This is a genomic window from Kineococcus aridisoli (assembly GCF_050871885.1).
Taxonomy (GTDB): domain Bacteria; phylum Actinomycetota; class Actinomycetes; order Actinomycetales; family Kineococcaceae; genus Kineococcus.
In genome coordinates this window covers 1-52,792 of record NZ_JBJLSF010000022.1, presented here as the reverse complement: position 1 = coordinate 52,792, position 52,792 = coordinate 1, and the positions used below count along the sequence as shown (strand labels likewise).

General features: G+C 75.4%; 49 protein-coding genes and 1 pseudogene. 28 read left to right on the top strand and 22 right to left on the bottom strand.

All coding sequences use genetic code 11. The features are described 5' to 3' along the window. The first annotated feature begins 251 nt into the window (after positions 1-251). Positions 252-1,856: a hypothetical protein gene (locus ACRYM2_RS08625; protein ID WP_432521486.1), complete on the top strand. Its 1,605-nt coding sequence runs from the start codon at positions 252-254 to the stop codon at positions 1,854-1,856. Between the two features lie 5 nt (positions 1,857-1,861). Here the strand turns inward: ACRYM2_RS08625 and ACRYM2_RS08620 are convergent, their stop codons facing one another. Next, entirely contained in the window at positions 1,862-2,233 is a 372-nt protein-coding gene (locus tag ACRYM2_RS08620) for a hypothetical protein (protein ID WP_432521485.1), read from the bottom strand. A gap of 326 nt (positions 2,234-2,559) precedes the next feature. On the opposite strand from ACRYM2_RS08620, the gene ACRYM2_RS08615 reads away from it, so the two are divergent. Both ACRYM2_RS08615 and ACRYM2_RS08610 read left to right on the top strand, forming a co-directional pair. Then, entirely contained in the window at positions 2,560-3,078 is a 519-nt protein-coding gene (locus tag ACRYM2_RS08615) for a hypothetical protein (RefSeq protein WP_432521483.1), read from the top strand. A 293-nt stretch (positions 3,079-3,371) separates the two neighbouring features. Beyond that, positions 3,372-3,845 carry a hypothetical protein gene (locus tag ACRYM2_RS08610; protein ID WP_432521482.1) on the top strand — a complete coding sequence of 158 codons (474 nt, stop codon included), beginning with the start codon at positions 3,372-3,374 and terminating at the stop codon, positions 3,843-3,845. Here ACRYM2_RS08610 and ACRYM2_RS08605 read toward each other — a convergent pair. Beyond that, positions 3,842-4,420 carry a hypothetical protein gene (locus ACRYM2_RS08605; RefSeq protein WP_432521480.1) on the bottom strand — a complete coding sequence of 193 codons (579 nt, stop codon included), beginning with the start codon at positions 4,418-4,420 and terminating at the stop codon, positions 3,842-3,844. The genes ACRYM2_RS08610 and ACRYM2_RS08605 overlap by 4 nt on opposite strands. 383 nt (positions 4,421-4,803) lie before the next feature. On the opposite strand from ACRYM2_RS08605, the gene ACRYM2_RS08600 reads away from it, so the two are divergent. Further along, the gene (locus ACRYM2_RS08600) at positions 4,804-7,101 is read left to right on the top strand and encodes a PP2C family protein-serine/threonine phosphatase (protein WP_432521478.1); all 2,298 of its coding nucleotides are present in this window, start codon (positions 4,804-4,806) and stop codon (positions 7,099-7,101) included. A gap of 240 nt (positions 7,102-7,341) precedes the next feature. On the opposite strand, the gene ACRYM2_RS08595 is transcribed toward ACRYM2_RS08600, so the two are convergent. The 4 genes from ACRYM2_RS08595 to map all read right to left on the bottom strand — a co-directional run bounded on the left by ACRYM2_RS08595 (position 7,342) and on the right by map (position 11,170). Next, positions 7,342-8,286, bottom strand: coding sequence for a Brp/Blh family beta-carotene 15,15'-dioxygenase (locus tag ACRYM2_RS08595; protein WP_432521477.1), 945 nt, complete (start codon positions 8,284-8,286; stop codon positions 7,342-7,344). Positions 8,287-8,467: 181 nt separating this feature from the next. After that, positions 8,468-9,451 (bottom strand): bacteriorhodopsin, encoded by a 984-nt coding sequence (locus ACRYM2_RS08590; RefSeq protein ID WP_432521475.1) that lies wholly within the window; start codon positions 9,449-9,451, stop codon positions 8,468-8,470. An 86-nt stretch (positions 9,452-9,537) separates the two neighbouring features. Continuing rightward, the gene (locus tag ACRYM2_RS08585) at positions 9,538-10,317 is read right to left on the bottom strand and encodes a DUF72 domain-containing protein (protein WP_432521474.1); all 780 of its coding nucleotides are present in this window, start codon (positions 10,315-10,317) and stop codon (positions 9,538-9,540) included. A 70-nt stretch (positions 10,318-10,387) separates the two neighbouring features. Continuing rightward, positions 10,388-11,170, bottom strand: a complete 783-nt coding sequence (gene map / locus ACRYM2_RS08580) for a type I methionyl aminopeptidase (RefSeq protein WP_432521472.1) — start codon at positions 11,168-11,170, stop codon at positions 10,388-10,390. A 196-nt stretch (positions 11,171-11,366) separates the two neighbouring features. Here map and ACRYM2_RS08575 point away from each other — a divergent pair, with 196 nt between their 5' ends. Both ACRYM2_RS08575 and ACRYM2_RS08570 read left to right on the top strand, forming a co-directional pair. Further along, the gene (locus tag ACRYM2_RS08575) at positions 11,367-12,587 is read left to right on the top strand and encodes an MFS transporter (RefSeq protein ID WP_432521471.1); all 1,221 of its coding nucleotides are present in this window, start codon (positions 11,367-11,369) and stop codon (positions 12,585-12,587) included. Then, positions 12,584-14,017, top strand: coding sequence for an MFS transporter (locus tag ACRYM2_RS08570; protein ID WP_432521470.1), 1,434 nt, complete (start codon positions 12,584-12,586; stop codon positions 14,015-14,017). Before ACRYM2_RS08575 ends, ACRYM2_RS08570 begins: the two co-directional genes overlap by 4 nt. Before the next feature lie 62 nt (positions 14,018-14,079). Here the strand turns inward: ACRYM2_RS08570 and ACRYM2_RS08565 are convergent, their stop codons facing one another. The 7 genes from ACRYM2_RS08565 to ACRYM2_RS08535 all read right to left on the bottom strand — a co-directional run bounded on the left by ACRYM2_RS08565 (position 14,080) and on the right by ACRYM2_RS08535 (position 23,189). Further along, complete coding sequence (locus tag ACRYM2_RS08565) at positions 14,080-14,988, bottom strand: diacylglycerol/lipid kinase family protein (protein WP_432521468.1); 909 nt, start codon at positions 14,986-14,988, stop codon at positions 14,080-14,082. Positions 14,989-15,102: 114 nt separating this feature from the next. Further along, positions 15,103-16,029, bottom strand: a complete 927-nt coding sequence (locus ACRYM2_RS08560) for an alpha/beta fold hydrolase (protein ID WP_432521467.1) — start codon at positions 16,027-16,029, stop codon at positions 15,103-15,105. Between the two features lie 103 nt (positions 16,030-16,132). After that, positions 16,133-17,938: a thiamine pyrophosphate-requiring protein gene (locus tag ACRYM2_RS08555; protein WP_432521465.1), complete on the bottom strand. Its 1,806-nt coding sequence runs from the start codon at positions 17,936-17,938 to the stop codon at positions 16,133-16,135. Positions 17,939-18,023: 85 nt separating this feature from the next. After that, complete coding sequence (locus ACRYM2_RS08550; protein ID WP_432521463.1) at positions 18,024-19,412, bottom strand: metallophosphoesterase family protein; 1,389 nt, start codon at positions 19,410-19,412, stop codon at positions 18,024-18,026. A gap of 135 nt (positions 19,413-19,547) precedes the next feature. Continuing rightward, positions 19,548-21,488 (bottom strand): AMP-dependent synthetase/ligase, encoded by a 1,941-nt coding sequence (locus ACRYM2_RS08545; protein ID WP_432521461.1) that lies wholly within the window; start codon positions 21,486-21,488, stop codon positions 19,548-19,550. 10 nt (positions 21,489-21,498) lie between these two features. After that, positions 21,499-22,263: a TetR/AcrR family transcriptional regulator gene (locus ACRYM2_RS08540; protein WP_432521460.1), complete on the bottom strand. Its 765-nt coding sequence runs from the start codon at positions 22,261-22,263 to the stop codon at positions 21,499-21,501. A 113-nt stretch (positions 22,264-22,376) separates the two neighbouring features. Next, entirely contained in the window at positions 22,377-23,189 is an 813-nt protein-coding gene (locus ACRYM2_RS08535) for an SDR family NAD(P)-dependent oxidoreductase (RefSeq protein ID WP_432521459.1), read from the bottom strand. 241 nt (positions 23,190-23,430) lie between these two features. On the opposite strand from ACRYM2_RS08535, the gene ACRYM2_RS08530 reads away from it, so the two are divergent. Further along, the gene (locus tag ACRYM2_RS08530; protein ID WP_432521457.1) at positions 23,431-25,959 is read left to right on the top strand and encodes a sensor histidine kinase; all 2,529 of its coding nucleotides are present in this window, start codon (positions 23,431-23,433) and stop codon (positions 25,957-25,959) included. A gap of 31 nt (positions 25,960-25,990) precedes the next feature. Here ACRYM2_RS08530 and ACRYM2_RS08525 read toward each other — a convergent pair whose 3' ends face one another. From ACRYM2_RS08525 to ACRYM2_RS08510, 4 genes are all read right to left on the bottom strand, one after another. Then, entirely contained in the window at positions 25,991-26,905 is a 915-nt protein-coding gene (locus ACRYM2_RS08525) for a polysaccharide pyruvyl transferase family protein (protein WP_432521455.1), read from the bottom strand. Positions 26,906-26,957: 52 nt separating this feature from the next. Next, a complete protein-coding gene (locus ACRYM2_RS08520; RefSeq protein WP_432521453.1) occupies positions 26,958-28,391 on the bottom strand; it encodes an Nramp family divalent metal transporter in 1,434 nt (477 codons plus the stop codon). 84 nt (positions 28,392-28,475) lie between these two features. Continuing rightward, positions 28,476-30,158 (bottom strand): RecQ family ATP-dependent DNA helicase, encoded by a 1,683-nt coding sequence (locus tag ACRYM2_RS08515; RefSeq protein ID WP_432521451.1) that lies wholly within the window; start codon positions 30,156-30,158, stop codon positions 28,476-28,478. A gap of 18 nt (positions 30,159-30,176) precedes the next feature. Then, positions 30,177-31,070 carry an SDR family oxidoreductase gene (locus ACRYM2_RS08510; RefSeq protein ID WP_432521449.1) on the bottom strand — a complete coding sequence of 298 codons (894 nt, stop codon included), beginning with the start codon at positions 31,068-31,070 and terminating at the stop codon, positions 30,177-30,179. 184 nt (positions 31,071-31,254) lie between these two features. Between ACRYM2_RS08510 and ACRYM2_RS08505 the strand changes: the two genes are divergently transcribed. The 12 genes and pseudogenes from ACRYM2_RS08505 (at position 31,255) to ACRYM2_RS08450 (ending at position 43,410) form a co-directional block, all read left to right on the top strand. Beyond that, positions 31,255-32,304 carry a spore photoproduct lyase family protein gene (locus tag ACRYM2_RS08505; protein WP_432521488.1) on the top strand — a complete coding sequence of 350 codons (1,050 nt, stop codon included), beginning with the start codon at positions 31,255-31,257 and terminating at the stop codon, positions 32,302-32,304. A 17-nt stretch (positions 32,305-32,321) separates the two neighbouring features. Then, the gene (locus tag ACRYM2_RS08500; RefSeq protein ID WP_432521448.1) at positions 32,322-32,669 is read left to right on the top strand and encodes a DUF3140 domain-containing protein; all 348 of its coding nucleotides are present in this window, start codon (positions 32,322-32,324) and stop codon (positions 32,667-32,669) included. Between the two features lie 191 nt (positions 32,670-32,860). Then, positions 32,861-33,319, top strand: a complete 459-nt coding sequence (locus ACRYM2_RS08495) for an SRPBCC family protein (protein WP_166614355.1) — start codon at positions 32,861-32,863, stop codon at positions 33,317-33,319. A gap of 254 nt (positions 33,320-33,573) precedes the next feature. Next, positions 33,574-35,241, top strand: a complete 1,668-nt coding sequence (locus tag ACRYM2_RS08490; protein ID WP_432521447.1) for a carbamoyltransferase family protein — start codon at positions 33,574-33,576, stop codon at positions 35,239-35,241. Next, a complete protein-coding gene (locus ACRYM2_RS08485; protein WP_432521446.1) occupies positions 35,238-36,776 on the top strand; it encodes an HAD-IIIA family hydrolase in 1,539 nt (512 codons plus the stop codon). The genes ACRYM2_RS08490 and ACRYM2_RS08485 overlap by 4 nt, the downstream gene beginning before the upstream one ends. Then, positions 36,773-37,795, top strand: a complete 1,023-nt coding sequence (locus ACRYM2_RS08480; RefSeq protein WP_432521444.1) for a glycosyltransferase family 9 protein — start codon at positions 36,773-36,775, stop codon at positions 37,793-37,795. Before ACRYM2_RS08485 ends, ACRYM2_RS08480 begins: the two co-directional genes overlap by 4 nt. Then, entirely contained in the window at positions 37,792-38,763 is a 972-nt protein-coding gene (locus ACRYM2_RS08475; RefSeq protein WP_432521442.1) for a glycosyltransferase, read from the top strand. Before ACRYM2_RS08480 ends, ACRYM2_RS08475 begins: the two co-directional genes overlap by 4 nt. An 80-nt stretch (positions 38,764-38,843) precedes the next feature. Next, positions 38,844-40,049: pseudogene (locus tag ACRYM2_RS08470) on the top strand (glycosyltransferase); the annotation flags it as partial. A gap of 15 nt (positions 40,050-40,064) precedes the next feature. Further along, positions 40,065-40,709, top strand: a complete 645-nt coding sequence (locus ACRYM2_RS08465; RefSeq protein ID WP_432521487.1) for a D-sedoheptulose-7-phosphate isomerase — start codon at positions 40,065-40,067, stop codon at positions 40,707-40,709. After that, on the top strand, positions 40,706-42,151 hold the full coding sequence (locus ACRYM2_RS08460; RefSeq protein ID WP_432521441.1) for a PfkB family carbohydrate kinase: 1,446 nt from the start codon (positions 40,706-40,708) through the stop codon (positions 42,149-42,151). Before ACRYM2_RS08465 ends, ACRYM2_RS08460 begins: the two co-directional genes overlap by 4 nt. Continuing rightward, on the top strand, positions 42,148-43,137 hold the full coding sequence (locus ACRYM2_RS08455) for a glycosyltransferase family 9 protein (RefSeq protein WP_432521439.1): 990 nt from the start codon (positions 42,148-42,150) through the stop codon (positions 43,135-43,137). The genes ACRYM2_RS08460 and ACRYM2_RS08455 overlap by 4 nt, the downstream gene beginning before the upstream one ends. Positions 43,138-43,203: 66 nt before the next feature. Beyond that, positions 43,204-43,410 carry a hypothetical protein gene (locus tag ACRYM2_RS08450; protein WP_432521438.1) on the top strand — a complete coding sequence of 69 codons (207 nt, stop codon included), beginning with the start codon at positions 43,204-43,206 and terminating at the stop codon, positions 43,408-43,410. Positions 43,411-43,434: 24 nt separating this feature from the next. Here ACRYM2_RS08450 and ACRYM2_RS08445 read toward each other — a convergent pair whose 3' ends face one another. The 3 genes from ACRYM2_RS08445 to ACRYM2_RS08435 are packed head-to-tail and all read right to left on the bottom strand — an operon-like array spanning position 43,435 to position 47,151. Then, positions 43,435-45,648, bottom strand: coding sequence for a heavy metal translocating P-type ATPase (locus ACRYM2_RS08445; protein ID WP_432521436.1), 2,214 nt, complete (start codon positions 45,646-45,648; stop codon positions 43,435-43,437). Positions 45,649-45,706: 58 nt separating this feature from the next. Then, a complete protein-coding gene (locus ACRYM2_RS08440) occupies positions 45,707-45,985 on the bottom strand; it encodes a DUF1490 family protein (protein ID WP_432521435.1) in 279 nt (92 codons plus the stop codon). A gap of 26 nt (positions 45,986-46,011) precedes the next feature. Beyond that, entirely contained in the window at positions 46,012-47,151 is a 1,140-nt protein-coding gene (locus tag ACRYM2_RS08435; protein WP_432521433.1) for a GTP-binding protein, read from the bottom strand. 71 nt (positions 47,152-47,222) lie between these two features. Here ACRYM2_RS08435 and ACRYM2_RS08430 point away from each other — a divergent pair, with 71 nt between their 5' ends. Continuing rightward, positions 47,223-47,594: a hypothetical protein gene (locus ACRYM2_RS08430; protein ID WP_432521432.1), complete on the top strand. Its 372-nt coding sequence runs from the start codon at positions 47,223-47,225 to the stop codon at positions 47,592-47,594. A gap of 11 nt (positions 47,595-47,605) precedes the next feature. Here the strand turns inward: ACRYM2_RS08430 and ACRYM2_RS08425 are convergent, their stop codons facing one another. After that, positions 47,606-47,860 (bottom strand): type B 50S ribosomal protein L31, encoded by a 255-nt coding sequence (locus tag ACRYM2_RS08425; protein WP_432521430.1) that lies wholly within the window; start codon positions 47,858-47,860, stop codon positions 47,606-47,608. Positions 47,861-47,935: 75 nt separating this feature from the next. On the opposite strand from ACRYM2_RS08425, the gene rpmB reads away from it, so the two are divergent. The 5 genes from rpmB to ACRYM2_RS08400 all read left to right on the top strand — a co-directional run bounded on the left by rpmB (position 47,936) and on the right by ACRYM2_RS08400 (position 49,951). Further along, a complete protein-coding gene (gene rpmB / locus ACRYM2_RS08420) occupies positions 47,936-48,172 on the top strand; it encodes a 50S ribosomal protein L28 (RefSeq protein WP_432521429.1) in 237 nt (78 codons plus the stop codon). Next, positions 48,172-48,339 (top strand): 50S ribosomal protein L33, encoded by a 168-nt coding sequence (rpmG, locus tag ACRYM2_RS08415; RefSeq protein WP_432521427.1) that lies wholly within the window; start codon positions 48,172-48,174, stop codon positions 48,337-48,339. Before rpmB ends, rpmG begins: the two co-directional genes overlap by 1 nt. 3 nt (positions 48,340-48,342) lie before the next feature. Continuing rightward, on the top strand, positions 48,343-48,648 hold the full coding sequence (gene rpsN / locus ACRYM2_RS08410) for a 30S ribosomal protein S14 (protein ID WP_432521425.1): 306 nt from the start codon (positions 48,343-48,345) through the stop codon (positions 48,646-48,648). A 10-nt stretch (positions 48,649-48,658) separates the two neighbouring features. Then, positions 48,659-48,781 carry a type B 50S ribosomal protein L36 gene (ykgO, locus tag ACRYM2_RS08405; protein WP_166614369.1) on the top strand — a complete coding sequence of 41 codons (123 nt, stop codon included), beginning with the start codon at positions 48,659-48,661 and terminating at the stop codon, positions 48,779-48,781. A 102-nt stretch (positions 48,782-48,883) separates the two neighbouring features. Then, the gene (locus ACRYM2_RS08400; RefSeq protein ID WP_432521424.1) at positions 48,884-49,951 is read left to right on the top strand and encodes an NAD(+)/NADH kinase; all 1,068 of its coding nucleotides are present in this window, start codon (positions 48,884-48,886) and stop codon (positions 49,949-49,951) included. 50 nt (positions 49,952-50,001) lie between these two features. Here ACRYM2_RS08400 and ACRYM2_RS08395 read toward each other — a convergent pair whose 3' ends face one another. Beyond that, positions 50,002-50,322, bottom strand: coding sequence for a DUF7489 domain-containing protein (locus ACRYM2_RS08395; protein WP_432521423.1), 321 nt, complete (start codon positions 50,320-50,322; stop codon positions 50,002-50,004). A 103-nt stretch (positions 50,323-50,425) separates the two neighbouring features. Here ACRYM2_RS08395 and ACRYM2_RS08390 point away from each other — a divergent pair, with 103 nt between their 5' ends. The 3 genes from ACRYM2_RS08390 to ACRYM2_RS08380 all read left to right on the top strand — a co-directional run bounded on the left by ACRYM2_RS08390 (position 50,426) and on the right by ACRYM2_RS08380 (position 52,755). Further along, a complete protein-coding gene (locus ACRYM2_RS08390) occupies positions 50,426-51,484 on the top strand; it encodes an N-acetylglucosamine kinase (protein WP_432521422.1) in 1,059 nt (352 codons plus the stop codon). Between the two features lie 31 nt (positions 51,485-51,515). Further along, positions 51,516-51,998 (top strand): heme-degrading domain-containing protein, encoded by a 483-nt coding sequence (locus ACRYM2_RS08385; RefSeq protein ID WP_432521421.1) that lies wholly within the window; start codon positions 51,516-51,518, stop codon positions 51,996-51,998. A 265-nt stretch (positions 51,999-52,263) separates the two neighbouring features. Further along, complete coding sequence (locus ACRYM2_RS08380) at positions 52,264-52,755, top strand: hypothetical protein (RefSeq protein ID WP_432521420.1); 492 nt, start codon at positions 52,264-52,266, stop codon at positions 52,753-52,755. Positions 52,756-52,792: the final 37 nt, after the last annotated feature.

The following is a 52,792-nucleotide window of genomic DNA, read 5'->3' as shown; positions in this document are numbered from 1 at the left end:
GGGGGGGGCGGGGGGGGGTGTGGGTTTTTAGTCGCCCCCCCCCCCCCCCCCCCCCCCCCCCCCCCCCCCCCCCCCCCCCCCCCCCCCCCCCCCCCCCCCCCTCGACCGCGAGGCCGCCCGCCCCCCTCGCGCCGCGCTCACCTACCTGTGAGCCGCTGAAGACCCACTAACCGCCTGCGCGCCGGGGGTCATACTCCGGTGCGCAGGCGGCAGACTGGGAGGTGAGCTGAGACAGCACACCAGGGGGGCCAATGAGTAGTGACCTTAAGCAGACGCGCCAACTGGAATTTTTCGCGGGGCAGGGCGAGGGACCATGGACCGTTCTTCGCAGCGACGGGCACTACTGCGCGCTTTCCAAGCCCGAGCAACGAGACTGGGCGCTGAGCAGTCCAGCGTGGAACCTGACTGTTACTGATGGAGCCCCTGGATTTTCTCAAAGCTGGCCCAATGGTGAGGAAACAACGACGTATCATCCCGGGGTCGACCGAGAGGGCGTAGAGCCGCTGGTTCTGGTTCGCGATTTCCATGGTGTAGCAGAGTCATCGGTTGAGCTCGAACAGCAGTTCCGCCTGTTCCACAATCTCCGCTACGACCAGGCTAGTGGGCAGTTCTTCAAAATTGCTGACGATGGTACGCAAGTCCTGGCTGCGAAGATTGAGGGCGACGAGGTGTCAGTCCGCACCTCCCTTGTTCGTCAATACATGGCAGCCCGTCAACTGGACTTGCTGCTCTTTGTTGACTCAGTTGTCTGGGCAGAAGAAGAGGACAGCGATCTTCCCGCCGAGCAAGAGATCCGAACCGACAGAATGCATGCAGTGCGTTATGTTCAGCGTGCGCACTACGACAATTTCCGGTATTTCTCGCGCCTGCTGGCGACCAAAGTTCTGTTTGCTGGCCCGAGAGAAACCTGTGGACTATGGCCGTATGACGAACATCAGGAGCACTTCCCTGAGTTCATTATTGGTGAGGATGATTATGGTAGGCCTGTCTCCTATACCAGTAACCCGGACTTGCTGGCGAATTATTTCGGTGCAAATCCCGATGCTCCGCACTACTTGACGCCAGTTCATTTTCGTAAAGAAGTGTTGCAAAAGTACTACGCAAGGCCAGAGTTGTACTCCGTTGGGGATGGTTACCTCGGATGCGCGGGTCTATGGGGTGTCCGTATCGACAATGATCACGACGATAGAGTTGTGGTTTTCTTGGGTGACTTGGGTCGTGACTTGCCTACGGCGGAGCGCGACTACTGGCGCGGCTATATGATCGCCCCGGACGCCAACATGAGTGAGACTAATATCCGGCGATCGTTTCTTGCTCAGCCAACCGACCCATCGGCAGCTGACCTCATATTCAAACGCGCCTATCCTCGCGCCAATCAAGCTTGGTTCGCGGCCTTTGGGTGGCCTCTGTTTCGAGAACCCAAGGAAGCTGATGTGTACTTACTGCAGCGACTGCGGTTGCCGTTGAACGACTCCAATGGAGAGTTTGAGAGCGCCATCGAACTGCTTGCGAAGCTTATGAGTGACGCCATCAACGAGAAGGAAGTGTCAAAATTGCTTCCGGATAAGATCCCTAACGAGAAAGGCATCTCAAAGCTTGAACGATTGCTCCAGTTGCGTGGCTACCCGCAAGTCGAGCGAGACATTTCTTACCTGCGGCGAGTGCAAGAACTGCGATCGAAACTTACCGCTCACTTGAAGGGTCGGGATAGCGAGGCGGTCCTTGCCAAGCATTTAGGTGATAGGCGAGGGATTGAGGCGGTGCGGTGGCTATTGGAGTCCGGAACTGCGTTTTTGAACTCAGTCTCAGCTTGGGCTGGTGCGGCAGCGGTGGATGGAGAAACAAGCCGCAATTAGAGATGTCATCGCGCCTCTGAAGGCGGTACTAACTGCCACCCGTCGCGCGCGCCACGTCGGCCATGCTGCAGAAACCCGTGCTGGCGCAGCCAGGCGGTGCGTTTCTGCCACACCCGGTCGCCCACCTCGGCCTCGCGGGCGAGGACGGCGGCGGTGTAGTCGCCCGGCACGGTGCACAGCCAGTCTGCAGCGCCAGCCAGGGTCCACACGACAGCCGTCAACGACGTCCGCGAAGGCGCGGGTAGTTCGGCGCGTGGGATGGTGCAGACGACCGTGAGGACCGAGCGTGCCCATGCCACGGCTGTCGGGGTCATGTCTCGCGGGTCGGTCGGCAGCAGGCGCACCCCGGTGTCGGTCGCCAGCCCGTCCTCGGTCATCGGACCCACCCCGTGCCGGTGCGCACCGTCGTGCCCGCGCGAGGTCGCCGGCGTCGTTGCTCTACCGACAGGAACCGCCGTCCCCAACGCAGTGCGAACGCCTCCAGGTCGTCGTCGCTGACGCACCCGGTCAGCTCGGCGTCCTCGGCCCCAGTCCAGGGCTGGCCGTGCCGAGTGGCCGCCGCCGTCGTGCGGTCCTGCCGGGCGCGCTGCGAGGTCGTGCGGGCGCCGGGCTCGGTGGTCACCCCGTTGTCATCGGCGCGACCGTGCGCCGGCTGCAGCGTGGCGCCGTCCTGGCCACGCTGGCGGTCAGTAGGGTCCCGGCCATGGCGCACAAGGGTCAGACGGGCACCTCGCTCGGCGGCGGCATAGTCGGTCGCAAGCAACTGAAGGCCCAGCGCCAGCCCGAATGGAGACCGGTGGACCCCGCGACGCTGACGCCCGAGGCCAGGGCCCGCCGCGACGCCTATGAACAGGAGCAGCGCGAGCGTGCGGCGGCCACCGAGCGCCAGCAGGCCAATGCTACGCAACGGCGCCGCCGCGAGGCCGAACAGCTCGCGGCGCGCGGGCTGCGCGCCATGGGTGCCGCCTCGGCGGTCGCTCGCCAGGCGACCACCGGCACCAGCGACGCCGCCCGAGAGGCCGCCGCCACACAACAGAAACGGCAGGTAAGGAAGGCCGCCAAGAAGGCGGCTGGCGAGTCGGGCAAGAAGATCACCAAGCTCCAGCCTGAGGGACTGCTGTTGCCGGGCCAGCCGCCGCGCCCCCTCGGGCGTCAGCCGCGCGACCAGCGGGGACTGCCCAAGACCAACCGCAGGACCAGCTCGCGCGAGAACGGTCTGTAGGCCATCGCTGCAGCCGCCGCGCCGGCGTCGTGTCTGACCTCGGTGGCAGGGTGCGCAGCACGCCGGCCGAGGTGACGGAGAAGGTCACCCCGGCCGGCGCCTCGGCCTTTAGAGTCGGTGACATGACGCCGCCTGACCGTTCACCGTCGCTGTTCGGGGAGTCCGTCGCTACAGCACTGGGGTCGCTACTGCCGGGTAGCGCGCCAGCGCTCAAGCGAGCAGCGTCTGCCGTTGAGGCTGAGCTAGCGCGGGCTCGCTCGGTAGCCCTGCGTGCTGCCGAGAGCCAAGCGGGGATGACGCGCGAAGAGATGGCCGATGCCATTGCGGCGGACCCTCGGCTGGTGCCGCTGCTGCAGCGCTTGTTGTTCGCAGCCGGGATGAACGGGTACGACCCGCCCCTGGCTGCCATGGGCGAAGCCCTTGGCCGGGCCCTGGACGACGATGGAGCGTTGGATGAATCGACGCTGCTCATCCAAGTGTTAGACGGGATCACGCCAGTGCACGTGCAAGCACTGGAGCTACTGGAAAGTCCTGCACCTGGCCGCACTGCGGAGAACCACGTGGTGTGGACGAACGGGAACCTGCTTCGAAAGTCGGTATCGCCGCACCTCATGGAGATGGCCCTAGCCGGTTTGGTAGCGCGCGGTCTGGTCATCACCCCCAACATCGTCGGGGACGCGGACAACACTGTTGGTTACGACCTGACCGAGCTTGGCCGTGCGGTGCTAGAGGTCGTGCGTCGGCACCTTGACCAGCGCAATACCTAGTCACCCACCGCCTCGACAGTTCGCCGCAGCCAGCCTGCCATGGCCTGCACGGTCGGGACCAGGCCTTGGCCGGCCAGCACGGTGTCGTAGGCGGCCTCACCTGCCGGGCGATCCTGGTCGGGCTCGGGTAGCTCGGCGCGCGGCCTCCACACCCACTGCGTAGCTTTCGGGTAGAGGTCGTCGGCGGGGTAGAGGACGACGCTCGGCAGCAGGCCGGGGTCGTAGCCTGCTGCCCGAGCCAGGGCGTGGCCGGCGTGGTTCCTGGCCCACCCGAACGCCCGCAGTAGGTCGCGGTCGTCGGCGGAGGTGAGGGTGTCCAGGTACGTGCGCCATTGGCGGTCGGCGCGCAGGTGCGCCACGTGCTCCACAGCCGAGCGACCGAACCACAGCAACGTGGACAGCTCCACGTTCACCTGCACCGCGACCTCGACGGCGGGGTCCTTGCCGGCGGCGTCGATGACCTCGGCCAGTCGCGCGGCTGCGCCGTCGAACCCGGCGAACACCACGGCTAGGGACTCGGTGGCCGGGGTGCCGAGGACGGGCGGCCAGGGGGTCGTCGGGGGCTCGGTGACCATGCGGGCCATGATCTCCGAGCGCCCCGATTGGTAGTGGATTGGTAGCAGAGTTTCCATCAGTCCCCGGTGCCGCGCGACGCTACGCGGCACTTCCCGGTAGACGCTTTGACCCGCTGACCTGCACAAATAGGTTCGAGAGGGACCTACTCGGTGGGTTCCGGTATTTCGGGGGACTCGCCCCTCAAGGTACTTTTAATCCGCGGGTTCAGGGTTCGATCCCCTGGGGGCCCACCTGCTCGACACGCAGGCCCACCGTCCGCGCGGCTCCCTCCCACCGCAGCCCCACCGCAGCGGAGGCCGCGCCCCCCGCACGGTCCGCCTCGTCCCGGCGCGAGGTCTGGTCGCGTCGCCGGCCACGACCAGGCGTCTCGTACCCTTCCGCGGTGAGCGATCAGGACGACGGCGCCGGGGGTTCGCCGGACGCGGCACCCACCGGCGTGTCCGCCGTGGTGCCCGACGCGTTGCCCACGGTCGTGCACGACTACCCCGCCGCGGTGCTGCTGATCGACACCGCCTCCAGCCAGGTCGTCTTCGTCAACGACCTCGCCCGCCAGCTGGCCCCCGGCCTGGCCCTGCCCGTCGACGTGGAGGAGTGGTCGCGCGCTGCGGGCTTGCAGGTGACCTCCGGCGGCGCGCTGGGCACCAGCAGCACCCCGCTGGCCCGGGTGGCCGCCGGCGAACCCGGCTCCGGCCGGCAGGTCAGCGCCGCCCTGCGCTCCGGCGCCACCGCCGCGCGGGAGGCGCTGTGGGCGATCGGGATGCCGCTGCGCGACGCCCCGCCGCCCCTGCGGGCCCGCTCGCTGCTGGTGCTGATGCCGCTGCGCTTCCCCGAGGCCGTGGCCGACGTGCAGACCGCCGCCGCGGCCGGTCGCGCGCACGGCTCGGTGCTGGCCAGCGGCCTGGCCATCGCCATCAGCGACCCCACCACCACCGGGCCCGTCATCAAGCACCCCGACGGTGAGGAGTCCGACGGTGAGGACGACCCGCTGATCTGGGTCTCACCCAGCTTCGAGCAGCTCACCGGCTACGTCTCCCGCGAGGCGCTGGGCCGCAACTGCCGCTTCCTGCAGGGCCCGGACACCGACCCGGCCGCCCTGGTGCACCTGCGCGCCGGCATGGCCGCCCAGCGCACGGTCAGCACGACGGTGCTGAACTACCGCCACGACGGCACCGCCTTCTACAACCACCTGGTCATCTCCCCGGTCTTCGACGCCGACGGGGAGCTGACCCACCGGGTGGGGGTGCTCACCGACGTCACCCAGCAGGTGCTGGCCGCCCGCGAGCGCGAAGCCGCCCGCGCCGAGGCCGAGCGCGCGCGCCGGGAGGAGGAGCAGGCCCGCCACCAGGCCGCGCGGGCCCACCACCAGGCCGAGCAGTCCGAGCAGGCGCGGCGCTTCGGCGGCCTGCTGCTGACCCTGAGCGAGGCGCTGACGGCCACCACCACCGTCGCCGACGTCGCGGCCACCATCACCGAGGTGGTGTGCACCGAGCTGGGCGCGGCCGGCGGTGGGCTGCTGCTGGCCGATCACGCCCGCACCCGGCTGGACTTCCTGTCCATGGCGCGCATGCCGGCCACCACCGAGGCGGCCTGGTCGCGCATCGACTGGCACGAGGACGCCCCCCTGGCCCTGGCCGCGCGCACCCGCCGGGCGGTGTTCTACCCCGACTCCGCCGCGCTGCTGGCCGCGCACCCGGCCATCACCCGGCACGCGCAGGTGCCGGTGATGGGCGCCAGTGCCAACCTGCCCCTGCTGGCCGCCGGCCCGGACAGCAGGGACGTGCTGGGGGCGGTCTTCCTGTACTGGGAGCGCCCCCACGAGCTGCCCGCCGAGCAGCAGGCCGCGCTGGCGGCGCTGGCCCGCTACACCGGCCAGGCCGTGCAGCGCGCCACGCTGCTGGCCGAGCGGCGCAGCGCCGCGGAGGTGCTGCAGCGCTCGCTGCTGCCGCACCTGCCCGAGCCGGACCACCTGGAGCTGCGCGCGCGTTACGTGCCGGCCGCCACCGGCGAGCACGTGGGCGGGGACTGGTACGACGCCGTCGTACTGCCCGATGGGGCCACCGCGCTGGTCATCGGCGATGTCACCGGCCACGACATGACCGCGGCCGCACGCATGGGCCAGCTGCGCGGGCTGCTGCGTGCCTACGCCTTCGACCGCGAGGAACCGCCCAGCGAGGTCGTCGCCCGGCTGGACCGGGCGACCGTCGGCCTGCACATGGACACCCTGGCCACCTTGGTGCTGGCCCGCATCGAGCAGGACCAGCAGGACACCTCATCAGGAATGCGCAGGTTGCGCTGGACCAACGCCGGCCACCCGGCGCCGATCCTGCTGCTGGCCGACGGCACCACTCAGGTCCTGCGGAGCGCACCGGAGCTGCTCCTGGGCCTGCTGCCGGACACCGCGCGCACCGACCACACCCACCCCCTGCCCCCGGGCAGCACGCTGCTGCTGTACACCGACGGGCTCATCGAGCACCGCGGCCGCAACATCGACGACGGCATCGCCGACCTGCGGCGAGTGCTGAGCACGTGCGCGCACTGCACACTGGAGGAGCTGCTGGAGCACGTGCAGACCGAGCTGGTCGGGCAGGCACCCGAGGACGACTGCGCGATCCTGGCCGTACGTCTGCATCCTGAAGATCGGCCCCGTCCCGACGAGGCAGGTCCCACCCGGATGCGCTGAGGGAGCAGTCCGTGCTCGGACCGGTGCGCTCTCGAGGGTCCGTCCGCCGTCATCGGCAGGCACCGCGCCCGGCGCGCGGCCTCGACCACGCCGACCGGCTGGCGCGAGTCCGCGGCGGCCTCCTGGGCGGGCATGCGCGGGGTGGTGACGGTGGCCACCGCGCAGTGCGCTACGAACCGTGAACCCGGCACGCCCAGGCCGAGCGCCGCTCCGCCGCCTGCGGGGGCGAGAGGCCCGGCTCTACCCGACCTTCCCGGGTCGGGCGGTGAGGTCACCAGCGGCGGCGGCGCGCCGCCGGTCCCACCAGACCACCACCAGCACGTGCGGCACCGTCAAACCCGCCAGCAGGGCCAGGTTGGCGGTGACGAAACCGCGCCAGCCACCGGCCAGCGCCCACGACCCCGCCAGCGCCGCGAGGCTGGCCACGGTCGGGACCGCGGCACCCACCGCGAACCGCGCCACCGGGCGCGCCAGCCGACCGGCAGCCAGGTCGGCGGCGTTGCCGGGGTCCTCCGCCACCATCCGGGCGATGTGCCGCAGCGCGTGCCAGGCGCCGAAGTAGGCCCCGAACGCGGCCAGCGGCGCCACCAGCAACCCCACCGCGGCCAGCAGCGCCACCTCTCCCGCGGCCAGCCAGCGGCGCCGGCGCAACCGGTGCACGAGCGTGACCGCGACCGCGGCCAGCACCAGCACGACACCGCCCGTGCTCAGCCAGGAGGGCAGCAGCCCGGAGCTGCCCGGGACGAGCAGTGCGATCAGGGGTGCGCTGGTGGCCGGTTCGCGCAGGACCGGCAGCAGCAGGGCCGCACCGCCGGTGGCCAGCACCGCCACCGGGTCGCGCAACGGGAAGCGGTGGAGCCTCGAACCAGCGCGCTCGTCGTCGAAGACGACCTCACCGGTGCCGAAGTGCAGCACCGACAGGGCGACGAACACGCCCAGGGCGATGGCCGGGACGGAGCGGAAGACCGCCCAGGCCGCCACCGCGGTCGCGGCGTAGCCGGCGATGACCAGCAGCAGGCGGGGAGCGCTCTCGCGCAGCAGGTGGGCGGGTACCAGGTGGTCGACGGCCCCGTGCGGCAGGCCGATGAGCAGACCGGCCACCAGCACCACCCAGCCGTGCTGGTTCCACACCTGTGGGGCGACCAGCTGCACCAGCAGCACCGCAGCCAGCACCGCCAGCGACACCGCGGTCGCCGCCTCCTCAGGACCGCGCAGACCGCGCCGTGGCCACCCGGCGATCGGCGCAGCGCCCGGTCCAGCGCCCGACGCGCGATCCACCGCGGAACTCACCGGGTGGCCCGCCGCCGCGCTCCACGGGGAGGGCGTCGTGCCGCGGTGCGGGGGACCGGGCCGCCGGCCGCGCAGGTCACCGGCGCTTCGGGTGCTCGGTACCGGTCGTGGGTCCGGCGAGGTGCCCGGTGATGTGCTCGGTGACGTCGACGGTGCGGGCACCTTCGGTGCGGACGCCTTCGGTGTGGACGATGCCCTTGAGCAGCGGTTGCACGCCGTCGGAGTGCTTCACCGAGGAGATCCACACGTCCTCCGGGTGCGTCTGCTCCCCGGCGTGCACGTCCTCGGCGGTGCGCAGCTTGGCGACCTTGTGGATCAGCGCGCCGAACGCGACCTTGGCAGCGATGTCGGCGAAGGAGAAACCCACCTGGATGGTGGTGGTCCAGTTCGCGCCCGGCAGCCAGTTGTGGATGGCGTAGGCGATCGGGTACCAGCCCCACACGCTCAGCAGCAGGATTCCCGCGTTGCGGTAGGAGGCGTACGCCTCGGCGCTCATCGCGCTCTTGGAGCGGCGCAGCACGCCGACGAGCAGCACGTACAGCAGGACGTAGAAGACGGTGCTGACGATCCCCCAGACCAGCAGTTCCGCCTGGTCGGTGCCGGCGCCGTCGACGGTGGCGCCCAGGTACCCCGTGAAGATCATGAGGAACGCCGCCCCGACGAGGGCCGCGCGCATCGAGCGGGCGCGGGCGCCGACGAGGCCGGAGACGGCGAGGAACTCCACCATGAGCAGCGGCACGGTGACCGACCAGTCCATGTACCGCGGCACCAGGGTGTTCAGCGCCTCGGCGTTCGGGACGTACCGCCCGTCGGCGTAGGCGTACCCCTGGTCGAACTTCAGCACCAGGTACGCGTACGACAGCGCCGCCACCGCGCTGATGGCCAGCGAGGCGTGCAGCGCGGGCCGGTAGCGGGCGCCGACCTCACCGGTGGACCTCCAGGTGTGCAGGAACTGCGCGAACAGCGCCAGCCCCGCCACCGTCATGGCGTACTGGATGAGGTCGTGCTGCCCCGTGCTGAGCGCGAACGTCTCGGGGCGGACCACGTCGGCTGCGACCACAGGGGGACCTCTCGTGCCTCGTCCGGTGGCGGCCGCCGTCCCGGTCGCCGCGGCCACCGTAGGCGGGTGCGCACGGGGCCGCGCGCTCAACCCTCCAGCCGCTGCGCGAGGGCGAGCGCGTCGAACGGGGCCCGCGCCGCCATCGTGTTGTCGAAGTAGACGAACACCTCGCGCCCGCCCGCCGCCTCCGCCCGCACCCGCGCCGCCCAGTCGTCGAGCGCCGCGTCGTCGTAGCCGCTGACGTAGAGCTCGGGCGATCCGTGCAACCGCACGTAGGAGAAGTCGGCGGTCCGCTCCAGCAGCAGCGGCCAGCGCCCACCGGTGTCGGCGGTGACGAGCGCGACGCCGTGCGCGCGCAGCACCTCCCCCAGCCGGGGGTCCTCGTGGCTGCGGTGGCGCACCTCCAGCGCGTGCCGCAGCGGGCGCTCCGGGGCGGTGGGCAGCGGGGTGGCGGCCAGCGCGGCGGCCTCGGTCGTGGTCCGCGGCAGCAGGGCGCAGAACCGGTCCAGCACGTCGGCGTCGAAGCGCAGGCTCGGCGGCAGCTGCCACAGCACCGGCCCGAGGCCCTCGCCCAGCTCCAGCACCCCGGAGCCGAAGAAGGCCGCCAGCGCCTCCCGCGCACCGACCAGGCGGCGCTCGTGGGTGACGGCCCGCCAGCCCTTGACGCTGAAGCAGAAGCCCGGCGGCGTGCGCCGCGCCCACGAGGGGTAGTTCCCCGGACGCTGCAGCGCGTAGAAGGAGGCGTTCAGCTCCACCGTGCCCAGCCGGTCCGCCAGGTGCTCCAGCTCCCGGCGCTGCGGCAGGCCGGGCGGGTAGAAGCTCCCGCGCCACTCGGCGTAGGTCCAACCGGAGGTCCCGACCCGCACGCGTCCCGGCGGCGTCGCGCCCGCCCCGTCCACGGCCGCCGCCCCGTCCACCACGTCCCCGTGGGCCCGCTCAAGGGGCGGTGAGCACCACGGGACCGTCGTCGGTGACCGCGACGGTGTGCTCGGCGTGCGCGGCGCGCCGCTTGTCGAGGGTGACGACCGACCAGCCGTCGCGGGCCGTGCGGTAGCCCTCGCCGCCGGAGAGCAGCATCGGCTCGATCGCCAGGGTGCTGCCGGGTTCCAGGCGCACCGCGGGGGCGCCGGGCAGCGGGCGGTTGGGCACGAACGGCGCCTCGTGCATGCTGCGCCCGATGCCGTGCCCGCCGTGGTCGGGCAGGTGGGAGTAGCCGTGCCGGCGCGCCACCTCGTCCACGGCGCGGGCCACGTCCAGCAGGGTCGCGCCCGGGCGCGCGGCGACGATGCCCGCGGCCAGGGCCTCCTCGGTGGCCCGCACCAGCCGCGCGTCGGCCTCCTCCTCGTGCCCGACGGCGACGGTGATCGCGGAGTCGCCGTGCCAACCGTCCAGGACTGCGCCGGCGTCGATGCTCAGCAGGTCCCCGTCGTCGAGGCGGCGGCCGGTGGGGCGCCCGTGCACGACGACCTCGTTGACCGACAGGCACAGCACGCCGTTGAACGGCCTGGGCGCCCAGGAGGGGGCGTAGCCGAGGAAGGAGGGCAGGGCGCCGGCCTCGCGGATGACCGTCTGCGCGACCTCGTCCAGCTCGCGCAGCCTGGCCCCGGGCACGGCGGCGGCGCGCACGGCCTCCAGGGTGCGGGCGACGACGCGGCCGGCCTCGCGCATGGCCTCCAGCTCGGTGGCGGTGCGGACGGGGAAGCCGGGCTCGTCGCTCACCGCACGAGTATGGACCCGCGCCCGGCGCACCCGTGCACCCGTGCACCCCGCCCGGCGGGGCCCGAGGGGCGCCCTGCCGGGGCACCCCGGGGCAGGCGCTGCCTGCGGGAGCGGGTCGTGGTTCCGTGGTCCCGTGGGTGCGGAGCGCGCCCCCGCACGCCCGCACGCCCCGCACGCACCACCGGAAGGCCCTCCGTTGACCGACCCCGCCGCCGCCACGCCCCCCGCCCCCGGGATGCCCGCCGGCCGGACGCTGCTCTTCGCCGTCGCCGGCGGGGCCGCGGTGAGCAACCTGTACTGGGCGCAGCCGCTGCTGGAGGAGATCGCCCGCTCGCTGGGCGTCTCCACCGGCGCCGCGGGCGCGCTGCTGACCGTCACGCAGGTGGGCTACGCGCTCGGCATCTTCCTCATCGTCCCGCTGGGGGACGTGCTCGACCGGCGGACGCTGGTCCCGGCCGTGCTCACCGCCTCCGCGCTCGCCCTCGTGCTGGTCGCGCTGGCGCCGACGTTCCCCCTCCTGCTGCTCGCCCTGGCGCTGGTGGGCCTGAGCACGGTCGCGGCGCAGGTGCTGGGACCGCTGGCCGGCGACCTCGCCCGGCCGCAGGAGCGCGGGCGCGTGGTGGGCACCGTGGTCTCGGGCGTGCTCGTCGGCATCCTGCTCTCGCGCACCGTCAGCGGGCTGGTCGCGGACCTGCTCGGCTGGCGCGCGGTCTACCTGCTCGCCGCCGCGGTGGCGCTGGTGCTGGCGGTCCTGCTGCGCCGGGCCGTGCCGCGGCTGCCCGCCCGGGAGCGGATCGCCTACCCGCGGCTGCTCGCCTCGGTGCTCGCGCAGGTGCGCGGCCTCCCCCTGGCGCAGGTCACGATCGTCCTCAGCGCCGTCAACTTCGCGGTCTTCACGATGTTCTGGACGGCGCTGACGTTCCTGCTCAGCGCCGAGCCGTTCTCCTACTCCCTCAGCGCCATCGGGCTCGTCGGGCTGGCCGGGCTGCTCGGCGCGCTCGCCGCCCGCGGCGCGGGGCGCCTGCACGACCGCGGCTGGTCGGTGCCGGCCACCGGGGCCGCGCTGGCGGTGGCGCTGGTCTGCGTGGTGCTCGCCGGCCCGGCCGCCCGCTCGATCCTCGCGCTGCTGCCGGTGATCGTCGTCTTCGACGTCGCCGTGCAGGCGACGAGCGTGCTGAGCCAGACGCGGTTGTTCGCCGCGGCGCCGCAGGCGCGCAGCCGGCTCAACACGGCCCTGGTCACGGCCAACTTCGTCGGCGCCGCGCTGGGTTCGGCCGCCGCCGGGGCGCTGTGGCACGTCGGCGGGTGGACGGCGGTCAGCGCGGGCGCCGCGGGCGCCTACGCGCTCGCGCTGCTCGTGTGGCTGGCGGCCCGCCACCGGGCGCTGGCCCCCGCCGGCGGGGAGCAGCCGGCGTGAGCGCCGCCGGCACGCCCTCGCCCGGTCCCCCTCCGCCCGGTTCCCCCTCGCCCGCCTCCCTGGGCCTGCCCGCCGCCACCGCGCTGCCCGACGGCCCCCGGGCGCGCGTCGTCGTGGCGGTGGCCTCGCTGGGCTTCTTCCTCATCACCCTGGACATCTCGATCGTCAACGTGGCGCTGACCGCCATCCGCGACGAGCTCGGCGGCGGCACCGCGGGTCAGCAGTGGGTCATCGACGGGTACACGCTGCTGTTCGCGGCGCTGCTGCTGTTCGCCGGCAACCTCTCCGACCGCGTCGGCGCCAGGCGGGCGCTGCTCTGGGGCGTCGTCGCCTTCACCGCGACCTCCGCCGCGTGCGCGGCCGCCCCCACCGCCGCCGCGCTGGTGGCCGCCCGCTGCGCCCAGGGCGCCGCCGCGGCGATCGTGCTGCCGGCGTCCATGGCGCTGGTGCGCGAGGCCTTCCCCGACGCGCGCCGGCGCGCCCGGGCGCTGGGGGTGTGGGCCGTCGGCGGTGCCGTCTCCGCCGTGCTCGGCCAGCCGCTGGGCGGGTTGCTGACCACCGTGGACTGGCGGTGGATCTTCACGATCAACGTGCCCGTGGGCGCCGGGATGCTCGCCCTGCTGGTGCTCGTGGCTCCCTCCCCCGTGCGCCCGGCCCGCTTCGACTGGGCAGGGCAGGTGCTGGCGGTCCTGGCGCTGTCGACGCTCGTGTTCGGGCTCATCGAGGGCGGCCACGCCGGGTTCACCGAGCCCGCGGTGCTCGCCTCGCTGGTCCTGGCCGTCGTGGCGCTGGCCGCCTTCGTGCTGGTGCAGGCGCGCGGGCGGCACCCGATGCTGCCGCTGGAGCTGTTCGCCGCGCGCGGGGTGCGGCTGGCGCTGCCGGTGGGCTTCGCGTTCATGGTCGGCAACTACGGCCACGTCTTCGTCGTCAGCCTGCACCTGCAGCAGCACCTGGGCATGTCCCCGCTGCACGCCGGGACGGTGTTCGTGCCGGCGGCCCTGCTCGCCGTCGCCGGCAACCTGGCCAGCGGCCCGGTCACCAACCGGTTCGGCGCCCGCGTGCCGGTCGTGGCCGGGCAGCTGTCCATGGTGGCCGGTCTGCTGGCGCTGGTGCCGGCCACCGCCTCCGGCTCACCGTGGTGGACGGCGCTGGCCCTGGTGCCCGTCGCCGTCGGCGGTTCCGTGGCCATGCCGGCGGTCACCGGTGTGGTCCTGGAGGGCGTGCCGCAGCACCGGGCGGGCACGGCCAGCGCCGTCTTCAACACCTTCCGCCAGATCGGCGGAGCGGTGGCCGTCGCGGTGTTCGGCGCGCTGATCGCCGTTCCGGGCGGTTTCCCCGCCGGGGTGCGCAGCAGCCTGGTGGTCTCCGCCGCGCTGCTGCTGCTCACGGCCGTGAACAGCCTGCGGATCCCGGCGCGCACCACCCGCTGAGCGCGGGTGCCCGCCCCGCGCTCCAGCGGTCCAGCGGTCCACCGGTCCAGCGGTCCACCGGTTCAGCGGACGACGGTCATCGCCCCGGCGGCGCAGGAGACGACGACCCCGGCACCGGCGGGCACCTGGTGGACCTCGCCGTCCATCTGCAGCGGTGTCGGGCCCGTGGTTCCGAAGGAGTACGGCTCGCTGGAGGAGGTGACCTCGTGCCGGCCGCGCACGACCCGCAGCAGGCTGGCCAGCAGTTCGAGCCTGCCGCGGTGCGGGATGAGCAGCACCTCGCACGCGCCGTCGGTCGGCGAGGAGACCCGGGAGAGGGTCGCGTACTTGGCCATCCGGTCGATGTTGGCGAACACCAGGCTGTCGAGCTCGAGGCGGTGGCCGTCGTGGGTGATGGTCAGCGGCCGGTGCCGCCAGAACGCGCGCACCGCCAGCAGGCCCTCCGTCAGCGCGTCCAGGTCGTGCCGGTTGAGCTCGGCGGCCACGACGGGTGTGATGCCGACCCCGACGTAGGAGTGCGCGTAGCGCGGTTCCCGCCCGTCGACCAGCACCTCCAGCAGGTCCATCCTCGACACCCTCCCCGCGACGATGGCGTCGACCAGGGGACGGTCCTGCACGGCGCGGGCGTGGTCGTTGGCGTTGCCGGAGGCCAGCACCGCGCAGGCCCCGGCGCCCGGGTGCCGCCGGCGGGCGCGCACGATGCCGTTGACGACCTCGTGGTAGCCGCCGTCCCCGCTGGCGGAGACGACGAGCGTGCCCGGGTCCTCGGTGACGGCCTGCTCGGCCAGCTCCTCGGCGTGCCCGGCGTGCCGGGTGCCGGCCAGCTCGACCGCCGTGCCGCGCAGCCGCCGGGCGAGCTGCTCGCGCAGCTCGTGCGCGTTGCCCGGGCCGTCACCGGTGCTGCGGGGGTTGTAGAGGACCACCACGCGCTCGAAGCACCGGGGTGCGGCTCGGTGGGCTGTGCGGATCACTGCGGGGGACCTCCGGGCGACGTGCGGCGGAGGTTCCACCGGCGCAGAGACTGCCACGCCGCGCCCGCCCGGACCAACCGCGCCGCGCCCGCCGGGAGCGAGCGCGGCGGGCGCTCAGGCGGCGCCGGCCCGCTCCAGCAGCCAGCCGACGACCTGGTCGGTCACCTCGTCCCGGTTCGTCTCGTTGAACACCTCGTGCCGCGCCTGCGGCCACAGCCGCAGCGTGACGTCGCGCAGCCCGGCCGCCCGGTAGCGCTCGACGAGGCGTTCCAGCAGTTCCCCGCCGCTGCCGCCGACGGGGTCCTCGGTGCCGCTGACGACGAGGACCGGCAGGTCGGGACGCAGCGCGGCCAGGCGCTCGGGGTCGGCGGTGGCGGCGGCGGTCGCCAGCACCCCGGCCATGATCGCGTCCTCGGTGGGGAAGCCGCACAGCGGATCGGCGACGTAGGCGTCGACCTCGGCCTCGTCGCGGCTGAGCCACTCGAAACCCGTGCGGTGCTCGAACGGCGCGTTGAACGCCGCCAGACCCGGCTGGTCGGCGGGCAGCGACTGCACGACCGCGAGGAACCCGTCGAGCGCCGTGGAGCCGCTGAGGACGACGCCGTCGTAGAGGCCGGGGTGCTTCAGCAGGACGCTCTGGGCGCCCATCGACCCCAGCGAGTGCGCCAGCAGGAACAGCGGCAGGTCGCCGAACTCCTCGCGCAGCAGTTCCCCGTGGCGGGCGATGTCGGCGGTGAAGCCGGCGAAACCCGCCGCACCGAAACCGCCCAGCGGGACGCCCGGGCCGGTGGAGGCGCCGTGCCCGCGGTGGTCGCTCGCGGCGACGACGAGACCGGCCGCGGTGAGGGCGGTGGCCAGGCGCCCGTAGCGGCGGCCGTGCTCGGCCAGGCCGTGGGCGATCTGCACGACACCGCGCGGTGCGCCCGGCACGTCGGACCACCGGTAGGTGGCGACGGCCAGCCCGTCGGCGGGTGAGGGGAACGACCCCGTCACGGGTTCGGCCACCGGTGCAGTCACGGGTTCGCTCACGGGTCCGCTCACGCTGTCCTCCTGTCGGCGGCGCTCCGCGGTGAGCGCCCGCGCCCATCCTGCCGGACCCCGCCCGGGCGGGTGCGGCGGGTCACCCCGCGAGTCACCCCGCGGGTCACCCGGGAGGTCGGCGCAGTTCCCGCTCCTGGCGCGCCTGCTCCTCCAGCAGCCGCAGCCCGCGCTGCCCGGCGGGCCCGTCCTGGGCCAGCGCGGCCCGCATCTGCTCCAGCTTCTGCTCCCCGGCGGGGAAGGGCGGCAGCAGCGGGACCTCGGCGTCGACGACGGCCTCCAGGACGACCGGGCGGTCCGCGGACAGGGCGCTCTCCCAGGCGGCCGCGAGGTCGGCGGGGTCGTCCACCCGCACGCCGCGCAGCCCCAGCAGTTCCGCGTAGCGGGCGTAGGGGAAGTCGGGCAGCCGCTGGCTGGCGCCGAACCGCGGATCGCCCTCCATCTCGCGCTGCTCCCAGGTCACCTCGGCCAGGTCACGGTTGTGCAGGACGCAGACGACGAACCGCGGGTCGGCCCACTCGCGCCACAGCCCGGCGACGGTGATGAGCTCGGCGACGCCGTTCATCTGCATCGCCCCGTCACCGGCGAGCGCGACCAGCGGCCGTCCCGGTTCGGCCAGCTTGGCCGCGATCCCGTACGGCAGGGCGGAGCCCATGCTCGCCAGGGTGGAGGACAGGTGGGCCTGCACCCCCGGCGGCAGGATGAGGTGGCGCGCGTACCAGTAGGTCGAGGACCCGACGTCGACGCTGACCTGGGCGTCGGCCGGCAACCGGCGGCTGAGCTCGCGGACCACCAGCTCGGGGTTGAGGGGTTCCGCGGGCAGCGCCGCCCGCTGCTCGGCCAGCACGTGCCAGCGCTCGACCGCGTCGACGACCCGGGTGCGCCACCCCTGGTCCGCCGGCGGGTCCAGCAGCGGCAGCAGGGCCTCGAGCGTCTCGGCGGCGTCACCGGGCAACCCGACCTCGACCGGGTAGCGGTTGCCGAGGTTGCGCGTGTCGAGGTCGACCTGGACGGCGCGCGCCTGCCCCGGCGCGGGGTAGAACTCCGTCCACGGGTCGTTGCTGCCGACGATGAGCAGCGTGTCGCACTCGCCGAGCACGACCGCGCTGGCGCTGGTGCCCAGGTGGCCCATGACGCCGGCGCTGGTGGGCAGCCGCTCGTCGACCCAGGGCTTGCCGAGCAGGCTGGTGGTGACGCCGGCGCCGAGCCGGTCGGCGACGGCCTGCACCTGCGCGCCGGCGCGCCGGGCGCCCTGCCCGACCAGCAGGGCCGGTCTGCGGCCGGCGTTGAGGACCGCCGCGGCCTGCCGCAGGTCCTCCTCGCGGGGCAGCACCCGCGGCCGGCGCCACTCGGGGACGCTGACGACCACCCCGTGCTCCTGCGGCAGCGGGTCCGGGGCGGGCAGCTGCTGCACGTCGTGCGGGAGGACGACCGCGCACGGCTGGCGGGTGGCCAGCGCGCTGCGGAACGCGCGGTCGAGGACCATCGGCGCGTGCTCGGCCGTCAGGACCGTCTGCACGTACTGCGTCGCGTCGGCGAACAGCGTCTGCAGGTCGACGCCCTGCTGGTAGTTCGAGCCGAGGACGCTGCGCTCCTGCTGGCCGACCACGGCGACCACCGGCACGTTGTCCAGCTTCGCGTCGTAGAGGCCGTTGAGCAGGTGGATGGCCCCGGGTCCCTGGGTGGACAGGACCACCCCCACCTCACCGGTGTACTTGGCGTGCCCGACGGCCATGAGGGCGGCGTTCTCCTCGTGCCGGGCCTGCACGAACCCCGGCCCCCCGCCCTGGCGCCGCAGCGCCCCCAGCACCGTGTTGACGCCGTCGCCGGAGTGCCCGAACACCCGCTGCACGCCCCACGCCCGCAACCGCTCGACCACCAGGTCGGCGACCAGTCGCTGTTCCTCGGCCACGGGTTTCCTCCTCGAGCGGGTGACGTGTCGCCCCTGACCTACCCGGGGCGGCCGGATCCATGCCCCGCAGCCGCGGCGGCGCGGCTCACCGGGCGGCGCGGGGTTGCGCGTACGCCGAGACCGGGCGCCGCTCGACGCCCACCCGCTGCGCGCCGACACCGGCGACGGTGATCTCGTCCACCGCCACCAGCGCCCTGGTGGCGGGGTCGAAGTGCAGCACCGACAGCTCCAGGGGCAGGGCGTCCCCGCCGTCCAGCGCGCGCAGCCCCGCCCCGCCGGAGGAGCCCTGCGTCAGCTCCAGGGTGCCGGCGCGGGTGCGGTGCCGGCGCTCGTGGACGTGGCCGTCCAGGACCAGCGGGACGTGCCCGTGCAGCGGGCCGGCCATCGCCGGTTCGTGCACGAGGGCGACGTCGACGGGTGCGGGGTGCTCCCGGATCGCCGCGGCCAGCGCCCGCCCCGCCTGCGCCAGTTCGCGCGCGGCCGCGCCCGGCGCCTCCTGCAACCGCTTGACGGGGGTGAAGCGGGGGTCGCCGGTCCCGGCGAAGCGCAGGCCGGCGACCTCGACGACGGCGCAGTCGTCCAGGACCCGCACGTTCGGCAGCGCGGCCAGGAACTGCTGCGTCGCCGCGGAGTCGTGGTTGCCGCGCACCCACAGGTACGGGACGGGCAGCCGCGCGATGCCCGCCAGCTGCCGGTTCTCCACCTGCGTGCCCAGGTCGGTGGAGTCCCCGGTGTCCACGACCGCGTGCACCCGCAGCTCCTCGACCAGCACCCGCACCAGCTCGTGCGCCTGCGGGTTGTCGTGGACGTCGGAGATCCACAGCACGCGGGTGGTGTCCTCGCCGATCCCCTCCGGCAGCTCCTGCAGCCGCGCGGCCAGCCGGGTGACGCCCGAGGTCAGCTGGGCCAGCCGCGCGCTGTAGGCGGTGAAGTCGGCGCGGGCGTTGCGCGCGGCGGCCGCCAGGGCCGGCACCCGCGACAGCGGCCCGGTGAGGGTGGGCCGGGTCAGCGCCCGCGGGCGGGCGGTGGCCGCGGCGGTGGCGCCCGCGGCGCCCAGGCCGGTGGCGACCACGGCGGCCCCCAGCCCCACCGCCCGCGGGTTGCGGAACACCAGCGCGCAGGCGGCCGCGCCCCCGGCGAGCGCCGCCGCCGACGAGCGCAGCGCCAGGGCGCCCAGCGCGGTCCGCGCATCGGCCGCCAGCTCCTTGGTCAGCTCCTCCCGCGGGGCGGCCCGCGCACCGCCGAGGGCGCCGAGCAGCCGGCGGGCGGCGGGCAGGTCGACCTCCTCCACGCCCACCCGCAGCCCCAGGGGCCCGGCGTGGGTGTCCGCCGCCAGCCGCCCCGCGGGGGGCAGCGCGAGGCGGGTGCCGCCGCCGGGGGCGAGCGCGAGCGACAGGCGGGCGGTCACCGGGCCGATGCGGTGGTGCACCGCTCCCGCGCCCGCGACCGCGAGGGCGGCCCCCGTCGAGGCCACCGCGGCCACCAGTCCCCGCCGCGCGGTGCGCCGCCCCGCGTGCCCGCCGTCCATCCGGTGCGCCCCCCTCGCCGCCGCCGGGTGCGGCGGCGCAGGAGCGGGACGCTATCCCGCGGCGGCGGGGGCGGCCACCGCTCAGGCGTACAGCGCGTCCACGTCGGCGGCGAAGCGGCGCAGCGCCTCGCCGCGCCGGACCTTCAGGCTCGGCGTGAGGCAGTCGTTCTCGATCGTGAAGTCCTCGCCGAGCACCCGCAGGTCCCGGATCGACTCCGCGCGGCTGACCGAGCGGTTGGCCTCCTCCACCGCGCCGTGCAGCGCGGCCAGGACCTCGGGGTCCCGGCGCGCGGCCTCGAGCGTCGGCTGCGGCCGGCCGTGGGAGCGGGCCCAGGTGGCCAGGGCCTGCTCGTCGAGGGTGACCAGGCAGCCGATGAACGGGCGGTCGTCGCCGACGACGAGGCACTGGGAGATCAGCGGGTGGGCGCGCAGCCGGTCCTCCAGCGGGGCCGGGGCGACGTTCTTGCCGGCGGAGGTGACGATGATCTCCTTGGCCCGCCCGGTGATCGTCAGGTAGCCGTCCGCGTCGAGGGTGCCCAGGTCGCCGGTGCGGAACCAGCCGTCGCGGAACGCGGCCGCCGTCGCCTCCGGCTGGCCCAGGTACTCGCGGAAGACGCCGATGCCCCGGCACAGGACCTCGCCGTCCTCGGCCACGGCGACGTCGGTGCCGGGCAGCGGGACGCCGACGGTGCCGATGCGCTGGCTGCCGGGCCGGTTCACCGTCGCCGGTGCGGCGGTCTCGGTGAGCCCCCAGCCCTCGAAGACGGTGATGCCCGCCCCGCGGAAGAAGTGCCCCAGGTACTCCCCCAGCGAGGCGCCGCCGGAGACGGCCTGCGTCAGGCGCCCACCCATCCGCTCGCGCACCTTGGCGTAGACGAGGTGGTCGAACAGGCGGTGGCGCAGGGCGAGCAGCCGCCCCGGGCCGCCGGGGGCGTCCAGCGCCCGCGACCAGGCGACGGCGGTGGCCTCGGCCTGCGCGAAGAGGGCGGCCCGCGCGCCACCGCCGGCGGCGGCCTTCTGCTGGGCGGCGGTGTGGACCTTCTGGAAGACGCGCGGCACGGCGAGCACGAACGTCGGCCGGAAGCCCTGCAGGTCTTCCACGAGGGTCCGCGTGTCGGGGGCGTGGCCCATCCGGACGCGGGCGCTCAGGCACAGCACCTCGACGAAGCGGGCCAGCACGTGCGCCAGCGGGATGAACAGCAGCGTGCAGGCGCCGGGGGCGTCGAGCATGGCGGGCATGACGGCGTGGGCGTTGCGCACCAGGTCCAGGAAGTTGCCGTGGGTGAGCACGCAGCCCTTGGGCCGGCCGGTGGAGCCGGAGGTGTAGACGATCGTCGCGACCGTCGCCGGGCCGGAGCTCGCGCGGGCCCGTTCGAGGTCCTCGTCGGCGACCTCCCGCCCGGCGGCCGCGAGCTGCGCCAGGGCACCGGAGCCGTCGCCGTCGCCCTCGCCGTCGATCACCCAGGTGTGCCGCAGGGACGGCAGCTGCGGGCGCAGCGCGGCGAGCTCGGCGGCGTGCTCGCCGGTCTCCACGACGCAGGCCACGGCGCCGGAGTCGGAGAGCACCCAGGCCACCTGCTCGGGGGAGGACGTCTCGTACACCGGGACGCTGACGGCACCGGCGAACCAGCACGCCAGGTCGAGCACGGTCCACTCCCAGCGGGTGCGCGAGCGCAGCCCGACGCGGTCGCCGGGCCGGACGCCGGCGGCGAGCAGGCCCTTGGCCACCGCCCGCACCTGGGCCAGGACCTCGGCGGCCGGCACGTCGCTCCAGGAGCCGTCGGGGCCCCGGCGCGCCAGGCAGGCCCCGGCCGGGTCCTCGCGCGCCCACTCCAGCAGGCAGTCGGTGAGGTTCCCCTCGTGCGCGGGCGGCACCTGCGCCGGACGGCTCGCGACGAGCAGGGGCGCCGCGGGCTGCGCCGCAGCAGGCTGCGCCGCATCCGGTTGCGCTGCAGCAGGTTGCGCGGTCGCGGGCGCCGGGGCACCCGCCGCGGGGGTCGTCGACACGTCGGCAGGCTCCATCGTCTGCTCCTCAGTCCCCGTCGCCGACACCGGTGTCGACGTAACGATCGTTACGCCGATGGTGCGGCGGGACCTCCTCCCCGTCAAGCGACCGGCCGGGGGTCTCCTGCGGCACCCCGCCCACCAGCCGGGGCAGCCAGCCGGCCAGCTCCGGCAGCAGGTCGGGCAGGTCCCGGCCCCCCTCGTCCAGCGCGTCCGCCACGAGCTGGCGCATGGCGTACACCACCCCCGCGTAGGCGCTCAGCGGCAGCGGGGCGCCGCCGGCGGCGGCCCACTGCGCGTGCTTGTCGCGCAGCAGCAGCGCCAGGCGCCGGACCGCCTCCCGCCGCCGGTCGCGCGCGCCGCGGCCGAGGGCGTCCATCTCCACGAGGAAGGCGCGCGCGGTCACCGGGTCGCGCCGCACGAGCCCCAGGTAGACCTGCGCGAGGCCCACGACGTACTCGTCCCAGCCCTTGCCCTCGGGGGTGCCGGCGCCCAGCGCCCGCACCAGGACGGCGATGAAGCGGTCGTAGGCGGCGTGCACGCAGGCGTCCTTGTCGCCGAAGCACTCGTAGAAGGCCGCGCGCGAGACCGAGGCGCGGGCGCAGACCTCCCGCACGCCGACGCCGCGGTAGCCGCCGCCGGCCATCAGCTCCGTGGCGGCGATCATCATGCGCTCGCGCTGCGCCGCCGCCACCTGCTGCGGCGGCAGGTCGTGCCGGCCGCGCGGCAGGGCGGGCGGGCGGGTGAAGAACACGCCGTCGGCCACTTCGGCCGGACCCCGGTGCGCGACCACAGCAGCTCCTCCCCGGCCGGGCGCGCCCGCGGCACACCCGCGGCGCGGTGCGACGGTAGTGCAGGCGACCGCCCGGCGGCGGGGTCCGCCGGGCGGTCGCCGCGCAGCGGCCCTCAGGCGGCGGACCAGCCGCCGTCGGAGGCCAGCACGACCCCGTTGACGTTGGAGGCGTCGTCGCTGAGCAGCCACGTGATCGAGGAGGCCAGCACCTGCGCCGGCACCGCCGCCGGCATGATCCCCCGCGCGCTGCCCAGGCGGGCCGGGCCGAACTGCGTGGTGACCTTCACCTCGATGCCCGTGACCGTCGGCCCCGGCGCCACCGCGTTGACCCGGATCCCGCTGGGGCCGTAGGCGAACGCCGCGCTCCTGGTCAGGCCCACCACCGCGTGCTTGGAGGCGGTGTACGCCGCTCCCGCGGCCGAACCGCGCAGCGCCGCCTCGGAGGCGGTGTTGACGACCGAGCCCGCACCGCGCTCCAGCATCCCCGGCAGCACCGCGCGCAGCAGCTTCATCGTGCCGTCCACGTTGACCGCGAACACCCGCCGCCAGACCGCGTCGGACATCTCGTGCAGCGCCGACATGTCGTCCATGACCCCGGCGATGTTGGCCAGCGCGTCCACCCGCCCGCCGGCCGCCTCCAGGACCGAGGCGATCGAGGCGTCGTCGGTGATGTCGGCGCCCACCGGCGTCAGCCGCCCACCACCGCCCGCGCCGGCGAGCTCGTCCGCGAGCCCGTCCAGGCGCTCGGCGGCGACGTCGACGCCGACCACGTGGGCGCCCTCGCGCACCGCGCGGGAGGCGGTGGCCCGGCCGATGCCGGAACCGGCGCCGGTGACGACCACGGTCCGGCCGGCGAAGCGGCCCTCGACGATGCGCTCCCGCCACTCGCGGGTCGCGGTGGGGGTGGGGTCCTGCTCGGTGCTCACGCTGGTCTCCAGCCTGTCGTGGTGGTGCCCGGGCCGACGGCGACCCGGGCTCGCCCGGGTGGTCGGTCGAGATCTCAGTCAACCGTCTTAGACGGCCGATGTGGAGGAGACGAACCGCCGGCCCGCGCGGTTCCACCCGTCCGGCTGCAGCACCCGCCCCCAACGGCCGATGGAACGGGGACGACCCGTTCGTCCGACCCGTTCGTCCGACCCACCGTCCGACCCGACCCGGGAGGTGCCCGTGGCCGGTTCCGCGCGACGCGCGCCGACCCCCAGACCGACCCGCAGACCGACCCGCAGACCGACCCGCAGACCGACCCGCGCGGCCCTGGGCCGCAGCGCGGCGTTCGCGCTGGCGTTCTGCCTGGCCGTCCTCGTGGGCCGCTCCACCGCCGTGGACGGCAGCAGCCTCAGCCTCGTCTGGCCCGCCGCGGGGGTGGCGGCCCTGTGGTTCGCCGTCCAGCGCGGTGCCGGCACGCACCGGCTGGACCTGGCCGTCCTCGGCGCCGCCACCCTCGCCCTCGAGGTCGCCACCGGCGCCCCGCCGCTGCTCGCCGCCTGCTCCGTGGCCGCCAACGTTGTCCAGGTGGAGGTCTTCGGCGCGCTGCTGGCCCGCTGGTGCCCCGGCGCGTGGGGCGCCGGGGGTTCGCAGCCGCTGACCGGGATGCGCCAGCTGCTGCGGCTGCTGACCGCGGCGCTCGCCGGCACCGCCGCGGGGGCCTGCTTCGGCCCGGTGGCCGTGTGGCTGCTGACCGGCCAGTGGTCGTGGCTGACCGCCGCGGTGTGGATGACCCGCAACACCGCCGGCGTCCTGCTGCTGTGCACCGTGGGCCTGCGCGTGGGCTACCTGGTCGCCGCGCGCCGGGGCGCCGGCCCGGCGGCGCTGACGTTCACCGCGCCCCGCGGCCGGCGGGCCGTCGAGCTGGCCGGTGCGCTGGCGACCTCCGCGCTCGGCTACCTGCTGGTCTTCGAGCTCCTCGACGGGCTGCCGGTCGCCTTCCCGCTGCTGGCGCTGACGCTGTGGGTGGCGCTGCGCTTCGACACGACGATCGTCGTCGTGCACGACCTGCTCGTCGGCGCGACGGCCGTCGTGCTCACGCTCGCCGGGACGGGCCCCTTCGCCTCCATCGCCGACGACGCCGTGCGCGCCCTCGTCGTGCAGGTCTACGTCGTCCTCGTCGCCGTCGTCGGCCTGGCGCTGGCCCTGGGCCGCGACGAGCGCCAGCTGCTGCTGGACGACCTGCGCGGCGCCGTGGTCGAGGCCGAGCAGCAGGAGCGCCAGCTGCAGGACGCCTTCGACGCCTCGCTGGTCGGCAACGTGCACCTGGGGCTGGACGGCAGCGTGCTGCGGGTGAACGCCGCCGCGGCCGCGGTGCTGGGGTACCGGCCCGAGGAGCTGCTGGGCACCCCCTGGCACCGGCACGTGCACCCCGAGGACCGCACCGGCGAGCGCCCCGGTGACGCCGCCGCAGCCGTCGCCGGAGCCGTCGCCGGTGCCGGCGGGCAGGTGCGCCACCTGCACCGCGACGGGCACGTCGTGCACGCGCAGGTCTCCAGCGTCCTCGTGCGCGACGAGCGCGGGGACCCCTCGCACGTGGCCGGCCAGTTCGTCGACGTGACCGCCCGGGTGGTGGCCGAGGAGGGCCTGCGCGAGCAGCGCGACGCGCAGGCCAGCCTGCTCGACGCCCTCAGCGACCTCGGCGAGGGGGTGCTCGTCGAGCAGGGCGAGCGCACCAGCTACGTCAACGAGGCGTTCGCGCGGCTGGCCGGGCGCAGCCGCGCCGAGCTGACCTCGCTGCCCACCTCGCTGCTGCTGGTCCCCCACACCGAGCGCGGCACCTGGGCGCACCGCGCGCAGGGCGGCGAGGTCGGTGAGCTCGGCGGGGGCGGTGACGCGACGCGGCGCACGGTGGTCACCTCGCTGCTGCGCCCCGACGGCGGCTGCGTGCCGGTGGAGCTCGTGGCGCTCGCCCTGCCCGCTCCCGGCGGGAGCGGCGGCGCCACGACCATGACGCTCGTGCGCGACCTGTCCGAGCAGGTGCGCGCGGCCGCGGAGCTGGCCGACTCCGTGCGCGAGCTGGAGCACGCCAACCGCGTCAAGGACGACCTCGTCGCCAGCCTCAGCCACGACCTGCGGCAGCCGCTGTCGACGGTCATCGGCTTCAGCGAGGTCGTGCTCGACGAGTGGGCCTCGATCGACGACGAGGAGAAGCGCGAGCACCTGGGCCGGGTCCGCAGGGCGGGGCACTGGGCCAACGACCTGCTCGAGGACATCCTCACGATGGCGCAGCTGGAACAGGGTGCGCCGCAGGCCAACCGCCGGCGCGTGCACCTGCCCGCGCTGGTCGGCGACCTCGTCGAGCGGCTGGGCGCCGACGCCGCCCACGTGGACACCGGCGGGGTCGGCGACCTGTGCGTGCTCGCCGACCCCGGGCACGTGGAGCGGGTGGTGGGCAACCTGCTGGGCAACGCGTTCAAGTACGGGCGCCCACCGGTGCGGGTCGTCGCCCGCCGGCGCGGGGACCTCGTGGCCCTCGACGTCGTCGACGCCGGCGAGGGGGTCCCCGCGGAGTTCGTCCCCGAGCTGTTCTCCCGCTTCACCCGCGCCAGCAGCGGGGTCGCGCTGAGCCGGAAGGGGACCGGGCTCGGGCTCTACATCGCGCGCACCCTGGCCAACGTCAACGGCGGCGACCTGGTGTACTCGCCGGCCTCCGGGGGCGGGTCCCGGTTCACCCTGACCCTGGACCCGGTGGAGGCGGGCTCCCGCTGACCCCGCGCCGCCGCCGGCCCCGCGCCGGCCGTCAGCCCAGCGCCGCCTCCAGCGCCGCCAGCTGCTCCTCGCCCACCCCGGGGGCCTCGTCGCGGGCCCGGTGCGCCGCGGCGCGCCCGCTGCCGGAGCGGCACCAGGCGAACTGCTCGTCGAGCAGCACCGCGCCCTGCGCCAGCAGCTCCTGCGCCCCCACGAGCGCCGGCCACCCCCAGGCGCGGGCCTGCGCGCTGACCTTCCCGCCGCCGGCGACGGGGTCGACGGCCAGCGCCGGGACCCCGCAGCGCAGCGCGAGCACGAGCCCGTGCAGGCGGGTGGTCACGACGACGTCGAGGCGGGCGATCACGGCGAGCACCTGCTCGGCGGTCGCGGGCATCCGCCAGTCGCGCGGGTCGATGCGGGTGTCCAGCTCCAGGCGGGCGACGTCGAGGGCCCCGAGCCAGCCGGTGAGCGCCGCGCTGACCTGCTCGTGGCGGCGGCGGGTTCCGTACTCGCCCTGCCCGTGGGTGAGGAAGACGCCCACGACGTCGACGCCGTCGACCGCGGGGCGGGCGGCCAGGTCGCGCCGCGGCTGCCCGACGGGGCCGTCGCGGGGCACGACGAGGTCGAAGCCGGTGACGGCCGGGTCGTCCGGGTCCAGCACCGAGACCCCGACGGCCGTGCGCCGCGCGCCGGCGAAGCGCTCGTGGACCTCGCGGACGGGGTCGCCGGTGAGGGGGCCGCACACCCACACGACGTGCCCGTAGGCGGCGGGGTCGACGTCGTCGTAGCGCAGGCCGCCGCGCGGGCCGTAGGCCAGGTGCACGGCCGGGCTCCACGCGAGGTCGACCTCGTGGCCACCGCGCCGCAGCCGCTCGACGACCGCCTCGGTGGACAGGACGTCACCCGCGGTGGCCTCCCCGTGCAGCACGCTGGACCAGCCGATCACCAGGACCCTCACCGCGGACACGTCCCGCAGGCTAGGGCGTCCGCCACCGGCGGCCGCAGCCACCCGCGGGTGGTCAGGACAGCAGCTCGCCGATCTGCTCCTGGAAGGTCAGCACGGACAGGGTGCCGAACAGCAGCACCGCCCACACCAGCACGGCGACGCGCACCGCCCTCGGCCGCAGCTGCGCGGGCAGGACCCGGCGGTTGAGCAGCAGCAGCAGACCCGAGTAGATGAACATCATGAACCCGCCCACGACCGCGGAGATGACGAGCAGCACCAGCGGCTGGTCCAGGCCGACCAGCAGCACGACGCAGCCGAAGAGGACCAGCCCCCACACCAGCGCGGCGTAGACCTTGCTCTCGGAGGTCCGCTTCAGGTAGCCGACGCGCAGCACGTCCGCGCCCAGGCGGCTGGTGTAGTCCACGATGCCCGTCGCCGCGGCGAACAGCGAGACCACCCCGACGACCCAGAACAGGGTGCCGAACCAGCCGCCGACCGCCTCGGCGAGCACCTCCCCCTCGGTGCGGACGAAGGAGATGTCGCTGGCCAGGCCGGGGCGCCCGAACACCGTGGCGTAGGCCAGCAGGGAGGTGAACAGGATGGTGACGAAGGTGATCGCCACGAACGTCACCAGCTGCTCGGTGTTCGCCAGGCGCCACCAGCGCCGCCAGCGGGCGAGGTTGTCCTCGGTGGGCTCGAAGGCGTACCCGGTGGTGGGGGCGGCCTCCGGCTTGCCGGTGAGCGGGCTGACGATCCGCGGCACGTAGGCGCCCATGCCGAAGCCCTTGTCGCGGATCCAGTTGCTCTGGCAGAGGTTCTGCCCGCCGCCGGCGCCGGCGAAGGCCAGCGCCCCCATGAGCAGGGCGAAGCCGAGCTGCTCCGAGGGCACCGAGGCCTGCGTGACGACGTCGGGGACGTCGCCCCACGCGGCCGCGTCGATGGCGAAGGTGGCGCCCACGACGACGAGGAGCAGGACCGCGACGACCTTGAAGGTCTCGATGCGCTCCAGCGCCGTGTAGACCACCGGCGCCAGCGTGAGGACCACCCCGATGGCCAGCAGCATGCCGATGGCGATCGGCGTGGGGGTGCCGCCGACCAGGTAGGTGAGCAGCGTCGCCGAACTGGTGACCCACCCCGGCCACAGGTTCGCCAGGAACGCCATGCCCGCGAACACCAGGCCCCAGTGCCGCCAGAACCGGCTGAAACCGGTGAGCACCGTCTCACCGGTGGCGAGGGTGTACCGCTCGATCTCCATGTTGATGAAGAACTGCGTCACCAGGCCGACCAGGGCGGCCCAGACGAACACCAGGCCCACCTGGGAGGCGATGTAGGGGTAGAGGATGAACTCGCCGCTGGCCAGTCCCACCCCGGCGGCGACCACCCCCGGCCCCAGGACCGGCAGCAGCCGCGAGGGCGCGGGCGGCAGGTCGCGCAGCTGCGGGGGCGGCAGGTGCTTGCTGGGGAAGCGGTCGAGGACGGCGCTGCGCGTGTCGTGCTCCTGGGACATCCCGGCCTCCTCGACGGTGTCCTGCGGGAGACCGATCGTGGCACCGGCCCCCGGGCACCGCAAGGTCCCCGCGCGGCACCCGGGTCAGGCCGCCGGCTCGTCCCGTTCCCGCCCCTGCCCCTGTCCCTGCCCCTGCCCCTGCGGGCGCAGCAGGCCGTGGCGCTCGACGAGCTCCAGCGCCAGCGTGCGGTACCCGGCCTCGTCGAAGAGCACCGTGACGCGGTCCTCCTCGTAGTGCATGACCTGCCCGCCGCCCCACTCGTCGTGGACGACGGTGGAGCCGACGGGGAAGGGCTCGTCCGCCGCCGAGCGGGCGGCGGCGGTCCCGGCGCCGCAGGTGTCGCAGTTGCCGCAGGGCTGCTCCAGCTCCTCGCCGAAGTAGCCGAGCAGGAACTGCCGGCGGCAGGCCGTCGTCTCGGCGTAGGCGCGCATCATCTCCAGCCGCGAGCGCTCCACGGTGCGCTGCTGCTCGGAGACCTCCACGGCCGCCTCGGCCGCGCGCGCGGGCGGCGGGGCGCCCTCGGGCTGCAGCAGCCGTCCCTGCTCGTCCTCGGCGAGCGCACCGACCTCCTCGAGCAGGTTCACCGCCCCGGCCAGCCGGCTGGAGGTGACGTCGAGCTCGCGGCGCAGCTGCGCCGGGTCGACGGGCTCGTCGTGGGCGCGGACCGCGGCCGCGGTCTCGCGCAGCGGTTCCTCCTTGGCGACCCCGGCGCTGAAGAACGTCCGCAGCCCCAGGTCCTCGGGGCGGTAGAACATCGTCGCCACCGCGGGTTCCCCGTCGCGGGCCGCGCGGCCGATCTCCTGGTAGTAGCTGTCCGGGGAGTCGGGGACGCTGGCGTGCACGACGGCGCGCACGTCGGGCTTGTCGATGCCCATGCCGAACGCGGTGGTGGCCGCGACGACGTCCAGGGTGCCGTCGAGGAACTCGTGCTGGACGCGGTCGCGGTCGGCACGCCTGCGGCCGGCGTGGTAGTGGTCCGCGGCCCGCCCGGCCGCGCGCAGCTGCTCGGCGACCTCCTCGGCGTCGCGGCGGGTGGCCACGTACACGATCGCCGCGCCCGCGGTGCCGGCGGCGGTCTCCAGCACGCCCTGGCGCTGCGAGCGCGCGTCGGTGCAGCGCACCACGCGCAGCTCGATCTCCGGGCGGTCGAAGCCCTCGACGAGGACGAGCGGGTCGTCCAGGCGCAGCTGGTCGAGGACCTCCTGGCGCACCTGGGGGCTGGCGGTCGCGGTGAGCGCGACGACCTGCGGGTGACCGAGCTTCTCGCGGGCGCTGCCCAGCCGCAGGTACTGCGGGCGGAAGTCGTGCCCCCACGAGGACACGCAGTGCGCCTCGTCGACGACGAGCGCGCGCGGGCCCAGCGCGGCGATCTCCTCGACGACCTCGTCGCGGGCCAGCTGCTCGGGGGCGAGGAAGACGAACTTCACCTCCTGCGCGCGCAGCTGCTCGCGCGCCCGCCGCCAGGCGGCGGCGGACATCGAGGAGTTCAGCATGACGGCCCCGCCGCGGCGGGCGTCCTCGCGGATGCCGTCGACCTGGTCGCGCTGCAGGGCGATGAGCGGGGAGACGACGACGACCGGGCCGTCCAGCAGCAGCGCGGGCACCTGGTAGACGGCCGACTTGCCCGAACCCGTCGGCATGACGGCCAGCACGTCGCGGCCGGCGACGACGGCCCGCATGGCCTCCTCCTGCCCCGGGCGCAGGGACTCGAAGCCGAACGCCTCCCGGGCGGTGCGCAGCAGGTCGTCGATCACGGTGTCGCTCACGGGTTCCTCGTACCCCGCTCAGGGGGTGGGCATGCCGCCGTTGACGCTGAGGACCGCACCGACGACGTAGCTGGACTCCGGCGAGGCGAGGAAGACGTACGCCGGGGCGAGTTCCGCCGGCTGCCCCGCGCGGCCCAGCGGCGTGGAGGTGCCGAACTCCGCCATCGCCTCGTCCGGCTGGCCGCCGGCCACCTGCAGCGGCGTCCACACCGGCCCGGGCGCCACGACGTTGACGCGGATCCCCTTGGGGGCCAGCTGCTGGGCGAGGGCCTGCGACATCGCGATGATCCCCGACTTCGTCGTCGCGTAGTCGACGAGGTTCGGGGAGGGCTGGTAGCCCTGCACCGAGGAGGTGTTGACGATCGTGGAACCCGGCGGCAGGTGCGGCACCGCCTCCTGGACGATCCAGAACAGCGCGTTGAGGTTCGTGCGCAGCGTCTCCTCGAACTGCTGCGAGGTGAGGTCGGCGATCTCCTCGACGTGCTGCTGCTTGCCGGCGACGTTGGCGATGAGGTCGATGCCGCCGAGCTCGTCGACGGTGGTGCGCACCAGGCCGCGGGCGAACTCCTCGTCGGTCAGGTCGCCCGGCGCGAGGACGGCCCTGCGCCCGGCCTCCTCCACGAGCCGGGCGACCTCCTCGGCGTCGCGCTGCTCCTCGGGCAGGTAGTTGAGGACCACGTCGGCGCCCTCGCGGGCGAAGGCGATCGTGGCGGCGCGGCCGATGCCGGAGTCGGCGCCGGTGACCAGCGCCCGGCGGCCGGCGAGGCGGCCGGTGCCGCGGTAGGTGGACTCCCCGTGGTCCGGCTTCGGCCCCAGCTCGGCGGCCAGGCCCGGGCCCTCCTGCGGCTGGGCCTCGAAACCACCCCGGTGGTAGCGCGTGACGGGGTCGGCGAAGGTGTACTGGTCGCTCACCGCTCCACCGTAGGCAGCTCCCCGCGCGGCCGCCCGTCGATCTCGGCGCCGTCCCCGGCGGGCCGGCGCGCGCTCCTCGGGGGGGTCGCGTGTCGGAGGCGGCGGGCACGATGGGGCCGTGCCGCAGCAGTCGTCCCAGCCCTCGTCCCAGCCGTCGTCCCAGCCGTCCCAGCCGCCCCGCCCGCTGCTCGACGTCACGCGCATCTACTACGAGGCCGAGGCGGCCGAGCTGCCGCGCGGCCGGCAGGTCCTCGAGCGCTGGCCCGGCGCGACGCGCGTGGAGGTCGCCAGCCACTGGAACGTCCCCGAGCTGCACGGCGACGAGGCGAACGTCGACCGCTGGGTGCGCATCAAGCGCGAGGCGCTGGTGCTGGGGGTCAAGAAGTCGCTGGCCGCGCGCCCCAACGGCCGCTCCGCCGACTTCATCGCCCCCTCGACGGCCAACGGCTGCGCGATGGCCTGCGCCTACTGCTACGTGCCCCGGCGCAAGGGCTACAGCAACCCCGTCACGGTCTTCGCCAACATCGAGCAGATCACCGGCTACCTCGAGCGGCACGTGCGCCGGCAGGGCGTCAAGGCCGAGCCGAACCAGTGCGACCCGGCCAGCTGGGTCTACGACATCGGCGAGAACAGCGACTGCTCGGTCGACGCGGAGGTCTCCGACAACGTCGACGACCTCGTCGCGCTGTTCCGGGGCCTGCCCACGGCCAAGGCGTCCTTCGCCACCAAGCACGTCAACCGCCGCCTGCTCCAGCTGGACCCGCAGGGGCGCACCCGCGTCAGGTTCTCGCTCATGCCCGAGCGGGTGGCGAAGGTGCTGGACGTGCGCACCAGCCCGGTGCGCGAGCGGCTGGCCGCCCTCGACGACTTCGTCGCCGCCGGGTACGAGGTCCACCTCAACCTCTCCCCCGTCGTCGTGCACGAGGGCTGGCTGCCGCTGTGGGCGGAGCTGCTGGACTCCCTCGGGGCGGCGACGGGCGAGGCGACCAAGCGGCAGCTGCAGGCCGAGGTGATCTTCCTGACCCACAACGAGCGCCTGCACGAGGTCAACCTCGGCTGGCACCCCCGGGCCGAGGACCTGCTGTGGCGGCCGGCGATGCAGGAGGCCAAGCGCTCCGAGGGCGGCGGGACCAACGTGCGCTACCGCGCCGGCGACAAGGGCCGCTACGTGCGCGAGCTGCTCGACCTCATCGCCGAGCGCGCTCCGTACCTGCACGTGCGCTACGCGTTCTGAGCACCCACGCTGGAGGCATGGCCAAGCACGAGCAGGACGAGGAGCAGGACGTCGAGCAGCGCTTCTCCGCCGCGGTCAACATGACGCCGAAGGAGCTGGAGGACTGGCTGGACGGCGAGCAGTCGCGGTCCGTGGGCGTCAGCGAGGACGGCGGGGAGGAGTCGGTGGGCCACCACTCCGGCCGGCGCATCGTGGAGATCCTGCGCACGAGGAAGGGCGAGCGCACCGAGGAGGACCGCGAGCACATGCGCAAGGTCGCCGGCTACGTCGCCCGGCACTCCGCGCAGCGGCCCTCCGGCGACGTCACGGACACCCGGTGGCGCTACTCGCTGATGAACTGGGGCCACGACCCGCTGAAGGACTGACCCGCCGCAGGGGCGAGCGGCCCGGTGCACCCGGTCTTCACCAACCGGTCACCTCGGCGGACCGGCGTCGGGATGCAGGCCCGGCCGACCGCGTGCAGTCTGGGATCAAGCGCCCGGGGACGGGCGCACCCCGAGGAAGCCGATCTCGAACAAGATGCGACGCGGTACCCCGCGCCGCGGGAGGAGCACCCATGAGCAGCGTGACGGAGAGCATCGACGTCTCGGTCCCGGTCCACACCGCGTACAACCAGTGGACGCAGTTCGAGTCGTTCCCGCACTTCATGAGCGGGGTCGAGTCGATCACCCAGACCGACGCCACCCACACCCACTGGAAGACCAAGATCGCCGGCGTGGAGCGCGAGTTCGACGCGGAGATCACCGAGCAGCACCCCGACGAGCGCGTCGCCTGGAAGAGCGTCGACGGCAAGGACCACGCCGGCGTCGTCACCTTCCACCGCCTCGGCGACAACGAGACCAAGGTCACCGTCCAGATGGACTGGGAGGCCGAGAGCCTGGTCGAGAAGGCCGGCGCCGCCATCGGCGCCGACGACCGCCAGATCAAGGCCGACCTCAAGCGCTTCAAGGAGTTCATCGAGTCGCGCGGCACCGAGACCGGCGCCTGGCGCGGGGACGTCACCCCGCCCAAGTGACCACCCGGCCGGTGAGCGCTTGAGCGCTGCACCACCCGCACCCGCCCGGCACCCCTCCAGGGGTGCCGGGCGGTCGGCGTCCCGGCCCCGCACCGGCGCGTCGAGGGGGTCCCGACGGGCAGGTGTCGTCGGCGTCTGGCACCGTGTGTCCCCGCGGGGACGGGGATCATCGCCTGTCCAGCCGGTGCGTGCCGACCCCGCGGCGAAGCGCTCGCGACGCGGGCGGTCACACCGGCAGAGAGGTCGCAGCGGGTATGCGCATCCTGGGGATCAACGCGGTCTTCCACGACACCGCGGCAGCGCTCGTCGTGGACGGCGAGATCGTGTTCGCGGCGGAGGAGGAGCGCTTCAGCCGGCGCAAGCACGGCAAGCGCCCCGTGCCCTACGCCACGTGGGAGCTGCCCGACCTCGCGGTCAAGCACGCGCTGGCCGCGGCGGGCATCACCGCCGCCGACCTGGACCTCGTGGGCTACTCCTACGACCCGCGCCTGGTGCTGCCCAGCTCCGAGCTGGACCTCGGCGACCCCGACGACGCCATCCGCACCCGCTACGCCGAGCGCGCCCCCGAGGCCATCGCCACCGCGCTGCCCGGGCTGGACCCGGCCAAGGTGCGCTTCGTCCCCCACCACGTCGCCCACGCCGCCTCCGCCGCGCTGGCCTCCCCCGAGGCCGCCCGCGAGGGCGGCTGCAGCGTCCTGACCGTCGACGGCCGCGGCGAGCGCATCTCCTCCCTGGCCGGCCGCTACCGCGGCGGGCGGCTGGAGGTGCTGCACGAGACGGGCCTGCCGCAGTCGCTGGGCTTCGTCTACGAGGACCTCACCCGCCACCTGGGCTTCATGCACTCCTCCGACGAGTACAAGGTCATGGCGCTGGCCTCCTACGGCAAGCCCCGCTTCGCCGACGAGATCGCCGAGTTCGTCCACGCCACCGGCGACGGCGGCTTCGTGGCCAAGGTCCCGGACTTCTCCCGCTGGGCGCCGCCGCTGGCCGACGGCGAGCAGTGGGACCCCCGCCAGGACAGCGGCCAGGCCGACCTGGCCGCCAGCGTCCAGGAGGTCCTGGAGCGCACCCTCGTCGAGGTCGCCACCTGGCTGCACGGGCGGACCGGCGACAAGGTGCTGGCGATGGCCGGCGGCACCGCGCTCAACTGCGTGGCCAACTCCCGGATCTGGCGCGAGTCCCCCTTCGAGGAGGTCTACGTCCAGCCCGCGGCCGGCGACTCCGGCACCGCGCTGGGCGCGGCGCTGCAGCTGTCCGCCGACGCCGGCGAGCTCGTGGCCCCCATGACCTCCGCCGCCCTGGGCCGCTCCTGGAGCGACGAGGAGCTCGCGCAGTGGCTGACCACCGCGCGGCTGAACTTCACCACCCCCGACGACCTCGCCGGCGAGGTCGCCGACGTGCTGGCCGCCGACGGCGTCGTCGCCTGGTTCGACGGCCGCGCCGAGTTCGGCCCCCGCGCGCTGGGGCACCGCTCCCTCATGGCGCACCCGGGCAGGAAGGAGAACCTCGAGCGCCTCAACGACGTCAAGGGCCGCGAGCAGTTCCGCCCCGTGGCGCCGATGGTGCTCGCCGAGCGCGCCGAGGAGATCTTCTCCGGCGGCCCGATCCCCAGCCCGTACATGCTCTTCGTGCACGACGTGGCCGACGAGTGGCGCGAGCGCATCCCGGCGGTCGTGCACGTCGACGGCACGGCCCGCATCCAGACCATCCACGAGGAGCGCACCCCGCACGTCGCGGCGCTGCTGCGCGCCTTCGAGGAGCGCACCGGCCTGCCCGTCGTCGTCAACACCAGCCTCAACACCGCGGGGCGGCCCATGGTCGACGACCCCCGCGACGCCATGGAGCTGTTCGGCTCCGCTCCCGTGGACGTGCTCGTGCTCGGCCCGCACCTGGTGCGGCGCAACCAGTTCACGCAGCGATGACGGCGGGCACCACGCCCGGCGCCCCGCCCGCCTTCTCCGTCGTCGTCCCCAGCGTCGGACGCCCCAGCCTGGGCGTCCTGCTGGGCACCCTGGCCGCCCAGCGCGGTCCGCGCCCCGAGCTCGTCGTCGTCGTGGACGACCGGCGCGGGCGCGACCTCGCCGACGACCCCTGCGAGGCGGCCTGCGCGGCCGCCCGCGAGGCCGGCCTGCCGGTGCGCCTGGTCCGCTCCGGCGGGCGCGGGCCCGCCGCGGCGCGCAACGCCGGCTGGCGGCGCGTGCGCAGCGGGTGGGTCGCGTTCGTCGACGACGACGTGGAGCTGCCCCCGGCGTGGTCGCAGCAGCTGGTCGCCGACCTCGCCGCCGCCGGCGACGACGTCGGCGCGGTGCAGGGCCGCCTGCACGTCCCGCTGCCCGCCGACCGCCGCCCCACCGACTGGGAGCGCGGCACCGCGGGCCTGGCCGACGCGCAGTGGATCACCGCGGACATGGCCTACCGGCGCACCGCGCTGGAGCAGGTCAGCGGCTTCGACGAGCGCTTCCCGCGCGCCTTCCGCGAGGACGCCGACCTGGCGCTGCGCGTGAGCGCCGCCGGGTGGGCCGTCGTGCGCGGCGAGCACCTGGCCGTGCACCCGGTGCGCCCGGCGGACGACTGGGCGAGCCTGCGCCAGCAGCGCGGCAACGCCGACGACGCCCTCATGGGCGCCCTGCACGGGCCGGACTGGCGCGAGCGCGCGGGCTCCGCCCTCGGCCGGCTGCCCGGGCACGTGGCCACCACGGCGGCCGCCGCCCTCGCCGCCGGCGCCGCGCTCGCCGGCCGCCGGCGCACCGCCGCCCTGGCCGCGCTGGCCTGGGCCGGGCTGACCGCCGAGTTCGCCTGGCTGCGCACCGCCCCCGGCCCGCGCGACGCCGCCGAGGTGCGCCGCATGGTCCTCACGAGCATCGCCATCCCCCCCGCCGCGGTGGTGCACCGCGTCCGCGGCGAGCTCGCGGTCCGCGGCCTGCTCGGCGGCGGGCGCCCCGCGCCCTGGCCGCCGCCGGTGCGCGCGGTCCTCTTCGACCGCGACGGCACCCTCGTGCACGACGTCCCCTACAACGGCGACCCCGACCTGGTGAAGCCCGTCGACGGCGCCGCCGAGCTGCTGGCCTCGCTGCGCGCGCGGGGCCTGCGCACCGGGCTGGTCACCAACCAGTCCGGGGTGGCCCGCGGGCTGCTGACCCGCGAGCAGGTCGACGCCGTCAACGCCCGCGTCGCCGAGCTGCTCGGCCCCTTCGACACCGTCCAGGTGTCCGTGGACGGCCCCGACGTCCCCTCGCGCACCCGCAAGCCCGAACCGGGCATGGTGCTCGACGCCGCCCGCGAGCTCGGCCTCGCGCCCGCCGAGTGCCTCGTCGTCGGCGACATCGGCGCCGACGTGGAGGCCGCGCTGTCGGCGGGGGCCCGCGCCGTGCTCGTGCCCACCGACGTCACGCGCGCCGAGGAGGTCGAGTCCGCGCCGGTGGTCGTGCGCTCCCTGGCGGAGGTGGTGGTGCCGTGAGGATCCTCGCCGCCCGCCTGGACAACGACGGCGACGTGCTGCTGACCGGGCCCGCGCTGCGCGCGCTGGCCGCCTCCGGCACCGTCGACCTGCTGGCCTCCCCCGCCGGCGCCGGCGCCGCCCGGCTGCTGCCGGGGGTCGAGGACGTCCTCGTCTTCGACCCGCCGTGGAGCGGCTTCGAGCCCGCCCCCGTGCAGCCCGCCGCGGTCGAGGCCCTCGTGGCCGAGGTGCGCTCGCGCGGCTACGACGAGGCCGTGGTGTTCACCTCCTTCCACCAGAGCCCGCTGCCGCTGGCGCTGCTGCTGCGCCTGGCCGGCGTGGGCCGCGTCAGCGCGGCCAGCGAGGACTACCCCGGCTCGCTGCTGGACGTCCGCTTCCGCCGCGAGGGCGGGCCCGAGCTGCACGAGGTCGAGGCGGCGCTGGCGCTGGCCGCCGCGGCCGGGCACCCCCTGCCCGCCGGCGACGACGGGCGGCTGCGGGTGCGCGAGCTGCCGCCGGTGCCGGTCGAGCTGCCCGAGGGCTTCGTCGTCGTGCACCCCGGCGCCTCGGTGCCGGCGCGCGCACCGCGCCCCGAGCACGCCGCCCGCATCGTGCGGGCGCTGCGGCGCAGCGACCGGCCCGTGGTGGTCACCGGCTCGCCGGGCGAGCGGGCGCTGACCGCGCAGGTCGCCGTGGCCGGCGCCCTCGACCTCGGCGGGGCCACCGACCTGCCCGGGCTGGCGGCCGTGCTGGCCGCCGCGCGGGCCGTGGTCGTCGGCAACACCGGCCCGGCGCACCTGGCCGCCGCGGTGGGCACCCCCGTGGTCTCGCTGTTCTCGCCGGTCGTGCCGGCCGCCCGCTGGGCACCGCACGGCGTGCCGCACGTCCTGCTCGGCGACCAGGGGGCAGGCTGCGCGGGGACGCGGGCCCGGCAGTGCCCGCTCGAGGGGCACCCGTGCCTGACCTCGGTGACCGAGGAGCAGGTGGTGTCGGCGGTGGACGCGCTGGCGCTGAGCGAACTCGTGGAGGGAGTCCGGTGAGGATCCTCGTCTGGCACGTGCACGGATCGTGGATGACCGCCTTCGTGCAGGGCACGCACACCTACCTGCTGCCCCTCGTCGACGACCGCGGCCCCGACGGCCGCGGCCGGGCGCGCACCTGGGACTGGCCGGCGGGCGCCGTCGAGGTCCCGGTCGCCGACCTGCGCGAGGAGCACTTCGACGCCGTCGTGCTGCAGCGGCCCGAGGAGGTGGAGCTCGTCGAGCGCTGGACCGGTCGCCGGCCCGGGCGCGACGTGCCCGCCCTCTACGTCGAGCACGACGCCCCGCGCGCCGGCGCCGCCGACAGCAGGCACCACCTGGCCGACCAGCGCGAGATCCCGGTCGTGCACGTCACGCAGTTCAACAGGACGTACTGGGACTGCGGCAGCGCCCGCACCCTCGTCGTCGACCACGGCGTCGTCGACCCCGGCTACGGGTACACCGGCAGCTCCGGCTCCGTCGCGGCCGTCGTCAACGAGCCGGTCCGCCGCTGGCGGGTGGCGGGCACCGACCTGCTGCTGCGGCTGGCCGAGGAGGTGCCGCTCACGCTGCACGGCATGGGCGTGCAGGCCCTGGCCCGCCGGGTCGAGGGCACCGCGGCGGGCAAGGGCCTCAGCGTCCTGGAGGACCTGCCGCAGGCCCGGCTGCACGAGGTGCTGGGCACCCACCGCCTGTACTTCCACCCCTACCGCTGGACGAGCCTGGGCCTGTCCCTCATCGAGGCGATGATGGTGGGCCTGCCGGTGCTCGCCCTGCCGGCCACCGCGGCACCGGAGGCGGTGCCCGCCGAGGCCGGTGTCCTCTCCAGCGACCCGGAGGTCCTCGTCGCCACCGCGCGGCGCTGGATCGCCGATCCCGACGAAGCCCGGGAGCGCGGACTCGCGGCGCGACGGCACGCCCTGGCGGCCTTCGGCGTCCACCGCTTCCTCGCGGACTTCGACGAACTCCTCGAGGAGGTGACGTCGTGAGCGCGTCCCGCACGCCCACGAGCACGAGCAGCCCGGACCACGCGACCGGCCCGGTCCACGCCGCCCCCACCGGACGGCGGCTGCGCATCGCGATGGTCAGCGAGCACGCCAGCCCGCTGGCCGTCCTCGGTGGCGTCGACGCCGGGGGGCAGAACGTCCACGTCGCCGCCCTGGCCTCGGCGCTGGCCGACCGCGGCCACGAGGTCGTGGTGCACACCCGCCGCGACGACCCCGCGCTGCCCGAGCGCGTGGCACTGCGCCCCGGCGTGCAGGTCGTGCACGTGGACGCCGGCCCGCCGGCGCCCGTGGCCAAGGACGAGCTGCCCGAGCACATGCCGCGCTTCGGCGAGCTGCTGCGCGAGGCGTGGAGCGCCAAGCGCCCCGACGTCGTGCACGCGCACTTCTGGATGTCCGGCACCGCGGCGCTGCCCGCCGCGCACGCGCTGGGCGTGCCCGTCGTGCAGACCTTCCACGCCCTCGGCAGCGTCAAGCGCCGCTACCAGGGCCCGGCGGACACCTCCCCGCCGCAGCGCCTGGACGCCGAGCGCGAGCTGGCGCGCGAGGCCGACCTCGTCATCGCCACCTGCCGCGACGAGGTCGCCGAGCTGCGCGCCGCGGGCTCCCCGCCGCACAAGGTGCAGGTCGTGCCCTGCGGGGTGGACACCGCCCGCTTCGAGCGCACGGGCGGGCGCGAGCTCGTCGGGCCGCGCCGGCCCGGCTGCCGCACCCGGCTGCTCAGCGTCGGGCGCCTGGTGCCCCGCAAGGGCGTCGAGGCCGCGGTGCGCGCGCTGGAGCTGCTGCCCGACGCCGAGCTGGTGATCGCCGGCGGGCCGGCCGCCCACGACCTCGACGGCGACCACGAGGCGGTGCGCCTGCAGAAGATCGCCGTCGAGCTGGGCATCTCCGACCGGGTGCGCCTGGTGGGCCGGGTCTCCCCCGACGACCTGCCCGACCTGCTGGCGAGCTCGGACGCGCTGCTGGCCACGCCCTGGTACGAGCCGTTCGGCATCGCCGTGCTGGAGGCGATGGCGGCCGGGCTGCCGGTCGTCGCCTCGGCCGTCGGCGGGATGCTCGACACCGTCCGCGACGGCGTCACCGGCCGCCTGGTGCCGGTCGACGCGGCGGGCCGCGTCGACCCCGCGGAGCTGGCCGGTGCGGTGCGCTCCGTCGTCGACGACCCGGCCACCGCGCGGCGGATGGGCGAGGCGGGCCGGCAGGTGGCCCGCGACCGCTACGACTGGCGGCGGGTGGCCGCCTCGACGGAGTCCGCCTACGAACTGCTGCTGGGCGAGGAGGACACCGTGCAGAGCACGCGCGACTACATCCGCGGGCACGTCCGCGAGCTGGCCGGCGTGCTGCGCACGCTGGAGGCCGAGGGCGAGCGCATCGACCGCTGGGGCCGCGAGCTCGTCGACGTCGTCGACGGCGGCGGGCGGCTGCTCGTGGCCGGCAACGGCGGCAGCGCCGCCGAGGCCCAGCACCTGACCGCCGAGCTCGTCGGCCGCTTCATCGGCGAGCGCCGCCCGCTGTCGGCGATCGCCCTGCACGCGGAGACCTCCGCGGTGACCGCCATCGCCAACGACTACGGCACCGAGGAGGTCTTCGCGCGCCAGGTCGAGGCGCACGGGCGCCCCGGCGACGTGCTGCTGCTGCTGTCCACCAGCGGGCGCAGCCCGAACCTGCTGCGCGCCGCGGAACGGGCGCGGGCCTGCGGGGTGCGGGTGTGGGCGCTGACCTCCGCCGCGGCCAGCCCGCTGGGCGAGCTCGCCGACGACGTCCTCGGCTTCCCCGGCCCCTCGACCTCCGCGGTCCAGGAGGGGCACCTCATGGCGGTGCACGCGCTGTGCATCGCGGTGGAGGCGCACCTGCCGGCCTCCTCGGCGCGCCGGCGCACCGTCGACCTGACGGCCGTCGGGACCGGCGTCGAGCGGGAGGTGCCCGCGTGAGCGGACGCGCCCCGCGGCACGTCGTCGTCGTCGGCGACGTGCTGCTGGACCGGGAGGTGCTGGGCACCTCCACCCGGCTGGCCCCGGACGCCCCGGTGCCCGTCGTCGACGTCGAGGACGTGCGCGAGTCCCCCGGCGGGGCGGCGCTGACGGCGCTGCTGGCCGCGCTCGACGACGCGGTGCGGGTCACGCTCGTGGCACCGGTGGCCGAGGACGAGGCGGGCGCGCGGCTGCGCGCGCTGCTGCCGCGCGTGGAGGTGCTCGCCCTGCCCCACACCGGCGGCACCCGCCGCAAGTCGCGGGTGCGCAGCGACGGGCAGGTGCTGCTGCGCCTGGACGACGGCGGCCCGGGGACCCCGGGGGACCTGTCGGGCGCGCTCGAGCGCGTGCGCGCGCAGCTGGCCTCGGCCGACGTCGTCCTCGTCTCCGACTACGGCGCCGGCACCACCCGCGACCCCGCGCTGCGCCGGCTGCTCACCGAGGCCGCGCACCGGGTGCCGCTGGTGTGGGACCCGCACCCGCGCGGCGGCCAGCCGGTGCCCGGCTGCGCCCTGGTGACCCCCAACCGCGCCGAGGCGCGCGCCGCCCTCGCCGCGCACCACCTGCACGAGCCCGGCAGCGGTCCCAGCTCCGAGGCCGACGTCGCCGGCGAGCTGCGGACGCTGTGGAGCGCCGGTGCCGTGTGCGTCACGGTCGGCTCGGCGGGCGCCTACTGCGCGGCCGAGGGCAGCGAGGTGCTGCACCTGCCCGCGGTCGCGGCCTCCGGGGACCCCTGCGGCGCCGGTGACCGCTTCGCCGCCACCGCGGCCGTGCAGATCGCCCGCACCGGGGCGCTGACCCCGGCGCTGGGCCGCGCCGTCGAGGACGCCTCGGCGTGGGTGGCGGCGGGCGGGACGAACGGCTTCTTCGGCGCCCTCGAGCGCGCCGCGGCCTCGGGCGCGGCGGGCGCGGGCACCTCCGCGGGCACCTCCGCGGGCGCTGCGGCCCCCGCGGGCGAGAGCGCCGCGCAGGTGGCCGCCCGGGTGCGTGCGGCGGGCGGCACGCTGGTGGCCACCGGCGGCTGCTTCGACGTCCTGCACGCCGGTCACGTCGGCTGCCTGGAGGCCGCGCGCGCCCTGGGCGACGCCCTCGTCGTGCTCGTGAACTCCGACGAGTCGGTGCGCCGGCTCAAGGGCCCGGGCCGGCCGGTGGTGGGCCAGCAGGACCGCGAGCGGGTGCTGCGCGCGCTCTCCAGCGTCGACGCGGTCGTGGTGTTCACCGAGGACGACCCCCGCGCGGCGCTCGCGGAACTGCGCCCCGACGTGTGGGCCAAGGGCGGCGACTACGGCGGCACCGAGCTGCCCGAGGCCGAGCTGATCCGCAGCTGGGGCGGGCGCGTGGTCCTGCTCCCCTACCTCGACGGGCGGTCGACGACGGGCATCCTCGCCGCGGGCGCCCGGTGAGGCGGCAGCTCGGTCCCGGCGACCTGCTGGTGCTGCGGGCGCTGGGCCTGGGCGACCTGCTCACCGGCGTCCCGGCGCTGCGCGGGCTGCGGCGGCGCTTCCCCGAGCGGACGCTGCTGCTGGCCGCACCGGCCGCCATCGGCGCCTTCCTGCGCGGGCGCGGCGTCGTCGACGAGGTCCTCGTCACCGACGGCCTGGCACCGCTGGAGGCCGAGGGGTCCGGCCACCTCGCCGTCGACCTGCACGGCAAGGGACCCGAGAGCCGGCAGCTGCTGGCCGACACCGGCCCCGACGACCTGCTGGGCTTCGCGACCACGGGTCCGCACGGGCCGTTCGAGGGCCCGCAGTGGGTGCGCCACGAGCACGAGGTGGCGCGCTGGTGCCGGCTGGTGGCGGCGTGGGACGCGCGGTGCGGACCGGAGGACCTGCGGCTGCGCCCGCGCGAGGCGCAGGGGGGCGCGCTGCCCGGCGCTCCCGTCGTCGTCCACCCCGGCGCCGCCTTCGCCGCCCGCCGCTGGCCGGTCGAGCGGTGGGCGCTGGTCGTGGCCGACCTCGTCGCCCGGGGGCTGGAGGTGGTCGTGACCGGCACCGCCGCCGAGCGCCCCCTCGGCGCCGCGCTCGCCGCCGCCGGTGCGGTGGACCGCTGCGGCGCCTCCGACCTCGACGGCCTCGCCGACCTGGTCGCCGGCGCCCGGCTGGTCCTCTCCGGCGACACCGGCACGGCGCACCTGGCCACGGCGTTCGCGGTGCCCTCGGTGACGCTGTTCGGCCCCACCCCGCCCGCCTGGTGGGGACCGGCGGTCGACGCCGACCTGCACCCGGTGCTCTGGCACGGGGACCCGGCCGCGCAGGACTACGTCGGCGACCCGCACGGCGGGCAGGTCGACCCGACGCTGGCGCGGATCACCGTCGAGGAGGTCCTCGACGCGGCGCACGCCCAGCTCGCCGCGCACCGGCCCGCGGCGCACCGGGCCCCTGCACGCTGACCCGCCGCGCGCCGACCGCCGGCGGTTCCGCTGTCGCAGCGCGCCCGGCTGCCGCACAGTGGTGGGGTGAGCACCCAGTCCGCCCTGCTGGCTCTGCTGGCCGCGGCCATCGCCACCGGCGTGTTCTCCGGGTTGCGCGGGGTGCGCCGGTGCCGGCGGGCCGTCCACGACGACACGCTGCGCGCCGGGCAGGAGCGCGAGCTGGACCCCGGCAGCGCAGCGCTGCGCGCGGCGGGCCGCAACGCGTGGATGCGTCCCGGCGGCGGTTTCTGAGGAGCCGCCGGCGCGCGCGGCCGGTCAGCCGGCGCGGCGCCGCCCCTGCGCCCGCTGCTGCGGGGGGATCCGGTAGCGGATCAGCCGGGCGGAGTTGACGGCCACGAACACCGACGAGGCGTTGTGCGCGATGGCCGCCAGCACCGGCGAGAGCGCACCCGCCGCCCCCAGCGCCAGGCCGACGCCGTTGACGGCGATGGAGGCGCCGTAGTTCTGCCGGATCAGCGAGAGCGTGCGGTCGCCGAGGTCGCGCAGCTGCAGCAGCCGGCGCAGGTCGTCGCCCACGAGGGCCACGTCCGCGGTCTCCACCGCGACGTCGGTGCCGGACATGCCCATGGCGATGCCGAGGTCGGCCAGCGCGAGGGCGGGGGCGTCGTTCGTCCCGTCGCCGACGACGGCCACGACGTAGCCCTCGGCCTGCAGCGCGCGCACGACGTCCTGCTTGTCCTCGGGCATCACCTCGGCGCGCCACTCGGTGAGGCCGAGTTCGGCGGCGACCGCGGCGGCGGTGGCCGGGTTGTCGCCGGTGAGCATGACGATGCGCTCGACCCCGCTGCGGCGCAACGTCTCCAGGACCTCGCGGGATTCCGGGCGGACCTCGTCGCGCAGGCTGACCAGGCCGGTGAGGACCCCGTCGACGGCCAGCAGCAGCGGGGTCTCGGCCGCGCGCTGCAACCGCTCGACCCAGCCCGCGGCGTGCTCGTCGACGGCCACGCCCTCCTGGCGCATGAGGCCGGGGCTGCCGACGAGCAGCACGCGGCCGTTGGCCTGCACGCGCATCCCCAGGCCCAGCAGGACCTCGCACTCCTCGTGGGTGGGGATGACGAGGTGGCGTTCCTCGGTGGAGCGGATGACGGCCTGCGCGAGCGGGTGCTTGGAGTGCACCTCGGAGTTCGCCGCCTCCGACAGCACCTGCTCCGGCGTCCAGTCCTCGCGGAACGAGAGCACGTTGGTGACGACGGGGCGGCCGACGGTGAGGGTCCCCGTCTTGTCGAACACGAACGCGTCGACGCGGCCGGCGGCCTCCAGGTGGGAACCGCCCTTGACGAGGATCCCGCGCCGGGCGCCGTTGCCGATGGCGGCGCTGATGGCGGTGGGCGTGGCGAGCCCGACCGCGCACGGGCAGGCGATGAGCAGCATCGTCATGGCGCGCCGCACGTCGCGGGTGAGCACGAGGGTGGCCAGCGCCAGGCCGAAGGAGGCGGGCACGAACCTGCGGCTGAACGCGTCGCCGACGGTCTGCACGGGCGCGCGGTCGGCCTGGGCGTGCTCGACGCGCTCGATGATGCGCCCGACGGCGGTGTCCGAGCCGGTGGCGGTGGCGCGCACCACGAGCCGTCCGCGCAGGTTCACGCTGCCGGCCAGGACCGGGTGGCCGACGGTGCGCTGCACGGGCAGGTTCTCCCCCGTCAGCGCGGCCTGGTCGACGACGGCCTCGCCCTCGACGACCTCGCCGTCGACGGGGACGGTGGACTGCTCGAAGACGACGACGAGGTCGCCCACGCGCAGGGCGTCGAGGTCGACCTGCTCCTCGAGGACCACCTCGGCGCCGCCGGCGTCGCGGGCGGTGCGGCGCACCCAGGCCGTCGTCTCGCTGCCGGTCAGCAGGTCGGCGATGGCGCGGCGGGTGCGGCGCAGCGTGAGGTCCTGCAGGTACTCGCCGATGTTCAGCAGCCACAGCACGGTGAGCGCGACGACGTTCTCGCGCAGCAGCAGGCTCGCGACCGTGGCCGCGGAGACGAGCGCGTCGGTGCCGGCGCTGCGCCGGCCGACCAGGGAGCCGACGGCGCCCTTGAGGAAGGGGTAGCCGGAGAAGATCGTCACGCCGGTGGCGACCAGCCGGGAGGTCGGCCCCAGCAGCGGTGGGCGCCCGAAGGCGTAGCGGCGCAGCCCCAGCAGGGCCAGCGCGGCGCCGCCGACGGCGATGCGCGCGACCTCGCCGTTGCCGACGTCGGCCGAGCGCGGGGTCCGCGAGGCCTGCGCGTCGGCGGGCACCTGCGCGCTGGAGGCGACCGCGGCGGCCATCTGCTCCACGCTCAGCCGCTCGGGGTCGAAGTGGACGACGACGCTGCCGGTGACCGGGTAGGCGCGGGCCAGCCGGACCCCGTCGAGGCGGTCCAGCGCCTCCTCGGCGGCGACGGCGCGGGCCGGGCTGCGCCGCAGCCAGTCCGCCTGCAGGCGCAGGCGCCCGGCGGTCGCGGAGACGACCTCCAGCGGGGACAGCTCGACCGTGCTCACGGGACTCCCGGCCTCTCGGAGTTCTGCTCGGGGTGCTGCTCGGGGTTCTGCTCGGCGCTCAGTGCTCGTGGTCGTGACCGGCGTCGGGGGTGCGCGGGACGGGCGCCTGCTCCCCCAGCTCGTCGTAGGCCTGGGCGACGATGTCGCCGGCCCCCAGGCGCCAGCGCTCCACGCTCGTCTCGGCGGCGCGCGAGGTGCGGATGCCGGCCTTGGCGCCGCTCACCGCGATCCGGCGCAGCGCCGCGGCGCCGCGGCCGTCGCTGACGGCCTTGACGATGCCGGCCGAGGCGGCGGCGGTGAGGACGAGACGGCCGAGCGGGGCGGCGAGGGGCAGCACGGAGGACCTCCTGGTGTGACGGCTCTTCATTCCACCACGAGCCGGTCGTCCGGCACGTGCTGGTCGCGGGGGCCCAGCCAGGGCTCGAAGCCGTCCTCGCCCCCGGGGGCGCCGGACCCGGCGAGCAGGGCGTCCAGCACCTCCTCGTGCGCGGCGGCCTCCTCCTCGCGGGTGGCCAGGACGTCGCAGAAGGCGCTGCGCACCCGCTCGCGCTCGTCGGGCTCGGTGCCGGTGACCACGAGGTGGGTGCCGCGCTCGCCCGGGTGCCACGCGCCGAGCTCGCCGATGCTCAGCTGACCGCCGGCACCGTCCCAGGCGCAGAGCGTCGAGGGGCGGCTGGTGAGGCGGAAGGTGCCGCGGGCGCGCAGGCGCCCGGCCCCGAGGTCCTCGATGCGCTCCAGCAGCCGGCCGGGGTGCAGGGTGCGCTCGGAGGTCAGCTCCAGCGTCCAGACGCCCGAGGTGTCGGGAACCGGCGGGCGGCGCGCGGTGAGCAGGTCCGCGCGGGCGGCGGTGCGGGCGGCGCCGCCCAGCGGGGCCGCCAGCTGCGCACCGCCCACCCGCTCCAGGGGCAGCACCGGCACCGACGGCCCGCACAGGTGGGCCAGCAGGGTGCGGGTGCGCTCGTCGGGCTCGCCGTCGAGGACGACGAGGTCGGCCTCGTCGAGCTGCTGGGCGAGCGCCTCGCCGACGGCGCGGTCGTCGTCCTCGTCGAGGGCGAGGCCGCGCTCGGACAGCAGCGCGTCGCCGAGCAGGTCCTCGCTCAGGTCCGCGGCGCAGGCGGCGGTGACGACGCCGCGCACGACGACGGCGCCGGCCACCTCCTCGCCGGCGCACAGCGCCGCGACGAGCGGGGTCGGGTCGGCGCCGACGGGCAGGGCCAGCACGAGCGAGGACCAGCGCCCGTCGGCCGCGATCGCCGCGACGGTCGGCAGGACGTCCTCGCGCTGGGCGCAGCCCAGGCAGGCGTGCTCGAGCGGGACGACGACGTCCTCCAGGACACCGCTGAGGTCGCTCACCACGCGTCGCAGCCCGTCGGCGGCGCCGGGCCCGAGGTCGTAGCGCAGCACGACCGCGCCGGGGCCGTCGACGAGCACCGCGGCCGTCGCGAGGTCGCGCGGGAGCGGGTCGACGGACGTCACGACGGTGACGGGGAGAACGGGGGACACGCACACCTCCACATGAGAACTGTTCTCGACTACGGTGAGGCTAGCAGTGCCGCCGACACCAGGGAGACGCCGTGCACGCACACCCCGAGGACCCCGCCGAGCACCCGCCCGCACCGCGCGGCTGGGTGCTCGTCCCCGCCGGCGAACCCGGTCTGCTGCACCGGATGCGCCTGGTCGTGCGGAACTCCCAGGACCTCGTCCTCGTGCAGCTGCGACCGGGGGCGGCCCTGCCGGCCCGCGCCTGCCTGGGGATCGGGCTGGAGTTCGCCTGGAGCGCGCCGCGCCTGGGGCAGCTGGTGTGGTTCCGCGACCTCACGGCCGCCGAGGTCGGCCTGGCGCAGCAGTGGCTCGCCGGTCCCGCGACGGCCCTGGCCGACCCGCCGGCCCCGCTGCGCCACCGCATCGCGGCGGCGCAGCGGGCGCCGGTCCGGGCGCGGCCGTAGCGGGCGCCCGCTCAGGCGCGGCCGTAGCGGCGGCGGAACTTCTCCACGCGGCCCTCGGTGTCCAGCACGCGCGCGTTGCCGGTCCAGAACGGGTGGCTGGCCGAGGAGACGTCGACGTCGAAGACCGGGTAGGTGCCGCCGTCCTCCCACTCCACGGTCGGCAGGCCCTCGCGCGAGGTCAGCGTGGAGCGCGACAGGAACGAGGTGCCGGCGGACTTGTCGCGGAACACCACGAGGTCGTAGGCGGGGTGGGTGCCGGTCTTCACGAGAACCTCCAGGGTCGGTTGATGAGAACGGTTGTCGATAGTACGGTGCTCGTCAACCACACGGAAGGACCACGCATGTCAGCGCGCTGCCAGGTCACCGGGGCCGTCCCGGGTTTCGGCAAGTCCGTCTCGCACTCGCACCGGCGCACCAACCGCCGCTTCGACCCCAACGTCCAGCGCAAGAAGTGGTTCGTGCCCTCGCTGGGGCGCACGGTGACGCTGACGGTCTCCGCCCGCGGCATCAAGACCGTCGACAGGCGCGGCATCGAGTCCGTCGTCGCCGACCTGCGCCGGCGGGGGGAGAGGTTCTGATGGCGAGGACCCAGGACGTGCGCCCGGTCATCAAGCTCCGCTCCACCGCGGGGACCGGCTACACCTACGTCACCCGCAAGAACCGCCGCAACGACCCCGACCGGATGGTCGTGCGCAAGTACGACCCGGTGGTCCGCCGGCACGTCGACTTCCGCGAGGAGCGCTGAGCCGTGGCCAAGAAGAGCAAGATCGCCAAGAACGAGCAGCGCAAGCTCGTCGTCGCCCGCCACGCCGAGCGGCGCGCCGAGCTCAAGCGCGCGGCCGTCGACGTCAGCGCCGGCGAGGACTCGCGCGCGGCGGCCCGGCTGGCCCTGCAGCGGCTGCCGCGCGACGCCAGCCCCACCCGCGTGCGCAACCGCGACGCGGTCGACGGCAGGCCCCGGGGCACCCTGCGCACCTTCGGCATCTCCCGCATCCGCCTGCGCGAGATGGCCCACGCCGGGGAACTGCCCGGCATCACGAAGTCGAGCTGGTGAGGAGCCGCACGTGAAGGTCAGGAAGTCGCTGAAGAGCCTGAAGCAGAAGGAGGGCTCCATCGTCGTGCGCCGCCACGGCAAGGTGTTCGTCGTCAACAAGCGCAACCCGCGCTGGAAGGCCCGCCAGGGCTGAGGGGCCGCCGCGCGCCGGCACCGGGGGGCTCCACCTGGCGCCGGGACCCTCCAGCGCCCAGGATGCCGGTGTCGGCCCTCCCCGGACGAGACGAGGAACCCCGTGGCGCTGAGCAGCATCGGCCTGGTGGTCCACGGCGGCAAGCAGGTCGCCCGCGAGAGCGCGGCGAGCCTGCGGCGGTGGGCGGGCGAGCGCGGTGTGCAGGTGGCCGAGTTCGACGTCTGGGCCGCCGAGGGCGGCCGCGAGTCCGCGCGCGCCCAGGTGGAGGCCGCCGAGCCGATGGACCTGGTGGTCACCATCGGCGGTGACGGGACGTTCCTGCGCGGCGTGGCGGTGGCCCAGGTGGCCGACGTCCCGGTGCTGGGCGTCGACGTCGGCCGGGTGGGCTTCCTCACCGAGGTGCTGCCCGAGCAGCTGCTGGAGGCGCTGGCCGTCTTCGAGGCGGGCGAGGCGGTCCTGGAGGAACGCCTGACGGTGACCGCGCGCGCCAGCCGGCCGCTGGAGGTCCCCGCCGAGCTGGAGTCGCTGCTGCGCTACGGACGGGGCCCGATGCTGCCGCCACCGGCGGTGCACCACGGCGACGCGGAGGACGTCGGCTGGGGCGTCGAGGTGGACCTCACCGCGCTCAACGACGTGGTGTTCGAGAAGCTCAGCCGCGACCGGCAGGCCAGCCTGGGCGTCTACGTCGGCCACCGGCTGTTCATGTCGTACTCCGCCGACGCCGTCGTCGTCTCCACGCCCACCGGTTCCACGGCGTACTCCTTCGCGGCGGGCGGCCCGGTCCTCTCCCCGCGCGCGCAGGCCCTGGTCTTCACCCCGGTGGCACCGCACATGGTGTTCGACCGCAGCTTCGTCGTGGCCGCCGACGAGGTAATCTCGGTGCGGGTGCTGGAGCGCAGCGGCCGGGTCTCGATGTCGGTGGACGGGCAGATCCGCGGCGTGCTGGACCCCGGGGACTGGGTGGCGGTGCACGCGCGCCCGTGGAAGGTGCGGCTGGTGCGGCTGAAGACCCCCGACTTCTACGGCCGGGTCCGCCAGCGCCTGGGCCTGACCGACGCCGCGGCCGCCGTGGCGGACGGGCGGCTGCCCCCGCTGTACCTGCCGCGGACGCCGCGGCCGGCGAGCATGGCGCACCTGCACATGCCGGTCGTGGAACCCGAGGGCGACTGAGGCCCCGGAACCCCAGGGGCCCGGGACCCGCGAGCGGCGGGCGCCACGGGTCAGCCCCGCTGCGTCTCGTCGTAGCGGTCGCCGACCTGCACGCTGTCGTAGACCTCCTCGGCCACGGTGAACTCCACGGTGGAGCCGTCGTCGGTCTCGACGGTGAGTTCCCACTCCTCCGGGTCGTACCGGGTGGTCGGCACGGTCTTGCACTTCTTCTCGGCCCCGGAACCGGTGCACCTGCTCGTCGTGGTGCGTTCCGTCTCCGCCTCCTCGTGCTCCTTGGCGGTGACGGTGCCCACGACGGGCTCCCCGCAGGCGCTGAGGCCGAACGCGACGGCGGCGAGCAGCGCGAGGGCGCTGGCGCGGTGGTGGACCACGGGAACTCCTGGGTCGGCGGGTCGGGACCGGTGGACGGTAGCCGCTCCCCCGCCGGGCCGTCCGGGATTTTCCCGCCGCCCGCCCGTGCCGGAGCATCGGGGGGTGGCGACCCCTCCCCGACCCCCCGCCGACGAGCCCGCGGTGCTGCTGGCCGTCGACGCGGGCGGCACCAGCACCCGCGCCCTCGTGGCCGACGCCGACGGCCGTCGCCTGGGCCACGCGCTCGCAGGCACCGGCAACCCCCGCGCGGTGGGGGTCGAGCGCGCGCTGCAGGCGGTGGCCGGCGCCGCGGAGTCGGCGCTGGCGGCGGCCGGGGTGCCCGGGGCGCGGGTGCGGGTGGCGGTCGCCGCGGTGGCCGGTTCCGAAGGCACGCTGGAACCCGCCGACCTCGCCCGCGCCCTCGGCCCCCTCGGCGTGCGGCAGGCCCGGTTCCTGCGCGTCTCGGACCTGGTGGCCGCCTTCCGCTCCGGAACCCTCGAACCCGCCGGCGCCGCCCTCGTCGCCGGCACCGGGTCGGTGGCCGCCCGCGTCGAGGACTCGCGGCTGGTGCGCGTCGTCGGCGGCAGCGGCTGGCTGCTCGGCGACGCCGGGTCGGGTTTCTGGACCGGCCGGCGGGTGGCCCGCGCCGCCGTCGCGGCCCTCGACGGGACGGGACCGCCCACCGCGCTGGTCGGTGCCCTGCTCGCCGAGCTCGGCCTCGACGGCGACGTGCCCGCCGTCGGCGGGCGGCCGGGGGTCCTCGTGCACGTGCTCGACCGCCTGCACGGCGACGACCCGCTGCGGCTGGCGCGGCTGGCTCCGCTGGCCTTCCGCGCCGCGCCCGCCGATCCGCTCGCCGCGGACCTCGTGCGCTCCGTCCACGACGCGCTGGCCTCCCTCGTCGTCTCCGTGGCCGGTCCCGGGCCGCTGGTGGCGGGGGGCAGCCTGTGGCGCCACGGCGTCGCCGGCTCGCCGGTGCCGCTGTCGCCGCGGCTGGCGCAGGCGCTGGAGGGCGTGCCGGTGCGCTCGGCCGACGACGGCCTGCTGGGGGCGGCCGTGCTGGCGGTGCAGGCGCTGGGGCTGGGCGAGAGCGCCGTCGCGGCCGCCGCGCAGCGGCTGCGGGAGCAGCTGCAGGACCTCCCCGCACCGCGACCGCTCCGCGCGGGCGGGGCGGCTCGCTAGTCTCGCGCTCCCACCAGCGAAGGAGCCCTCGATGACCGACGACCACGCCGCCCTGCTCGCGTCCCTGCAGCGGCAGGAGGCGGAGCTCGTCTTCCCCCGCTTCGACAACCTCACCGCCTGGCGGCTGGGCACCGCGATCGCCGAGCGGGCGCTGGCCGACGGCCTGCCGGTCGCCGTCGCGGTGCGCCGCAACGGCCAGCGCCTGTTCCACGTCGGGCTGCCGGGCTCGTCGGCCGACAACGACGTCTGGCTGGAGCGCAAGATGGCGGTGGTCGACCTCTACGGCGTCTCCTCCTACCTCGTCGGCACCCGCTTCCGGGTGGCCGGTGGTCACTTCGACACCGACTCGCGCCTGGACACCCAGCGCTTCGCCGCCCACGGCGGCGCCTTCCCGGTGCTGGTGCGCGGGGTCGGGTGCGTGGGCTCCGTCGCCGTCTCCGGGTTGCCCGAGGCCGAGGACCACCGCGTCGTCGTGGCGGGGATCGAGGCGTTCCTGGCGGCGCTGGAGGGCTGAGCCGGGGCCGGAGGAGGGCCCGGGGCCGGTCTCCGGTGGCGCGGGCGCGCCGTCCGTGGTCCTCTGGTGGAAGAGGGCGCGGTTCCCCGGCACGCCGGTGACCGCGCCTCGCACGAGAGCGCGCACCCGGCGCCGGCCTTGAGCAGCAGGGCGACAGGACCACCGTGGACGCACCGCGTCCCCCGGTGACCGACCACCCGCGGCTCCTCGCGCCGATGACCGGCCGGGAACCCCGCGCCCCACCACGTCGACGAAGGGCTCCACCATGGCCACGGCCAACTCGCAGGACCTGCACGTCCACCACGACACCCGCCGCGCGGGCAAGGCCGGTCTCGGCGTCGCCGCCGCCGGCATCGTGCTGTTCAACATCTCCCCGTTCCTGAACTGGGTGCGCTTCGACGGCACCGAGGAGGGCCGCGTCGGCTACGAGACCGACTCGCTGGTCCCCTTCACCGCCTACCTCGGCCTGGGCCTGCTGGTCGCCATGGCCTACGCCGCCAAGCGCGCCCGCCGCGGCCAGCACCGCGGGCTGAGCCTGGTCTCCATGGCCGTCGGCCTGGCCGCCACGCTGCAGGCCATCGCCTTCGCCCTGCACCCCATGGGCGGCCTGGAGCGCGGTGACGGCCTCGTCCCGCAGATCGGCGTCTACGTCGCGATCATCGGTGCGGCGATCTGGTCGATCGGTTCGGGCCTGCTGGCCAAGGAGGTCGAGGGCGACGACGAGCGCCACGACGCGGGTGCGCTGCACCAGCGCTGATCCCCTCACGACGACGGCCGGGCACCCGCGGGTGCCC

Excerpts from the sequence above, each read along its gene's own strand:
- ACRYM2_RS08625 (WP_432521486.1), top strand. The coding sequence starts at position 252 with ATGAGTAGTGACCTTAAGCAGACGCGCCAACTGGAATTTTTCGCGGGG.
- ACRYM2_RS08620 (WP_432521485.1), bottom strand. The coding sequence starts at position 2,233 with ATGACCGAGGACGGGCTGGCGACCGACACCGGGGTGCGCCTGCTGCCG.
- ACRYM2_RS08615 (WP_432521483.1), top strand. The coding sequence starts at position 2,560 with ATGGCGCACAAGGGTCAGACGGGCACCTCGCTCGGCGGCGGCATAGTC.
- ACRYM2_RS08610 (WP_432521482.1), top strand. The coding sequence starts at position 3,372 with ATGACGCGCGAAGAGATGGCCGATGCCATTGCGGCGGACCCTCGGCTG.
- ACRYM2_RS08605 (WP_432521480.1), bottom strand. The coding sequence starts at position 4,420 with ATGGTCACCGAGCCCCCGACGACCCCCTGGCCGCCCGTCCTCGGCACC.
- ACRYM2_RS08545 (WP_432521461.1), bottom strand. The coding sequence starts at position 21,488 with ATGGAGCCTGCCGACGTGTCGACGACCCCCGCGGCGGGTGCCCCGGCG.
- ACRYM2_RS08520 (WP_432521453.1), bottom strand. The coding sequence starts at position 28,391 with ATGTCCCAGGAGCACGACACGCGCAGCGCCGTCCTCGACCGCTTCCCC.
- ACRYM2_RS08500 (WP_432521448.1), top strand. The coding sequence starts at position 32,322 with ATGGCCAAGCACGAGCAGGACGAGGAGCAGGACGTCGAGCAGCGCTTC.
- ACRYM2_RS08495 (WP_166614355.1), top strand. The coding sequence starts at position 32,861 with ATGAGCAGCGTGACGGAGAGCATCGACGTCTCGGTCCCGGTCCACACC.
- ACRYM2_RS08490 (WP_432521447.1), top strand. The coding sequence starts at position 33,574 with ATGCGCATCCTGGGGATCAACGCGGTCTTCCACGACACCGCGGCAGCG.
- ACRYM2_RS08485 (WP_432521446.1), top strand. The coding sequence starts at position 35,238 with ATGACGGCGGGCACCACGCCCGGCGCCCCGCCCGCCTTCTCCGTCGTC.
- rpmB (WP_432521429.1), top strand. The coding sequence starts at position 47,936 with ATGTCAGCGCGCTGCCAGGTCACCGGGGCCGTCCCGGGTTTCGGCAAG.
- rpmG (WP_432521427.1), top strand. The coding sequence starts at position 48,172 with ATGGCGAGGACCCAGGACGTGCGCCCGGTCATCAAGCTCCGCTCCACC.
- ACRYM2_RS08385 (WP_432521421.1), top strand. The coding sequence starts at position 51,516 with ATGACCGACGACCACGCCGCCCTGCTCGCGTCCCTGCAGCGGCAGGAG.
- ACRYM2_RS08380 (WP_432521420.1), top strand. The coding sequence starts at position 52,264 with ATGGCCACGGCCAACTCGCAGGACCTGCACGTCCACCACGACACCCGC.